The organism is Pedococcus sp. P1_H8 (assembly GCF_056405175.1).
The window spans coordinates 111,287-168,515 of record NZ_JBFUCP010000005.1; the positions used below are offsets into that span (position 1 = coordinate 111,287).

Below are 57,229 nucleotides of genomic sequence, written 5' to 3' on the forward strand. Positions count from 1 at the left end.
GGCGGGATGATCAACCCGGAGAGGACCAGGATGTTCGCGATGTTCGCGATGCGTCCCGGCCGCCGCTGGATGACGTACCCCACCATCGCGCACAGCACCACGACGATCGCCACGGAGACAACGGTGAGGACCATGCTGTTCTTGAAGGCCGTGAGCAGCAGGCCGTCCCGGGCCGCGAAGACCTCCTTGAGGTTGTCGACGATCGGCCACGACGTCGGCAATGAGAAGTTCAAGTCCTCGGACTCGAACTCGTCCTTGGACGCCGTCAGGAACATGAACACGAACGGCACGACGAACACGACCAAGGCGACGAGGATCGCCACCACCTCCAGTGAGGCACGTCGCACGGCTCTCATGACTCCACCTCCTTGGAGTTGAAGTACCGGAACAGCGGGAACACGATGAGCGACACGAGGATGAACAGGACGACGTTGCCCGCGGTGGCCAGACCGAAGAAGCCGGCCTGGTACTGCTTGTAGATGACCGAGGCGATGACGTCACTGCTGAACCCCGGGCCGCCACCGGTCATGGTCCAGATGAGGTCGAAGGAGCGCAGGCCACCGATCAGGGAGAGCAGGATGACGGTGAAGGTGGCCGGGGCCGCGAGCGGCACGGTGACGTTCCTGAACTTGGTCCAGGCACCGCCGCCGTCGACGTCGACGGCCTCGTAGTAGTCCTTGGGGATGGCCAGGATGCCCGCGATGTAGATGAGGGTGGCCAGTCCGACTCCCTTCCAGACGTCCACGAGCGCCACCGAGAGCAGGGCGGTGGTGGGGTCGCCAAGCCAGTCCGGTGAGGTGATGCCCACCTTGGCCAGAAGGGTGGCCACGACGCCAAGGTCCGGCTGCAGCAGCACGCTGAACGTGATGCCCACGGCCACCGTGCTGACCAGGACGGGGAAGAAGACGATCGAACGCAGGAGGCCGCGCGACCGGATCGGTCCGGTGAGCAGCACGGCGAAGAGCATTCCGAGGACCACCTTGAGCCCGCTGGTGACGACGGCGTAGATCAGGGTGTTCTTGAGGCCGCTGACAAGGGACTGCTCGGAGAAGAACTGCTTGAAGTTGTCGAGGCCGATGAACTCGGACTCGAACAGCGTCCAGCGAGTCAGCGAGTAGTAGAAGGCGATCACCGTGGGGACAATGAACATCAGGCCGTACACGAGGCCTGCCGGGGCGTAGAACCAGTAGGAGTACGTACGCGCCCGGAGGTTGCGGGCGCCGTTGTTGCCGACCTGCTTTCGGCTGGGCCGGCCGGCCCCCGCGTCACCGCGGGGACCGGTCGTCCGGGTCTGACTTGGGGTGGCGTTGGTTACCATCCCGGCAGTCCCAGCTGCTTGGCTTGCTTGGTCACGTCGGAGTCGTACTGGGCGGCCCCAGCCTTGGCGTCAGTCTGTCCGGTGGCCACTGCGACGGTGATCTGCTCGAGCGACGGGCCCTTGACCGGTGAGAGGAACTCCAGGGCCGGGGTGGTGGCCTTGGCGTCGATGTAGGCCTGGAGGTCCTGTGCGACCGGAGGCGCGTCAGCCGGAACCTTGGACCCGATGACCATGTAGGGGCCGGTCGGCGGGGCAGCGGAGGAGTAGACCTCGGAGCCAGCCGGCGAGGCGACGAAGGCGATGAACTTCTTGGCAGCCTCGATGTTCTTGCTGGCCTTGGGGATGTACTGACCGTTACCGGGCCAGATGGTTGCCCCGTTCTTGCTCGCGTCGTCTCCCGGGATCCCGAAGAAGCCGATCTTGGCGGCGTCCTCCTTCGACAGCGTGCCGACCGGGAAGGTGAGGAGCGGGTACTGGGCGGCCTTGCCACTGGCCAGGAGCTTCATGCCCTGGTCGAAGGTCGTGGATCCGGCGCTCTTGTTCAGCCAGCCCTTGGCCTTGGCCTCCGCCGTCTTCTCGAAGCCCTTCACCGCCGCCGCGTCGGTCGCGTACTTGACCTTGTTCGCCGTGTAGTCGGCGGCGAAGGTGGGGTTGGCCGACGCCACGTTGTGGAAGTCGCCGAGGACGAACAGCTGGGAGGTCCAGGTGTCCTTGAAGCTGCCGATCACCGCGGTGATGCCGGCGGCCTTGATCTTGTCGCTGTTGGACTCGAACTCAGCCCACGTCTTGGGCACCTGCAGCCCGAGCTTGGTGTAGACGTCCTTGTTGTAGAGGATGCCGCCACCCATCACGGTGCCCACTGGCGCGCCGTAGACCTTGCCGTTCTGCGTGACGGTCGGCAGGAACGCCGGGTCGGTGTCCTTGAGGGCCGGGTCGTTGGTCAGGTCGACCAGGGTCTTCTCCGGGCTCAGCGCCTGCAGGAGGGACCCGGAGTTGTACCAGAACACATCTGCCATGTCGCCGGTCGACAGCTTCGTCTTGACCAGGTTGTCTCCATCGGCACCACCGGGCCGGGACTCCAGCTTGACTGTGATGTCCGGGTTCGCCTTCTCGAAGGCCGCCGCGATCGCCTTGGCAGGCTTGACGGTCGTCTCCGCGTTGTCGGTGAGCAGCGTGATCGTCGTCTTGCCGCCGGACGAGCCTGAGCCTGAGTCCCCACCAGCGCAGGCCGCGAGCGAGACGAGGGCAGTTGCAGTGACGACGGTGACCGCCAGCTTCGAGCGGTAGATCTTCATGGGTACCTCCACAGCATTGGGGCGCGTATCCGCGATGGCTTCCATCGATTTTGAATCGCTTCATTTCTCGATGTCGCTACAAGGTAGAACCAGGCCCGCGATCGTGTCAACCGTTCTACAGAACTTCTTTTGCAGCGACGATGGTGCCTTGATGTCGAGATTTCACGCCGGCGCACCGGGGTGGCCGATCGCTCCCTTGGTCCCGTTGACGAGCCGCGCTCAATGCTGTTTACTCCATTCAACTGAAACGCTTCATTTCGGATCGAACGAAGGGACGGACGGACAGGCATGAACACTTTTGCCGATATCGCGGACAGGCTCTCCCATCAAGCGATCGAACTGCCCTCCTGGGCGTTCGGCAACTCGGGCACCCGGTTCAAGGTCTTCGCCACCCCCGGCACTCCCCGCACGGTCGAGGAGAAGCTGACCGACGCTGCCCAGGTCCACCAGCTGACCGGGCTCGCGCCGTCAGTCGCCCTGCACATCCCGTGGGACCGGGTGGACGACTACGACAAGCTCGGCCGCTTCGCCGAGGACCTCGGCGTGCGCCTCGGGACGATCAACTCCAACACGTTCCAGGACGACGACTACAAGTTCGGCAGCCTGACGCACGTCGACGAGCGGATCCGTGCCAAGGCCATCGCCCACCAGCTCGAGTGCATCGACATCATGGACGTCACCGGCAGCCGTGACCTGAAGATCTGGCTGGCCGACGGCACCAACTACCCCGGTCAGGGTGACCTGCGCGACCGCCAGGACCGCCTGGCCGACAGCCTCCAGCAGGTCTACGCCCGCCTCGGCGACGACCAGCGACTCGTCCTGGAGTACAAGTTCTTCGAGCCCGCCTTCTACGCCACCGACGTCCCCGACTGGGGCACCTCCCTGGTCCACTGCCTGGCCCTGGGCGAGCGGGCCACCGTGTGCCTCGACACCGGCCACCACGCCCCCGGCACCAACATCGAGTTCATCGTCGCCCAGCTGCTGCGGCTCGGTCGGCTGGGCTCCTTCGACTTCAACTCGCGCTTCTACGCCGACGACGACCTCATCGTCGGGGCAGCCGACCCGTTCCAGCTGTTCCGCATCCTCTACGAGGTGATCCGGGGCGGCGGCTACGGCGAGGACAGCGAAGTGGCCTTCATGCTCGACCAGTGCCACAACGTCGAGGACAAGATCCCCGGCCAGATCCGCTCGGTCCTCAACGTCCAGGAGATGACCGCCCGGGCGCTGCTCGTCGACCGTGCCGCGCTGCGCGAAGCCGAGCGCGCCGGTGACGTCCTGGGCGCCAACGGCATCCTCATGGACGCCTTCTACACCGATGTCCGCCCCGACCTCGCCGACTGGCGCGCCAGCCGCGGACTGCCCGCCGACCCGATGAAGGCCTACGCCGCCAGCGGCTACCAGGACCGCATCGCCGCCGACCGGGTGGGCGGCACCCAGGCCGGCTGGGGCGCCTGACCGCGCCCGCACCTTCCCGAGCTCCTCACCGACCACCGAACCGACTGACCCTCGAAAGAGAAAGAACCCCCGATGACCAACCCCGCCGTCTCCGACCTGATCGCCCGCTCCAACCGCCTGGGCGCCGACCCGAGAAACACCAACTACGCCGGCGGCAACACCTCCGCCAAAGGGTCCGAGACCGACCCGGTGACCGGCGAGCAGGTCGAGCTGCTCTGGGTGAAGGGCTCCGGCGGAGACCTCGGCACCCTGAAGGAGTCCGGTCTGGCCGTCCTGCGCCTCGACCGGATGCGGTCCCTCGTCGACGTCTACCCCGGCGTCGAGCGCGAGGACGAGATGGTCGCAGCCTTCGACTACTGCCTGCACGGCAAGGGCGGCGCCGCCCCATCGATCGACACTGCCATGCACGGCCTCGTGGACGCGGCGCACGTGGACCACCTGCACCCCGACAGCGGCATCGCCATCGCCACCGCCAAGGACGGCGAGCAGCTCACCAAGGAGATCTACGGCGACAAGGTCGTCTGGGTCCCGTGGCGCCGTCCCGGCTTCCAGCTGGGGCTGGACATCGCCGCGATCAAGAAGGCCAACCCGCAGGCCGTCGGCACCATCCTCGGCGGCCACGGCGTGACCGCGTGGGGCGACACCAGCGAGGAGGCCGAGGCCAACTCGCTGTGGATCATCCAGACCGCGCAGGCCTACCTCGACGAGCACGGCAAGACCGAGCCGTTCGGCGCCCAGCTGCCCGGGTATGCCGCCCTCCCGGAGTCCGAGCGCCGCGCCAAGGCCGCAGCCCTGGCCCCCCACCTTCGGGCCGTCGCCTCGCAGGACCGGGCCATGGTCGGCCACTTCAGCGACGCCGACGTGGTCCTGGAGTTCCTGGCCAGCGAGAGGCTCGCCCCGCTGGCCGAACTCGGCACGTCGTGCCCCGACCACTTCCTGCGGACGAAGGTCAAGCCTCTGGTCGTCGACCTCCCGGCGGAGGCGACGGTCGAGGAGACCGTCGCGCGCCTCGGTGAGCTGCACACGGCATACCGCGAGGACTATCAGGGCTACTACGACCGCAACGCGACTTCCGACTCCCCCGCGATCCGCGGCGCCGATCCGGCCATCGTCCTCGTGCCCGGGGTGGGCATGTTCTCCTACGGCAAGGACAAGCAGACCGCCCGCGTCGCCGGCGAGTTCTACACCAACGCCATCAACGTCATGCGCGGCGCCGAGGCGGTCTCGACCTACGCCCCCATCGACGAGTCCGAGAAGTTCCGCATCGAGTACTGGGCCCTCGAGGAGGCCAAGCTCGCCCGCATGCCCAGGCCCCGCTCGCACGCCGGCCGGATCGCCCTCGTCACCGGGGCCGCCTCGGGCATCGGCAAGGCCATCGCGACCCGGCTCGCCGCCGAGGGCGCCTGCGTCGTCATCGCCGACCTCGACCTCGCCAAGGCGCAGGCCGCGGCCGCGGAGCTCGGCGGCACCGACGTCGCGGTCGGCGTGCAGGCGAACGTGACCGACGCCGCCGCCGTGCAGGCCGCGGTCGACGCCACGGTGCTCGCCTTCGGCGGGATCGACCTGCTCGTCAACAACGCCGGCCTGTCCATCTCCAAGCCGCTGCTCGAGACCACCGAGGCCGACTGGGACCTGCAGCACGACGTCATGGCCAAGGGCAGCTTCCTCGCCTCCAAGGCGGCGGCCAAGGCGATGATCGACCAGAAGCTCGGTGGCGACATCCTCTACATCTCCTCCAAGAACTCGGTCTTCGCCGGCCCCAACAACATCGCCTACTCCGCGGTCAAGGCCGACCAGGCCCACCAGGTGCGGCTGCTCGCCGCCGAGCTCGGCGAGCACGGCATCAAGGTCAACGGCATCAACCCCGACGGCGTGGTCCGCGGCAGCGGCATCTTCGCCGGCGGCTGGGGAGCCAAGCGCGCCGAGGTCTACGGCGTGCCGGAGGAGGAGCTCGGCGCCTACTACGCCAAGCGCACCCTGCTCGGCCGCGAGGTCCTGCCCGAGCACGTCGCCAACGCCGCCGCGGTCCTGACCTCCGACGAGCTCAGCCACACCACCGGCCTGCACATCCCCGTCGACTCCGGCGTCGCCAACGCCTTCCTGCGCTAGCCCATGGCAACCAGGGTCTTCGGCGCCGTCGACATCGGCGCCTCCGGTGGCCGGGTCATGGCCGGAGTCGTCGACCCGACGAGCGGCCGGACCACCTTGCACACCCTGCATCGCTTTGCCAACGGAGCGGCGATGCAGGGTGGTCACCTCCGCTGGAAGCTCACGGGGCTCTTCGCCGAGGTGATCACCGGGCTGACGGCACTGGCCGCCCAGTTCCCCGAGGTCGAGTCCATCGGCATCGACACCTGGGCCGTCGACTACGGCCTGCTCGACGCCGACGGGCGGCTGCTCGCCGAGCCGATCTCCTACCGCGACGACCGCACCGACGCCGTGATCGCCAGGGTGCACGACCGGATCAGCCAGGACCAGCTGTATGCCGTGAACGGACTGCAGTTCCTCCCCTTCAACACGGTCTACCAGCTGGAGGCCGAGAAGCAATCCCCCTTGTGGGACAAGGCCGCCCACGTCGTCCTGCTGCCGGACCTGCTGGCCTACTGGCTCACCGGAGAGCTGGGCTCCGAAGCCACCAACGCCTCCACCACGGGGCTGCTCGACGTATCCACCGGTGACTGGTCGGACGAGGTCCTGCGGCTGCTCGACCTCCCTCGCCACGTCCTCCCCGAGATCGAGCAGCCGGGCGAGGTCCGCGGCCACCTGCTGCCAGCGGTCAGTGACGTCACCGGACTGAACGCCCGGGTGGTGGTGACGACGGTCGGTTCGCACGACACGGCCTCGGCAGTGGTCGCGGTGCCAGCTGCTGGCGGCCGGTTCGGCTACGTCTCCAGCGGCACGTGGTCCCTCGCCGGCCTCGAGCTCGACAAGCCGGTCCTGACGGTGGAGAGCCAGCAGGCGAACTTCACCAACGAAGGCGGTGTCGACGGCCGGATCAGGTACCTGCGCAACGTCGGCGGGCTCTGGCTGCTCCAGGAATCGATGCGGACCTGGGCGGCCGAGGGAGTCGACCACAACCTGGCCTCCTTGCTGTCCGCAGCCGAGTCCCTGCCTGCGGGCGGCCCGACCATCGACGTCGACGACCCGCTCTGGATCGCCCCGGGGCGCATGCCGCGGCGCATTGCCGATGCCGTGTCAGCGCGGGGCGAGGCCCCGCCAACCGGCCCCGCTGCCACGGTGCGCTTGATCCTCGACTCGCTCGCCGCGGCATACGCCCGCACGCTGACGCAGGCCTCGGCCCTCGCGCACGACGTGGACGTCATCCACATCGTCGGCGGCGGTTCGCAGAACGCGCTCCTGTGCCAGCTCACCGCCGACCTCTCCGGCACGCCGGTGACGAGCGGACCGGTCGAGGCAACGGCCCTGGGCAACATCCTGGTCCAGGCCCGTGCCCACGGTGCCGCGCCCGCCAGTCTCGAGGAGATCAGGGCAGACCTGCACAGAAACCAGGAGGTTCGCGACTTCGTGCCCACCTGACCCGGGGCTCGCGTCCCAACCGCAACAATGAGCAGGCACCCCGGTAGTTGGCACCCACGGATAGGAACAGGCACATGGCTTCGGTGAGCATCAAGGACGTCGCCGCCGCGGCGGGAGTCTCGGTCGGCACCGTCTCCAACGTGCTCAACCGACCCGATGCCGTCCGTCCGACCACTCGAGCCAAGGTCGAAGCAGCGATCGCCCGGCTCGGCTTCGTGCCCAACGCCTCGGCTCGACAGCTCGCCGCAGGGCGGAGCCGCACGCTGGCCTACCTCGTCCTCGACGCGTCCAACCCGTTCTTCACCGATGTCACACGAGGCATCGAGGAGGTGGCCAAGACGGAGCACCTGTCGCTGTTCATCTGCAACAGCGACCTGGACGCCGAACGCGAGGACCAGTACCTCGAGCAGCTCACCGAGCTGCGCGTGCGCGGAGTCCTGATCACGGCGATCGACTACGCAAACCCTCGACTGGCCCGGCTGCGCGAGCAGGGGGTCCCCGTGGTCCTGGTCGACCGGGCGCCGCAGGGCACGCACGACTGGTGCACGGTGGGGGTCGACGACGTGACCGGCGGCGAGCTCGCCATCAACCACCTCATCGAGTCAGGGCACCAGAGCCTGGCCTTCATCGGAGGCCCCCTCGAGATTCCGCAGGTCAAGGACCGTCACACGGGGGCACGAAGGGCCATGGACGCCGCGGGCCTGCGCCCCGACGACCTGATCTGGATCCAGACCGATGCCCTCACGATCGCCGATGGTCGCCGGGCCGGGGAGCGCCTGCTCGGCCTGCCGCGGCGCAGTCGGCCGACCGGTGTGTTCTGCGCCAACGACCTGCTCGCCCTGGGCCTCCTGCAGCACCTGGTCCAGCTCGGGGTCCGCGTGCCGGACGACGTGGCCATCGTCGGGTACGACGACATCGAGTACGCGGCAGCGGCCGCGGTGCCGCTCACCACGGTGGCCCAGCCACGCCACCTCCTCGGTCGTACCGCCGCGCGCCTCCTCATGGACGAGGCAGACCACGGCGACGAGCACGAGCACGAGCACGTCATCTTCCAGCCCGAGCTCGTGGCCCGCGCCTCCACCGCAGCCGCCCGCAGGAGCGCCTGATGAAGATCGCGCTCTTCGTCACCTGCCTCGGAGACGTCCTGTTCCCCGACGTCGGCAAGGCGACCGTGGCCGTGCTGGAGCGACTCGGACACGAGGTCGTCTTCCCCCAGGCCCAGACCTGCTGCGGCCAGATGCACACCAACACCGGCTACCAGCGGGACGCCGTGGGTCTGGTGCGCCACCACGTCGAGGTCTTCGAGCAGGCCCTTGCGGACGGCTGCGAAGCCGTCGTCGCCCCCTCCGGATCGTGTGCAGGCTCGGTGCGCCACCAGCACGCCTCCCTCGCGCGTCGCGCGGGGGACGAAGCGCTCGCTGTGCGTGCGGAGGCGGTCGCCGCCAAGACCTTCGAGCTGTCCCAGCTCCTCGTCGACGTGCTGGGCGTGACCGATGTCGGTGCCTCGTACCCGCATCGCGTGACCTACCACCCCACCTGCCATTCCCTGCGCCTGCTGGGAGTCGGCGAGGCTCCGTTGCAGCTGCTGCGCGCCGTGCGCGGGATCGACCTCGTGGAGCTGCCGGCCGCGGACGTCTGCTGCGGCTTCGGGGGCACCTTCTCGGTCAAGAACGCCGAGACCTCCACGGCCATGCTCGCCGACAAGATGTCCTCGGTGCTGACCACCAAGGCCGAGGTCGTCACCGCCGGCGACTCCTCGTGCCTCATGCACATCGGGGGCGGCCTGTCGCGCCTGCGGACAGGGGTGCGACCCGTGCACCTGGCCGAGATCCTGGCGAGCACCGCATGAGCACCTTCCTCGGTATGCCGGGTGGCCGGGTCGCCGGCACAAGGGGGCCCGCCGCCGACACGGCTGTCGGTCACCTCACCGGCGAGCGGTCGTTTCCCGTCGAGGCCCGCGACGCGCTGGCCAACACACAGCTGCGCCGCAACCTGGCCCATGCGACCTCGACCATCCGGGCCAAGCGCGCGAGCGTGGTGGCCGAGGTGCCCGACTGGGAGGCGCTGCGCGACGCCGGGTCGGCGATCAAGGCCGACACGATGGCGCGCCTGCCCGAGCTGCTCGAGCAGCTCGAGGCCAACATCATCGCCCGCGGCGGCACGGTGCACTGGGCCCGCGACGCCGCGGAGGCCAACCAGATCGTCACCGACCTCGTCCGCGCGGCCGGCGCCGACGAGGTCGTCAAGGTCAAGTCGATGGCCACCCAGGAGATCGGCCTCAACGAGGCCCTCGAGGCAGCGGGCATCACCGCCCATGAGACCGACCTGGCCGAGCTCATCGTCCAGCTGGGCCACGACAAGCCGTCGCACATCCTCGTGCCCGCGATCCACCGCGGCCGCGCAGAGATCCGCGACATCTTCGCCCGAGAGATGCCCGGCGTCGACCCGGCCCTGACCGACGAGCCGACCGTCCTGGCCGCCGCGGCCCGGACCCACCTCCGCGAGGTCTTCCTGCGAGCCAGGGTCGCGGTGTCCGGCGCCAACTTCGGGATCGCCGAGACCGGCACCCTGACGGTCGTCGAGTCCGAGGGCAACGGGCGCATGTGCCTGACGTTGCCCGACACCCTGATCACCGTGATGGGCATCGAGAAGGTCGTCCCGACCTGGCGCGACCTCGAGGTCTTCCTCCAGCTCCTGCCCCGGTCGTCCACCGGGGAGCGGATGAACCCCTACACCTCGACCTGGACCGGGGTCACTCCCGGCGATGGGCCCCAGGAGTTCCACCTCGTCCTGCTCGACAACGGCCGCACCCGCGCGCTGGCCGACGACCTGGGCCGCACCGCCCTGCACTGCATCCGCTGCTCGGCCTGCCTCAACGTCTGCCCCGTCTACGAACGCACCGGCGGCCATGCCTACGGCTCGGTCTATCCCGGCCCGATCGGCGCCATCCTCACGCCACTGCTGACCGGCCTCACGGGAGGCAACGACCCCAACGACTCGCTGCCCTACGCCTCCACGCTGTGTGGCGCCTGCTACGACGTCTGCCCCGTCAAGATCAACATCCCCGACCTGCTCGTCCAGCTGCGCGCCGAGCACACCGAGGCGCACGCCGACACCCATCGGCTCCCCACTCCCGAAGGCGCCGCGATGAAGGCCGCCGCCTGGGTCATGGCCGACTCGGGGCGCTTCGCGAAGGCGGGACGCGCCGCGGCCGTGGCACGACACGGCATACGACGAGGCAAGCCGCGCCTTCCGCTGCCGCCGCCGCTGGGCGGCTGGACAGCCTCACGGGATGCCCCCAGCCCGCCCGCCGAGTCGTTCCGTGACTGGTGGACCCGCACCCGGGGGACGTCGTCGTGACCGCTCGCGAGGAGGTCCTGGCCCGCATCCGCGGCGCCCTCGGCGACGACCCGTCGGCGCCGCCGGTCCCCCGCGCCTACCGCACGCACGGCGAGTACGCCGCGGGCTCACCGGAGCTCGTTCTGCAGCTCGTCGACCGGCTCGAGGACTACCGCGCCACCGTCGTCCGCATCGGCGCGGACGACGACGACTCGATCGGCCGAGCCGTCGCCGACACCCTGGCCACCCTCGAGATCGGGCAAGCCGTCACCCCGGCGAGCACACCGCGTGAGTGGACGGCCTGGCTGGCCGACGTCATCGTGGACGACGGCTCCCTGGACGCACGCGGACTCGACCACGTCCCCGCCGTCGTGACCGGGTCGGTGGTCGCGATCTCGGAGACCGGCACCATCGTCCTCGACGGCGGCGGCCTGTGCGGGCGCCGAGCCATCACCCTGGTGCCCGACACACACGTCTGCGTCGTCCGGGCGACCGACATCGTCCAGACTGTTCCCGAGGGACTGGGCCGGCTGGACCCGAACGCCCCGCTCACCTTCATCAGCGGACCCTCCGCGACGAGCGACATCGAGCTGGACCGCGTCGAGGGAGTCCACGGCCCTCGCACCCTGATCGTCGTCCTGGCTGGCTGACCGGCTGGCGGCCCCATCGGGCCGAGCACCGTCAGGGTCGGACTATCTCCGAAAAGCCCAATCAACCATGATGCCTCGCCCCGATGGGTGGGCAAATGGCTCAAACTGACTATGGCCTGAAGTGCTCACCGCGAGGAATGTTGGTGCGGGGACGAGAGGTGCCTACGCAACAGGGGGGCCAGGGGGCGTAGGCACCTCTCACCGGTCGCAGGGTCGGTCGTCAGGCGTCCTGATGACAGCGGCGCCGTCGTCACCGCTCCACGAGGTAGGGGTCCGCCCAGGCGCTGATGATGCGGGCGGCCCGCTTGGCTTGGTTCCTGCCCGTGAGCAGGTGGTCGGCGCCTTCGAGTGACACGAAGCTGCGCGGGTGCCGAGCCGCCCGGAAGATCTCGCTCGCATTCGCGATGCCCACGGTGTTGTCGGTCGGAGAGTGCATCACCAACAGCGCCCGACGCAGGGTGCGGATCTGCTCGTGCAGGTCCACCGCCCGCACGTCCTCGATGAAGTGGCGGCGTAGCACGAGCGCCTTGCCACCGATCAGGAACGGAGCCTCCCCCTCGGCAAGGATGCGTTCGACCAGGGCGTCATAGTTGTGCTCCACGTGCCCGGGTTCGTACGGCGCTCCGATGCTCGCCACCGCGCGCACGGACGTCAGGTGGTGGGCGGCCGCGATCACCGCCGCCCCGCCGAACGAGTGCCCCACGAGGAGCCGCACCGGGCGACCGGACTCAGTCATGAACCGCACCGCCTGGGCGGTGTCTGCGACCTTGTGCGAGAACGACCCGTCGCCCCAGTCCCCCTCGGACTCGCCGAGCCCGAGGTTGTCGAAACGGAGCATCCCGATGCCCTCGTGAGCCAGCTGCTTGCAGATCCGGCTGGCGGCGGGGCTGTTCTTGCCCAGGGTGAAGCCGTGGGAGAAGACGCCCCAGCCCCGCACCTGTCCCTCGGGCTGGTCGATGACACCCGCCAGTCGCGGTCCGCTCGTACTGGGAAACCACACCGACTCGGGCACGGCGCCATCCTCTCAAACCGCTGAGGGACAGTGCCGCAATGAACGCCCAGCAAGACGTGGGGACCTCAGGGCCGGAGCCGTTTCGGCGCGTCAAGGACTCACACGCTCCCAGCCGGCAGCCCCTGCGTCATGGGTCAGTCAGAATCCGCCCATGTCGCCGCCACCGAAGTCGCCGAAGTCGCCGCCTCCGGAGTCGTAGCCGCCCGAGTCGTAGCCACCCGAGTCGTACCCCGCGTCTTCCCCACTCGCGTCGGCTCCCGAGCCGTCCGACGCATCCGACCCGCTGGTGGTGTCGCCGGTGTCGGCGGCCTCCTGCGAGGAGTCGTAACCGTCGAACAGCGCGTCGGCGATCGCCGACCCGATGACCACGCCGGCGATGGTGCCCATCATCGAACCCATGATGGTGCCGCCCATGCCGATCCCAGGACCGCCCAGTCCGCCACCGAACCGGCCGCGGCTGAAGGTCTGCTCCAGGTAGCCCGGCTGGCGCAGCTCGGCCCGCGTGGCGGCGCGCGCCATCGACTGCGGGTCGGCGGTGGGCGCGGCCTCCCCTGCCGGCAGACCTGACGACAGCTCAGCCAGCACCTGTTCGCGCTGCTCGGGGGTCAGTCGGGCGAAGGCTTCTGCGTGCACCTGCTCCAGCGACTCCGGTGGCGCAGTCCGCAGCAGGTACCGGTACCGCGCGATGGCTTGCTCGTCAGTCACACTCGTGGCGCCGCGCGGCGCTGCATCCGTCTGCCCCGGTGCCGGTCGCGCGGACGGCGGCGACGCGGCATACCCGCTCTGGGTCTGGAGCGGCTCGCGGCCGAGCAGTCGATCGAGGAAACCCATGGCGCTCTCCATTTCGGAGGTGGGCGCTTGGTCGCCCACGGTGCCTCCACCCTGCAATGCGAGGGGCGGCAGCGCAATCAGGAGGTCAGCGGGCTGATGCGTCCCTCGTAGGCCGTGCGGGTGTGGCTCGCCGGCGCGGCCGTGGCGCCGACGCGGCGAGACAGGTTCGGGGCCGAGCCGCTGGACGCGCCCACACCGTCACGCAGGTCGAGCGACGAGACGTCCTCGTCCATGAGGGGGACGAACCGTTCGAGCAGCCGTTGCCACATATCCATCGACCCTTCACCGTTCAGGACGAGCACTCATCCGGGCGTTCCTTCTGAGGCGCAGCATGAACGATGCCGCAGGCCATCCGTCGGCGGCGCGCCGTAGTGGACGGTCTCAGTCGTTGGTCAACGACCCGTGGCCGAACGGACGATCGGTCACTCCCCACCAAATCCGGACGAGTCCGACGCATGCGGGCCACCAGAGCCGTGCAGCACCTCACCCAGTCGGGTCGATGCCGGCTCGCGGGTGCGCAGGTCAGCCGGCCCACCCCTGAGCGGTGGGTTGCGCCCCGACCAGCTCGACGGCCACCTCGAACCAGACGGTCGAGCCGGCCGAGGTGCGGTGCGCCCCGAACGCGTCGGCGATGGAGCGAACGAGCGACAGACCACGGCCGCGGACGGCCATGGGTTCCGCGCCGGTCAACAGGGGCTCGCCCCTGTTGCCGCTGTCGGCGACCGTGACCGACACGATGCCGGTGTCGAGGTCCATGGTGAGGTGCGACTCGGTCCCGGCGTGCAGCACGGCGTTGGTGATGAGCTCGGAGATCCCCGTGACGATGGTGTGCTGGTCACCGTCGCCCACACTCCAGTCGGTGAGCTGCTCGCGAGCCCAGTCGCGGGCAGCACGCACCGACTCCGGCATCGGGGGCACCACGATGGCTGACCGTCGGTGTCCGGCAGGTGAGCGCCCGATCGCCAACACCGCGCAGTCGTCCTCCTGGCCCGAGGTCTGCAGCATCGAGTCCATGACGTGCTGCGCCACACTGCGCGGACTGCCCGGCGGCAGCTCGGCCAGCACCTCGAGCAGTCGGGCCTCGCCCTCGTCAAAGGCCTCGCCGCGACGCTCGAGCAACCCGTCGGTGAAGCCGACCAGCATGTCGCCGACCCCGAGCGTGAGGTGGTGGGCCGGTCTGATTCCCTCGATGCCCAGCGGTGGACCGACCGGCATCGTCAGCAGCTCACCCCGCGCCTGGCCCTCCGCCCGGGAGGCCTGGCCGAAGAGCAACGCCGGGAGCGGATGCCCAGCGCTGGCCAGCACCACGTCGCCCGTCTCGGGGTCGACCGTGCCGTAGAGCATCGTCACGAACAGCTCGCCACCGAAGGCCATTCCAGGTCGGGCCCGGGGCGAGCCGAGCGGCATCGACGCGGGCCACAGGGCGTCGAGGTCCCAGACCACCCGGTCCAGGGCGTTCATGACGGAGGCAGGGTCGCTGTTGGTCAGCGCTGCACCCCGCACCGCGGCACGAACCTGACCCATCACCGTCGCCGCCATGACTCCACGCCCGACGACGTCTCCGATGACCACCGCCAGCCGGCCGTCTGGGAGGAAGAACGAGTCGTAGAAGTCGCCCCCGGCCACCGTCCCCTCCGACACCGGTTCGTAGCGAGCGGCGATGCTGATCGCATCGGACTGCGGCAGGTTGGGGGGCAGCAGGGTCCGTTGGAGCAGCTCGGCAGTGGTGCGTTCGGCGTCGTAGACGACGGCCCGGCCCAGGGCGTCGCCGACGAGCTCGCGGAACGGCGCCAGCACGGCGACGACGTCATGCGGCACGGGGGCGGCCTCGCGCTGGATGACGAGTGCGGCCTGCCCTCCACCTGCCCAGAACGGCACGGCCACGATCTCGCCGTTGTCCGACAGGTAGGGCTCGCCCCGCGCGATCGCCTGGGCGATGACCGACGCCATGTCCTCCCCGAGCTCGGACCAGATCAGCGGCAACCGCTCCTCGTCGGGAGAGAGCTGCTCGATCCGGTGCCGTCGCGCCATCCGCCAGGAGGCAGGGCCGGGAGAGGGCAGACAGATCGAGACCGAGAGCCCGTCGAAGGCCACCATCGCCTGGCGCAGAACCACCTTGCACACGTCGTCGACGGTGACTGCGACGGCGAGCTGGGCGGCCAGCTTCGCGACGGCGCGGGCTCGCCCGATGGCACTCGTGGTCTCGACGATGACGTGCAGGACCGCCAGCACGCTCCCGTCCTCGGCCCGGACCGGCGATCCGCTCCGCAGGTAGTAGCCGACGTCGGTTCCGTCCTCCGGCCCATCCTGGAAGCCCGTGCCCCCGCCGTCGCCCGACGCCCGCCCGCGGTCGAGCCGCAGCTCGGTGCCCTCGTCGAGGAACGCCTCCGCCTCGGAGTAGGCGCGCTCCAGCAGCGGACCGACCTTGGGGTCGCTCCAGACCTCGGCCACCACGTGGCGGGCGGACTGGCCGAAAGCCGACGGGTGCTTGCTGCCCAACAGGTCGCGGAAGGCGTCGTTGTAGAGCATGGTCAACTCGGCTCCACACAGCAGCGCGACCGGCAGCGGACACTCCAGGGCGATCTCCCACGCGGCCTCGAGCTGTGGGGGCCACTGCGACCGGGGCCCCAACGGTGTCGCCGACCAGTCGCTGTGGGCAGCAAGACGTCTCGCCTCCTGCGTTCCGCCCTCACCCACGCATTCCGCCTCTGTCCGAACTGAATCGTCCTATCCGAAAGGGTATGGCCCCAAGGCGTCCTGAGACACGGTCATTTCACACTCAATCGGGAGTTCCTCGTCACGGCGCCCACCTGGTCGACGAGGAAGGCCCACTCCCAGGCCACCTGCCGCCACGCGTCGTAGCGCCCGCTCTTGCCACCGTGCCCCGCCACCATCTCGGTGCGCAGCAGCACCGGACGCTCGGCCGGGTCACTCGTCGTCTCCTCCCTGAGGCGGGCAACCCACTTCGCCGGTTCGGTGAAGAACACCCGAGTGTCGTTGAGGGATGTGGTGGCAAGCACCGCCGGGTATGCCGCGTGGTGCACGTTTTCATACGGCGAGTAGGACTTCATGTAGCCGTAGACCTCGGGGTCGGCCAACGGGTTGCCCCACTCCTCCCACTCCACCACGGTCAGTGGCAGCGAGGGGTCGAGGATCGTGGTGAGGGCGTCGACGAACGGGACGGCGGCGTGCACTGCGCGGAAGCAGGCCGGCGCAAGGTTGAGTGCCGCGCCGATGAGCAGGCCCCCAGCCGAACCGCCCTCTGCCACAAGCCGATCCGGCGCCACCCACCCGCTCTCGACGAGGTGCTCCGCGCAACTGACGAAGTCGGTGAAGGTGTTCTTCTTGGTCGCCAGCTTGCCGTCGTCGTACCACGCCCGACCGAGCTCGCCACCGCCGCGTACGTGCGCGATGGCGTAGACGAAGCCGCGTTCGAGCAGCGAGAGCCGGGCCACCGAGAAGTAGGGGTCGGACGAGATCTCGTAGGACCCGTAGGCGGTGAGCAGCCCAGGGTGGGTGCCGTCGGGACGGGCCCCCGCGGGGTAGACCAACGACAGCGGAACCCGGGTGCCGTCGGCTGCAGTCGCCCATTCGCGCCGCTGCTCGTACTGCGTCGGGTCGTAGTCGCCAAGGACGGGCTGTCGCTTGAGCAGCTGGAACTCGCGGCTCACGACGTCGTAGTCGTAGACCGTCTTGGGCGTCACCATCGACTCGAAGACAACCTGCAGCCTGGTCGTGGCACTCTCCGGGTTGTCGCCGAGCCCGACGGAGTAGACCGGCTCGTCGAACTCCAGGTCGTGGTGGCCGGCGAAGCCCGATGGCTGACCCGGGTCGCGGTCGAGAACCCGCAGGGCGGTCAGGCCGTCGCGGCGCAGCGAGAGCACGGCCACCTCGTCGAAGGCGTCGATGCCCTGGAACCGCTCGCCCCGCTCGGCCCGCATCAGGGTCTGCCACTGGTCGGCCGACGTGGCGTCCAGCGGCGCCCAGGCCAGGTCGGAGTCGATCGAGTCCGCGTTGTGCACGATGAGCAGGCGGTCTCCCGCAGGTTCCACGTCGTACTCGACGCCCTCGCGCCGGGGCGCGACGACCCGGAACTCGCCCGTCGGGTCGGCGGCGTCGAGGATCCGGACCTCGGACGTCGTCTTCGAACCCAGGCCGATCATCAGCCAGCGGTCGTCGCGGGAGGACCCGACGCCCATCCAGAACCGTTCGTCCTCCTCGTGGTGGACGAGGACGTCGTCGGTGGTGGGCGTGCCGACCTCGTGTCGCCAGACCTGGTGGGGGCGCCACGTCTCGTCGACCCGCGTGTAGAAGACGTGCTGGCCGTCGAGGGAGAACACGCACCCGTAACCCACCTCGTCGACGGCAGTGTCGATCACGTCGCCGGTGCGAAGGTCCTTGACCCGCAAGGCGAACCGTTCGTCGCCCTCGGTGTCCACGGCATACGCGAGGCGTTGGTGGTCCGGGCTCACCGTCAGCGCTCCGAGCGCGAAGAAGTCATGTCCCGCGGCCTCGGCGTTCGCGTCGAGCAGGATCTGTTCGCCCTCGACCTCGGACCCGGGCTCAGGCATCGGCCGGGGCATGCCCTCGACGCGCGGCGCACGGCACTCGACGGTGTACTGCGAGCCCTCGAAGCTGCGGGAGTAGTACCACCACGGGCCGCTCGCCACCGGCACCGAGAGGTCGGTCTCCTGGGTGCGGGACCGGATCTCCTCGAAGATCGCGTCGCGCAACGGCTGGAGGTCGGCCGTCACGGCCTCGGCGTAGTCGTTCTCCGCCTCCAGGTGGGCGCGCACCGCTGGGTCCTCCTTGTCACGAAGCCACTCGTAGGGGTCGACCACGACATCCCCGTGGTGTTCCCGTGTGCTCTCGCGCTGCTCCGCCCGCGGTGGGGTCGGCGCGGCCCCCGTCGGTGCGAGCGGCCCACTCACCATGGGCGCGGTGGTGGGCGGGGTTGCCTCAGGCGTGGTCACGCTCGCACCCTACGTGGTGGTCTCAGCCGGCCAGGCAGCGCGGGCCGAGGATCACCTTGAGGTCGCCGAAGAGCGCCTCCGTGGCGTTGACGCGGTAGGAGTCCTCGAGCTTCATCAGGACCGAGCGACCCGGTTGGCTCAGTCGGACGTGCACCTCGGTGGAGCCGGGGTGCGACGACAGCACCGACTTGAGCTCCTCGACCTTGGTCTGGGTGGCCCGGTTGGTGTCGATGGTGACGACGACCGGGCCGCGCGGCCCCTCGGAGATGTCGGGCAGCGTCAGGTCGGAGGCGAAGATGGTCGGGGTGTCGTCGCGCCGGTTGACCCGGCCCTTGACGACCACGACGGCGTCGTGGGTGAGCGCGTGCTGGACGGTCAGGTAGGCGCTGGGGAAGAAGAGGCACTCGATCGCACCCTCGAGGTCCTCGACTGTGACGATCGCCCAGAGGTCGCCCTTCTTGGTGCGCTTGACCTGCAGCCCGGTGATCAGCCCGGCGATCGTGACGTTGGCCCCCTCGGGCTTGCCGTCCTCCCCCATCAGGCTCGCGATCGAGGTGTCGGCGTGCGAGCTGAGCACGTGCTCGATGCCGAACAGCGGGTGGTCGGACACGTACAGCCCCAGCATCTCGCGCTCGAACTGCAGCAGGGTCTTCTTGTCCCACTCGACACTGGGAATGGTCGGCAGCACGGAGAAGTCGACGGACTCCCCTGCCGCGTCGTCGCCGAAGGACCCGAACAGCGAGTCCTGGCCGATCGCCTCCTGGCGCTTGATGTCGACGAAGTTGTCGACGAAGTCCTCGTGCACGCGGTAGAGCCCTTGACGCGACTCCTGCAGCCCGTCGAAGGCGCCGGCCTTGATCAGCGACTCGATGGTGCGCTTGTTGCAGACGACGGCGGGGCACTTGGACAGGAAGTCCTTGAACGAGGTGAAGGCGCCCTTCTCCTCGCGCGCGGCCACGATGGCCTCGACGACGTTGTGCCCGACGTTGCGGATCGCCTGCATCCCGAACCGGATGTCGGTGCCCACTGCGGCGAACCGGGCCACCGAGTCGTTGACGTCGGGGGGCAGCACCTTGATGCCCATCCGCCGACACTCGCCGAGGTAGAGGGCGGACTTGTCCTTGTCGTCGCCGACGCTGGTGAGCAGGGCGGCCATGTACTCGGCCGGGTAGTTGGCCTTGAGGAAGCCGGTCCAGTAGGACACCAGGCCGTAGGCAGCGGTGTGCGCCTTGTTGAACGCGTAGTCCGAGAACGGCACCAGGACGCCCCACAGAGCCGCGATCGAGGCCTCGTTGAAACCCTTGGCCTTCATGCCGTCGGAGAACGGGACGTACTCCGCGTCGAGGACCTCCTTCTTCTTCTTGCCCATCGCGCGACGCAGCAGGTCGGCGTTGCCGAGGGTGTAGCCGGCCAGCTTCTGGGCGATCTCCATGACCTGCTCCTGGTAGATCACCAGGCCGTAGGTGGTGCCGAGGATCGGCAGGAGGGCGTCGATCATCTCCTGCTGGAGCTTGCCCGCCAGCTGCGGGTCGAGCGGGGTGAGCTCCTGCTTGCCGTTCTTGCGCAGGGCGAAGTTGGTGTGGGCGTTGACCCCCATGGGACCGGGTCGGTAGAGCGCCAGGGCCGCGGAGATGTCCTCGAAGTTGTCGGGCTGCATCAGCTTGAGCAGGGTGCGCATGCCGCCGCCGTCGAGCTGGAAGACCCCGAGGGTGTCGCCGCGCGACAGGAGCTCGAAGGTCGCCCTGTCGGTCATGTCCTTGGACAGCGCGTCGAGGTCGATGTCCTCGCCGCGGTTGGCCTTCACGTTGTCGATGGCGTCGTCGAGGATGGTGAGGTTGCGCAGACCGAGGAAGTCCATCTTGACCAGCCCGAGTGCCTCACAGCTCGGGTAGTCGAACTGGGTGATGACCTGGCCGTCCTGCAGCCGTCGCATGATCGGGATGACGTCGATGAGCGGCTCGCTCGACATGATCACGCCGGCCGCGTGGACACCCCACTGGCGCTTGAGCCCCTCGAGGCCGAGCGCGGTGTCGACGATCTCCTTGAAGTGCGGCTCGGTCTCGACGAGCGTGCGGAAGTCGCCACCCTCGTTGTAGCGCTTGTGCTCCTTGTTGTAGATCTCGGCCAGCGGCACACCCTTGCCCATGACGTCGGGCGGCATCGCCTTGGTGAGCTGCTCCCCCACGACGAACGGGTGACCCATCACGCGGGCGGCGTCCTTGACGGCCTGCTTGGCCTTGATGGTGCCGTAGGTGACGATCTGGGCGACCCGGTCGGCGCCGTACTTGTCGGTGACGTACTTGATGACCTCGCCGCGGCGGCGCTCGTCGAAGTCGACGTCGAAGTCGGGCAGAGAGGGTCGCTCGGGGTTGAGGAACCGCTCGAAGATGAGCCCGTGCGGGATCGGGTCGAGGTCGGTGATCTTCATGGCGTAGGCGCACATCGAGCCCGCACCGGAGCCACGACCGGGACCGACCCGGATGCCGTTGGCCTTGGCCCAGTTGATGAAGTCGGAGACGACGAGGAAGTAGCCGGCATAGCCCTTGGAGACGATGACGTCGGTCTCGAAGGCGGCCTGCTTGGTGGCGTAGTCGGGCACGCCACCGGGGAACCGCTCGACCAGCCCCCGTTGTACCTCCTTGATGAACCAGGACTCCTCGTTCTCCCCTGGGGGGCAAGGGAAACGGGGCATGTAGCGGCCCTCGTCCTCGGTGAACGAGATGTCGCACATCTCGGCGATGAGCAGGGTGTTGTCGCACGCCTCGGGCAGCTCGCGCCAGGTGTGCCGCATCTCGGCCGGGCTCTTGAGGTAGAAGTCGTCGGCGTCGAACTTGAACCGGTTGGGGTCCATCAGGGTCGAGCCGGACTGCACGCACAGCAGCGCGGAGTGCGCCTTGGCGTCCTCGCGCGTCGTGTAGTGCAGGTCGTTGGTCGCGACGAGGGGCAGGCCGAGCTCGCGGGCCAGGCGCAGGAGGTCCTTCTGCACCCGCCGCTCGATGTCGAGGCCGTGGTCCATCAGCTCGGCGAAGTAGTAGTCCTTGCCGAAGATGTCGCGGAAGTCCGACGCGGCCTGCAGCGCCTCGCGGTACTGGCCGAGGCGCAACCGGGTCTGCACCTCGCCCGACGGGCAGCCGGTCGTCGCGATGAGCCCCTGGCCGTACTGGCCGAGCAGCTCGCGGTCGATGCGCGGCCACTTCGCGTAGACCTGGTCGAGGCTGGCCTGGGAGTCCAGGCGGAACAGGTTGTGCAGACCGTTGTTGTTGCGGGCCAGCAGCGTCATGTGAGTGTAGGCGCCCGACCCGGACACGTCGTCGCCGGACTGGTGGTCCTCACCCCACTTGACCCTGGTCTTGTCGGTGCGGTGGGTGCCGGGGGTGACGTAGGCCTCGACCCCGATGATCGGCTTGACGCCCGTCCCCTGGGCCTTCTTCCAGAACTCGTAGGCGCCGAAGACGTAGCCGTGGTCGGTGGTGGCCAGGGCCGGCATCCCCATCTCGGCGGCCTTGGTGAACAGGTCACCGATCCGCGCCGCGCCGTCGAGCATGGAGTACTCGGTGTGCACGTGGAGGTGGACGAACGAGTCGCTGCTGGAGGAGGCGCGGGAGCCGGGCTGGGAGGACATCGAGACGATCCTAAGCCTCCCCACCGACTGCCCCTCGGCGTGTCGGGGCCCCGTGTCGCGGCGGGTTCCCGACGCCGTCCCGCACCACGCTCAGGTATGCCGCGGAGCCGGCGCCATGGGCGCGGCGCGGGACGCACACGGCATACCTCAGCTTGCCCGGGTGGCGCCTCAGACCCGGTCGAGCGCCTGGGCCAGGTCGGGCGGGTAGGGGCTCTCGTAGGTGACGTACTTGCCGGTGCCGGGGTGGTCGAAGCCCAGCCCCACGGCGTGCAACCACTGTCGCTCGAGGCCGAGGCGGGCCGCCAGCTTGGGGTCCGCGCCGTAGGTCAGGTCGCCCGCGCAGGGGTGGTGCAGCGCCGAGAAGTGCACCCGGATCTGGTGGGTGCGTCCGGTCTCGAGGTGGATGTCGAGCAGCGAGACGGCACGGAACGCCTCGATGACCTCGTAGTGCGTGACGCTGGCCTTGCCCTTCTCCATGACGGCGAACTTGTAATCGTGGTTCGGGTGCCGGCCGATCGGTGCGTCGATGGTGCCGACCACCGGGTCGGGGAGGCCCTGGACCAGGGCGTGGTACTTCTTGTCGACGCTGCGGCTGCGGAAGGCCTGCTTGAGGACGCTGTAGGCGTACTCCGACTTGGCGACGACCATCAGCCCGCTGGTCCCGACGTCGAGCCGCGAGACGATCCCCTGCCGCTCGCTCGCTCCGCTCGTGGCGATGCGGTAACCCGCCGCAGCCAAGCCGCCCACGACGGTCGGGCCGGTCCAGCCCACGCTGGGGTGGGCCGCCACCCCCACCGGCTTGTCGACCACGACCAGGTCGTCGTCGTCGTGGATGATGCCCATCCCGGGCACCGGCTCGGCGATCACCTTGAGCGTCGGGCTCTGCTCGCTGGCCGGCAGGGTCACCTCGAGCAGGTCACCGGCGCTCACGCGGTCGGACTTTCCCGCCTGCTTGTGGTTGATCTGGACGTCGCCCGCCGACGCGAGGTCGGCAGCCTTGGTGCGCGAGACCCCGAAGAGCCGGGCCAGGGCAGCGTCGACGCGCTCCCCCTCGAGGCCGTCTGGGACGAAAAGGGTTCTGGCGTCGGTCATTCTGCGGCCTCATGTCGTCCGTGGTGGGGGCGGTTGCCGTCGACGCCGATGCCGCGCAGGGCCAGCAGCCCGATGGCTGCGGCGGCGCCGACGATGGCGATGTCGGCGACGTTGCCGATGAACAGGCCGAAGTAGTCGATGAAGTCCACGACGTGTCCCCGGCCGGGGCCCGGCTCACGAACCATCCGGTCGGTGAGGTTGCCGAGCGATCCCCCCAGCAGCAGCCCCAGCGCCCAGGCCCAGCCGCGGCTCCCGATCCGGCGCGCCGTGCGGATGATGACGACCAGCACGGCGAACGCGATCAGGGTGAGCACCCAGGTGGCGCCGTTGCCGATGGAGAACGCCGCGCCGGCGTTGCGGATGAGGTTGAGCCGGATGAACTCCCCGACGACGTTGACGGGTGCTCCCGGGTCCAGGTGGTCCAGCGCCCAGGCCTTGGTTGCCTGGTCCGCGAGGTAGGCCGTGAGGGCCGCTGCGGCCATCAGGCCGAAGAGGCCGCGGCGCTCTGGTGTGGGTCTGGAGGTGGAGGGGGACTCGTCGGCCGCGATCAGCGGCGCTCCTGCTTCGTCTTGCATGTCACGCATAGGGTCGCACGAGGAGCGGCCTGAAGGCGAAGTTTGCCGATCGGGTTGCCGCAGGACTCGCAGATTCCGTAGCTGCCGTTGTCGAGTCGCTCGATGGCGTGGAGGTTCTGGTCGAGCATCTCGCGGGCGTTGTTGGCCAGCGAGATCTCCTGCTCGCGTTCGAACGTCTTGGCGCCCGCATCGGCCTGGTCGTCGCCGGCGCCGTCGCCGGCGTCCCGCATCAGCCCCACCAGATCGGCCTCGGCAACGGTGATCTCCTGGCGCAGGTGCGCGACGTCGGCCTCGATCGCGGTGCGGATCTCGCGCAGCTCCTTGGCCGTCCACGGGGACTCGTCGTCACGGACCCGCAGGGACCGGGGGGCGGTCCGAGTGGCGGCGCTGGTCTTCTTCACCGGGGCGGTCTTCCTGAGGGGTGCCGCGCTGGCCTTCTTCGCGGGCGCGGCGCTGGCCTTCGTGGCCGGGGTGGCCTTCTTGGCGGGCGCGGCTTTCGCGGGTGCGGCCTTCTTCGCGGGTGCGGCGCTGGCCTTCGTGCCGGGCGCGGCCTTCTTGGCGGGCGCGGCCTTCTTCGCAGGCGCGGCCTTCTTCGCAGGCGCGGCCTTCTTGGCGGGTGCGGCCTTCTTGGCGGGTGCGGCCTTCGTGGCCTGCGCGGCGCTGGTCTTCTTCACTGGGGCGGCCTTCTTGGCGGGTGCGGCCTTCTTCGCTGGCGCGGCACTGGCCTTCGTGGCGGGCGCGGTCTTCTTCGCAGGCGCGGTCCTCTTCGCGGGGGTTGCCTTCTTCGCGGGCACGGCCTTTGTCGCGGCGGAAGCCTTGCTCGCCGATGCGGACTTCGTCGCAGCTCTCGCCTTTTGAACCATGGTGTGCCAGGCCCCTCGGTCGCATGGCGCTCCTAGACGAGCGCGCACAGGTGCGGTGAGGATAAGCGCTGCGCGCTGCGGACTCAACGGCAAAACGCTGTCCATGCCAAAACCGTTGGAACGCGGGGCTCTCGGAACGCCAGAGAGCGCCCACCGCGATGCGGTGGGCGCTCTCTTCGTGCACTGCTGCCCGTGGCCGGACGCCGGGTCTCCTACTGGTTGTCGGAGTTGCCTTCGTCCTGCGCCTGATCGTCGCCAGCCTCTGCGGGCTCCACATCGATCTGCTCGAGGTCGGCGAGCTGCTCCTCGATGTAGTTCTTGAGCCGCGCACGGTAGTCGCGCTCGAAGGTCCGCAGCTCGTCGATCTTCTTCTCGAGCATGCTGCGCTCGCGACCGAGCTCCTCGAGGATCTGCGCCTTCTTCTGCTGGGCCTCGTGGACCATGCCGGTCGAGCGCTCGCGAGCCTCCGTGATCATCTGCTCATGCTTGGTGGTCGCCTCGCCGACAAGCTCGTCGTGCCGGGCCTGCGCCGTGGCCAGCAGCTCGTCGTGGCGGGACTGACCCACCGAGAGCAGCTCGTCGTGCTTGTTCTGGCCCACCGTGATCAGCTCGTCGTGCCGGCTCTGGCCGTCGCCCACGAGCTCGTCGTGCCGTGCCTGTGCCTCGGAGATCAAGCGGTCCCTGGTCGACTCGCCCTGGCCCACGTGCTCGTCGTGCAGTCGCTGCGCCATCTCCAGCAGGGCTGCAGCGCTGGCGCCACCACCAGCGGCCCCGGCACCCATTGCCGCGGCGGCGTTGTTGCCCTGTTCCGCTGCGACGATGGGCGCTGCCTGGGCCGCCTGCGTTGCCTGGGCCGCCTCGACCCGAGCGGCCTCGAGGGCCTTGGTCTGCTCGTCGTTGGCGCGCTGGAGCTCCTCGGCCTGCCGCTGGGCCTCCTCGGCCTGCTGCTGGGCCTCGGCGGCCTGCTGCTTGGCCTCGGCGGCACGCTGCTCTGCCTCGGCGGCACGCTGCTCCGCCTCCTTGGCGCGGGCCTCGACGGCCTGCGCGCGCTCCTGGGCACCCTTCTCGGTGTCCGAGATCCGGCCCTGGGCGGCCTGCTCAGCCTCCTCGGCACGTGCCTGCGCCGTCTTCTCGGCCTCCTCGGCGCGAGCAACAGCTGCAGCCACGCGCTCCTGGGCGGCCTTCTCGGCCTGGTCCGCCTTCGCGGTGATCGCGGCCAGGCGCTCCTCGACCTCGCGGGTGGCCTTCGCCTCCGCCTCCTGGGCGGCCTTGGCGTCCGCTGCCTTGGCCGCGGCAGCGTTGGGGTCGGCCTTGGCGACGACCGGCATGCCCTTGGTCTGCCGGCACTCGTTCAGCTGGTCACGGAGGTCATCCCCCTCCTTGACGATGCGACGCATCTCGGCGACCACCTCGTCGAGGAAGTCGTCCACCTCGCGTTCGTCGTAGCCGCGCCGGAACTGCGTCGGCGTGAAGTTCTTGTTGAGGACGTCCTCAGGCGTGAGCGTCATGTAGTCACCTCGGTTGGCTGGCATGAGCAGTGCAGGTAAAGCATCCCAGAGAATGGGTCACGCGCCAGCCTAGAGGATGCAGCGCCGACAGAATGAGGCTCGTCGCAAAGTGGTCGACTAGAGCAGGCTCAACGAAAGACTGGTCAGCAGCATCAGGACCAGGAACGCCAGATCGAGGCGCAGGGTGCCCAGCGTCAGCGGCGGGATCACCTTGCGCAGGGCCTTGAGCGGCGGGTCCGTGATCGTGTAGACGAACTCGGCGACGACCAGCAGCGGGCCGCGCGGGCGCCAGTCTCGGGCGAAGGCCTGCACCCAGTCGAGGACGAGGCGCCCCAGCAGGATCACGAAGAAGAGGAAGAGGGCGAAGCGGATCGTGCTCGCGACGATGTTCTGACCCAGCAGCATGGGCTCACCCTGCCATGGGAGGCTTGGCGTGGGCTGTGTGGGTCAGCTCTGGTTGAACAGGCCGCGGGCAGCGGTGGGGGCTGCGGGGCCCTCCTCCGCCGAGACCTCGACGTGGGCCGGCGACAGCAGGAACACCTTGGAGGTGACCCGCTCGATCTGCCCGTGCAGGCCGAAGACCAGGCCGGCCGCGAAGTCGACCAGGCGCTTGGCGTCCGAGTCGTCCATGTCCGAGAGGTTCATGATGACCGGCGTTCCGTCGCGGAAGCTCTCGCCGATGTTCTTGGCCTCGTTGTAGGTGCGCGGGTGGATCGTGGTGATGCGGTTCAGCGCACCCACCTCGACGTCGCGGACGACCCGGGCCACGGGCGTGCGCTGCGGCAGCGGGGTGACGGCGGCCGAGCGCTCTGCCGGGGCCTCCTGACGGGAGGGCTCGTCGTAGTCGTACTCGTCGTAACCGTCGTAGCGCTCGTCATCCTCGGCGAGCCCGAGGTACACCATCGTCTTGCGCAGCGCCCCAGCCATGTGCGAGCTCCCTTTGGGTTCAGTGCCTACTGTCCGTTCACGATCACGCCTGGTCCACGTCATCGCCGTCTTCGCAACAGAAGTTACCGGTGTGACTGCCGAGAACCGAGGATTGCGCTCCCGACACGCAGGTGTGTCGCTCCGTGCGCCACAGCTGCCTCGAGGTCACCACTCATCCCCGCGGAGATCCAGGTCGCCCCAGGATGAGCCCTTTGTATGCGGCGTGCGACCGAGCGCAGGCGCGCGAACGCCGCCTCGGGGTCGGCCCCGAGCGGCGCGACCGCCATCACCCCGCGCAGGTCGAGGTGGTCGCAGCCGGCCACCTCGTCGGCCAGGGTGTCGGCATCCTGCGGCGCGACCCCACCCCGGTCGGGGGGGTCGTCGAGGGAGACCTGGACCAGGACAGCCGGACGCACACCACGGGCGGCGGCCGCGCGATCGAGGGCTGCGACGAGCTTGGGACGGTCGACCGACTGCACGACGTCGGCATAGGACACGACCGACCCCGCCTTGTTGGTCTGGAGCCGACCGATGAAGTGCACCTGCACGTCCTGTCGCCGGGCCAGCTCGGACACCTTGACCGAGGCCTCCTGGTCGCGGTTCTCGCCGATCGCCGTGATGCCGAGCTCCACCAGGAGCTCGATGTCGCTGGCGGGGAAGAACTTGGTCACCGCGATCAGCGTGACCTCCGAGGGGTCCCGTCCAGCCCGGGCACAGGCAGCGTCGATCCGCTCGCGGACCCGGGCAAGGTTGTCGGCGAGCTCGGCGCGACGCCCCTCGTCGCTGCTCACGCGACCCCGGCCACGACGACCCCGGCGAAGCGACCGGTGCGCCCGTCCCTGCGGTAGGAGAAGAGCCGCTGGTCCTCGCGGGCACACCCCGGGACCCACTGCACCCCGACACCGTGGGCAATCAGCTGGGCGACAACCCCCGTCGCGACATCGATGGCCGGAGTGCCGGACCACGACCTCGCGGACGACTCGGGCGCCACGTGCGCCGCGGCCTCGCGCATCTGCTCCGGAACCTCGTAGCACCGTCCGCAGACCGACGGTCCGACCACGGCGCTGATGTCACGGGCACCGAGGTCGCGCATCTGCTGCACCGCGGACCCGACGATGCGCGACATCATCCCGGGCCGACCGGCATGCACGGCTGCCACGACGCCGGCAGCAGGGTCGGCCAGCAGCACCGGGGTGCAGTCGGCCACGAGCACTGCGAGGGCCAAACCCGGGGTGGCGGTCACCAGCCCGTCAGCCGGGGGCGGGCCGTCCGAGCCCCACTCCCCGTCGACGACGATGACCTCGTTGCCATGGCACTGCTGCATGAACAACAGGCGATCGCGTTGAATCCCAACGGATTTCGCGACCCGATTCCGATTCTCCTCGACGGCCTCCACATCGTCTCCCACGTGTCCACCGAGATTGAGGGAGTGGAAGTCGCCGCCGCTGACGCCACCCTCGCGGTCGGTGAAGGCCCATTGCACGGGACCGGTGTGTGCGCGCCAGTAGAACACCGCCCCAACCTACGACAGGGGCGCCGGAGTCGTCCGGCGCCCCTGTCGGCGTGGTCTCAGCGTGTCGCTACTGCGGGTGTCGCTACTTCAGGAAGTCCGGCACGTCCAGGTCGTCGCCCTCATCGAAGGTGACCGTCCGTGGCGGGCGACCAGCGGGTTCGCGCTGGGCGGCGGGCTCGACCGGTGCGGCCTCCGACGTCTGGACGGGGGCGTCGCGCGACGGGGCCGGCGGCGCGGAGGGCTCGAACCTCGGCGGCTCGGCGGCCGGCGGAGCCGCGGCGGCGGGTGCGGCCGGGGTCGCCGGCTGCTGGGCCGGGCGGGAGGAGCCCTGGATCTGTCCGATCGCGCGGTCGTTCTCGCGCTTGAGGGGGGCGCCGCCGTCAAAGCCCGCGGCGATCACGGTGACCCGCACCTCGTCGCCGAGGGCGTCGTCGATCACGGCGCCGAAGATGATGTTGGCCTCGGGGTGGGCAGCTTCCTGCACCAGTCGGGCGGCCTCGTTGATCTCGAAGAGCCCGAGGTCGCTACCGCCCTGGATGGACAGGAGCACCCCGTGGGCCCCGTCGATGCTGGCCTCGAGCAGGGGGCTGGAGATGGCGAGCTCGGCGGCCTGGACTGCCCTGTCGTCGCCCCGCGAGGAGCCGATGCCCATGAGGGCGGAGCCGGCGCCCTGCATGACGGACTTGACGTCGGCGAAGTCGAGGTTGATCAGTCCCGGCGTCGTGATGAGGTCGGTGATGCCCTGGACACCGGACAGCAGCACCTGGTCGGCCGAGCGGAAGGCGTCGAGCATGCTGACGGTGCGGTCGCTGATCGACAGCAGCCGGTCGTTGGGGATGACGATCAGGGTGTCGACCTCTTCGCGCAGGTTGGCGATGCCGGTCTCGGCCTGGTTGGCGCGACGACGTCCCTCGAAGGTGAACGGACGCGTCACCACACCGATGGTCAGCGCACCGAGCCCCCTGGCGATCTTGGCGACCACCGGCGCCCCACCGGTGCCGGTGCCGCCACCCTCACCCGCGGTGACGAAGACCATGTCGGCGCCCTTGAGGACCTCCTCGATCTCCTCCGCGTGGTCCTCGGCGGCCTTCTTGCCGACCTCGGGGTCGGCGCCCGCACCGAGGCCACGGGTGAGCTCGCGGCCGATGTCGAGCTTGACGTCGGCGTCGCTCATCAGCAGCGCCTGGGCGTCAGTGTTGACGGCGATGAACTCGACGCCCTTGAGGCCGACCTCGATCATGCGGTTGATGGCGTTGACGCCGCCTCCGCCGATGCCGACGACCTTGATGACGGCCAGGTAGTTCTGTGGTGCTGCCACGGCGTGGGCCTTCCTGAATGCGGTGCTCGGTGGTGGTCGTCGCTGGGTGGTGACGAGTCCGTGGTGGTGCTCGCCGACCGATCGCGGTGTCTAAACGTCACGTTGAGGGTTACCCTCGTCCACGTCCAAATGCCTACGTTTCGGTGTCGCCGACGCTATGCGTCACATGGGTCGCAGGCAACCTGATCGACCGCGTGTCGCAGCACAGATTCACCCGATTCAGCAGTTTTCCGGAGGGCTGTCGGATGGTCTGTCACACCCGTCACTTCAGCCCCACAGGTCACAGTGTGACACGGGCTGCGGGGGTCCCCCTCAGCGGGTGACGGGCGTGCTCGGAGCACTGACATCGATCAGCTTCGGGTGCGACTTGAGCAGCGCCGTCATGATCGCCACCTTGCGCTCCGGTTCGTCGATCCCGCCCCAGACCACGGACGTCCGGCCGATCCTCAGCGTGACCAGGTTGGCGCTGCTGACGGTGATGTTGGTGACCCGCTTCTGCGTCGCCGCGGGGAGTACCTTCAGGACGCTCACGGCCGCTGCGAGGGCGTCGCGAGACAGGGCGGCAGTCGTGGCGGCGTTCACCGTCGGAACCCCGCGCGGAGGGGTGCTGACCTGGGCATAGGCAACCCCCGTCTCATCCACAACCTGTAGTTGACCTTGAGGGTTCTTGACGACGAGGAACGGTTGCCGGGGACTGGCGTGGATGACCAGGGTGCTGGGCCAGGACCGTTCGATCGAGACATCTGCCACGGTGGCCCGCTCGGCCACGCGGGCGGCCACGGCGCCACTGTCGACCCGCGCCAAGGGCTCCCCCAGCGGCACCATCGCCATGGCCCTGATGGCCGCGACCTCGGCTTCGGGGACCCCGACCACCTCGACGTGGCGGACGGCGAGGACCGGGCTGAACCCGACCACCCACCCGAGGAGCACCACGACCGCGAGGCTCGCGGCGGCATACGCGAGCAGTCGCAGGGGGCGCTGGCGCACCTCGTGGGCTCGGCGCTGGAACCGCGCACGGGACGACGCGAGGCCGGTGCGGCCCACCCGTCCGGCGGACCCGGGATGACGGCTCATGCCTGACCGAGGGCGCGCAGGATCTCGGGCCCGATCATCGTCACGTCCCCGGCACCCACCGTGATGACGAGGTCGCCCTCGCGGGTCCGACCCGCGACGTGCTCGGCCACAGCCGACCAGGAGGGGATGACGGTGACATCCGCGTCCGGACGCAGCTCACGCAGCGCGTCCGCGACGAGCTGGGAGGACACTCCCGGCATGGGGTCCTCCCGGGCTGCGTAGATGTCCATGAGGACGACCACGTCGGCGGGCAGCAGCGCTGCCGCGAACTCGCGGGCGAAGTCCCGCGTGCGCGAGTAGAGGTGCGGCTGGAAGACGACGACCAGCCGCCCCTCGCCTGCGAGGTCCGCGCCCGTGCCCACGACGGCCGCGACCTTGCCGGGGTTGTGGGCGTAGTCGTCGACGACCGAGACTCCGGCCGCCGAGCCCTTGGGCTCGAACCGACGACGGGTGCCGGTGAAGCCGAACAGCCCGTCGAGCACGCGGGTGGGGTCCTGGCCGAGGCCGTCGACGGCGACGGTGTAGGCGGCGGCGGCGTTGAGCAGGTTGTGTCGACCGGGGATGTTGATCCGCAGGTTGCGCGGGACGCCGTCGGGCCCGGTGACCGTGACCCGACCCATGAGCCCGCGGAAGACCTCGTCGCGCAGGACGACGTCGGCGTCGCTCGACCAGCCGTAGGTCAGCACCCGGGTGCCCGCGGCTCGCGCCGCCTCGGCCAGCTCGCGGGACCCCTGGTCGTCCTGGCAGGCGACGAGCAGGCCGCCCTCGACGAGGGTCGCCGCGAAGGCGGCGTAGGCCTCCTGGACCCGCTCGAACGTGCCGTAGAAGTCGAGGTGGTCGGGCTGCACGTTGGTCACGACAGCGACCTCGGGACGGTAGACGAGGAACGAGCCGTCGCTCTCGTCGGCCTCCGCGACGAACACCTCGCCGGTGCCCCAGTGCGCGTTGGTGCCGTGCTTGGCGAGCTCGCCGCCGGCAGCGAAGGACGGGTCGACGCCGCAGTGCTGGAGCGCGACCGTCAGCATCGACGTCGTCGTGGTCTTGCCGTTGGCGCCTGCGACGGCCACACGTCGCGAGTCCGCCATGGTGCTCGCGAGGGCCTGGGAACGGTGGAGGACGCGCAGGCCCGCCGCGCGGGCGGCCGCTAGCTCGATGTTGGACTCGCGGATCGCCGAGGAGATGACGACGGTGTCCTTGCCCTCGACGTATGCCGCGTCGTGGCCGACGTGGACGTCCGCGCCTTCTGCGGCCAGGGCCGCCAGCACCGGGGAATGCTTGGCGTCGGAGCCGCTGACCGCACACCCTCGGGCCAGCATCACCCGCGCCACGCCGGACATGCCAGCGCCTCCGATGGCGATGAAGTGGATGGAGCCGAGGTCGCCCAGTGGAGGAACGGGCTCGGTGAAGTCGAAGCGTTCGTTGGTGCCGTTCATCGTTGCCCCGCAAGGGAATCCGTGAAGGCAGCGACCACCAGGTCGGCCAGGAGCTCGTCAGCGCCCCGCTCCCCCGTGGCCGCCGAGGCTGCCGCCATCGCGTCCAGCCGGGCGCGGTCCGACACGAGCGGCACCAGGGTGTCGTCGACCCAGCCCGGTGTGAGCGCCGCATCATCGACCAGCAGGCCGCCACCCGCAGCCACGACGTCAGCGGCGTTGAACCGCTGTTCCCCGTTGCCGATCGGCAGCGGGACGTAGACCGCAGGCAGTCCCACGGCGGTCAGCTCACAGACGGTGTTGGCGCCGGCGCGGGCGACGACGAGGTCGGCCGCGGCATACGCGAGGTCCATCCGGTCGGCATAGGGGGCGACGACGTAGGGCGCGCCGGTCCCGCTGTTGTCGACGACGAACTCCTTGCCTGCTCCCGTGAGGTGCAGCACCTGCACCCCGGCCGCCCGCAGCGTCGCGGCCCTGGCCTCGAACGTCGTGTTGAGCCGCKGGGCGCCCMGCGACCCGCCGGTGACGAGCACGGTCGGCCAGGTGGCCTCCAGCCCGAAGTGGGCCAGGGCCTCCGGGCGCACCGCGATGCGGTCGAGCTGGGCGATCTCGCGGCGCAGCGGCATGCCGATCGCGGTCGCGTGGGCCAGCCGGGTGCTCGCGAACGTCGTGGCCACGAACCGGGTCATCCGGGCGCCGACTCGGTTGGCCAGGCCGGGGCGGGCGTTCTGCTCGTGCACGACGATCGGGACGTGTCGGCGGCGGGCGGCGAGGTAGGCAGGGGTCGAGACGTAGCCACCGAAGCCGACGACCACTTGCGCACCGGACTGCTCGATGGCCCGCTCGGCGGCCGCGACTGCGGCGCGCAGGTTGCCCGGGAGGCGGAGCAGGTCACCGGACGGCCTGCGGGGCAGCGGCACCTTGGGCACCGTCATCAACGAGTACCCACGGTCGGGGACCAGCCTTGCCTCGAGGCCCGACTCGGTGCCGAGAGCCGTGATCACGACCTCGGGGTCACGCCGGCGCAGACAGTCGGCGAGGGCCAGGAGGGGCGACACGTGACCAGCCGTCCCGCCACCGGCCAGCAGCACCGACGTCGGGGTGGTCTCAGCAGACATCAGCGACGTCCCCGACGTCTTGGCAGGACCGCGAGCGAGCGACGCACCACGGACGGCTTGGCCGACAGCGCCTCGGAACAGCCTGGTTCCTTGCGGGCAAAGGACAACAGCATGCCCAGGGCGAACATCGTGGTCATGAGCGACGAGCCGCCGTAGGAGACGAGCGGCAGCGGCACGCCGATCACCGGGAGGAGCCCGATCACGGCACCGATGTTGATGATGGCCTGGACCACGATCCACGCCATCACACCAGCGGTGGCGACCCGCACGAAGATGTCGTCGGTGCGCAGCACGATCCGGTAGCAGACCAGGGCGAGGGCGCAGAACAGGCCGAGCAGCACCAAGGTGCCGGGAAGGCCGAGCTCCTCGCCGAGGATCGCGAAGATGAAGTCGTTGTGGGCCTCGGGCAACCACTGCCACTTCTCACGGCTGGCGCCGAGGCCGACTCCCCACCAGCCACCGTCGGCGAGGGCGTAGCGGCCGTGCAGTGGCTGGCGGTAGGCGCCGTACTCGTTGGTGTCCTTGCCCAGCCAGACGTCGAACCGGGCCAGCCGGTTGGGGCTCGTCACCACCATGGTCACGGCGAGGGCAGCGAACAGCGAGCAGCCGTAGACGAACATCCGGCGCGGCACTCCCGCGGCGAACAACAGTCCGGCGACTATCCCGCCCATCACCATGACCGTACCGAGGTCGTGACCGAGCAGGACGAGGCCGATCGTCCCTGCCGCGACCGGGACGAGGAACGGGATGAGGACGTGTCGCAGCTGGCCCAGCAGCCTGCGCTTGGCGGTGAGGACGGTGGCACCCACGAGGATCAGCCCGATCTTGGCGAACTCGGAGGGCTGCAGGGTGATCGGGCCCATGGCCAGCCAGTTGCGGTTGCCGTTGACGGACACGCCCAGCGGCGTGAAGACGAGCAGCTGCAGCAGCAGCGAGCCGACCAGGATCGGCACGGCCAACGCCTTCCAGGCCCGTGGGGGGATGCGCACGGCGACGATCATGGCGATCGCTCCCATGGCTGCGAACTGGAGCTGTTTGCGGAAGAAGACATAGGGCGTGGCGTTGTCGGTCTGGACCAGCGACTTCACCGACGAGGCGGACAGGACCATGATCAGGCCGATGACGACGAGCACGACGGTCACGCTGAGCAGGACGTAGTAGCTCGTGACCGGCGAGTCGAGTCGCTGCAGCCAGCCGCCGACCCGGCCGGCCTCCTCCTGGGTCGAGGATGCGCGGTTCGAGGAGGCGTGCGACGCGGTCCGCGCCCTGGAGGGCGAGGTGGTGGCACTGCTCACGGCTAGTCTCCCGCGGACCCGGCGTGGCGGGCGACCGCCGCAGCGAAGGCATCGCCTCGGGCACCGTAGTTGGGGAACATGTCCATCGAGGCCGCTGCCGGGGCGAGCAGCACGACGTCGCCGGGCTGGGCCAGCTCGGCCGCGCTCGCGACGACGGTCTCCATGACTCCAGTGTCCGTGCTCGACACCTCGACGACGGGGACATCCGGCGCGTGTCGGCCCAACGCCTCGGCGAGCCGGGCGCGGTCCGCGCCGATGAGGACGACGCCGCGCAGCCGGTCGGCCGCATCGCGGACCAGGTCGTCGACGTCGGCGCCCTTGAGCAGCCCACCGGCGATCCAGACGACGTGCTCGAAGGCGTGCAGCGAGGCGGCCGCCGCGTGCGGGTTCGTCGCCTTGGAGTCGTCGACATAGCGGACCCCGTCGACCTCGCCGCAGTCGGCGATGCGGTGCGGGTCGGGGGTGAAGGCCCGCAGTCCGTCGCGGACGGCCAGCGGGGCCACGCCGTAGGCCCGGGCCAGGGCCGCCGCCGCCAGGGCGTTGGCCAGGTTGTGCGGTGCCAGGGTCGCGGCGCTGCCGCGGACGTCGTCGAGGGTGGCCAGCTCGGCGGCCGAGGTCTTGCGCTGCTCGACGAAGGCACGGTCGGCGAGGATGTCGTCGACGACGCCCACCATCGACAGCGCCGGTGTGCCGAGGGTGAACCCGATCGCGCGACAGCCCTCCTGCACCTCGGCATCCATGACCAGCCGTTCGGTGACGGGGTCCTGCACGTTGTAGACGCAGGCGACCTTGGTCCGCGCATAGACCTTGCCCTTGGCCCGCTGGTACTCCTCCATCGATCCGTGCCAGTCGACGTGGTCAGGGGCGACGTTGAGGCACGCCGAGGCGTAGGGGGCGATCGAGTCCGACCAGTGCAGCTGGAAGCTGGACAGCTCCACCGCGATCACGTCATAGGGCTCGGGGTGCAGCACCGCCTCGAGGATCGGGGTGCCGACGTTGCCGGCAGCGGTGGCGCGCAGTCCCGCTGCCCTCAGCATCGACGCGAGCATGGTGACCGTGGTCGTCTTGCCGTTGGTGCCGGTGATCGTCAGCCACGGTGCCGGGCCGACCTCCGCACGCATCCGCCAGGCGAGCTCCACCTCACCCCAGACGGGTATGCCGGCCTGCGCGGCTGCCAGGAGCAGCGGCTGGTCCGGGCGCCACCCCGGTGAGGTGACGACGAGGTCGGGAAGCCGGCCCTCCGGCATACCCGCGACGTGGTCGGGGCCGAGGCGCACGTCCACGCCGAGGATGTCGAGGATGCGGGCCCGCTCGCCGAGGGCGGTGTTGCCCTCGGCGTCTCCCCCGTCGACCGCGACCACTCGCGCGCCGCGCTCGTGGAGTGCGTCGGCCGCGGCGAAGCCGCTCACGCCGACACCGGCGACGAGGACGTCGAGCCCGCTCCAGTCGGCCGAGGCACTCGTCAGGCCGTCGAGCCGCCCGCCGACGGCGCCGTTGCTGCCACTGCCGGGACCCGAGATCGGTCCGGTGCTCACGCCGCGCCCACGACCCACTCTGCGTAGAACAGGCCGAGGCCGAGGGCGACGAACAGCCCCGCGATGATCCAGAACCTGATGACGATGGTGACTTCGTTCCAGCCGAGCAGCTCGAAGTGGTGCTGCAGCGGCGCCATGCGGAAGACCCGTTTGCCGGTCAGCTTGAACGAGCCGACCTGGATGATGACCGAGAGCGTGATCGCGACGAACAGTCCGCCGAGGATGACGACGAGCAGTTCGGTGCGGGTGGTGATCGCCAGTCCGGCGAGCAGTCCACCGAGGGCCAGGGAGCCGGTGTCACCCATGAAGATCTTGGCCGGGGACGCGTTCCACCACAGGAACCCGAAGCACGCCCCCATGGCCGCGGCGGCCACGACGGCAAGGTCTCGGGAGTCACGCACCTCGTAGCACTTGAGACCGGGGGTGGTCTGGCAGTTCTGGTTGCCCTGCCAGATGCCGATGAGGACGTAGGCGGCGAAGACCATGACGGAGGCCCCGGTGGCCAGGCCGTCGAGTCCGTCGGTGAGGTTCACCCCGTTGGACGTGCCGGCAATCATGATGTTGGCCCAGATGATGAACAGGATCAGCCCGAGCAGCGTGCCGGCGAAGGCCAGGTCGAACCCGGTGTCTCGGACGAACGAGATGTGGGTCGACCCGGGGGTGCGGTTCTTGCTGTTGGGGAACTGCAGCACCAGCACGGCGAAGACGACGGCGACCAGGGTCTGGCCGATGAGCTTCTCACGGGACCGCAGGCCGAGGCTGCGCTGCTTGGAGATCTTGATGTAGTCGTCGAGGAACCCGACGAGCCCCAGCCCTGCCATGAGGAACAGGACGAGCACGCCGCTCCAGGTCAGCGGGGTGCCGGTGAGCAGGTGCGCGAGACCGTAGGCCGCGAGGCTGGAGCCGATGATGACCGCGCCACCCATGGTGGGCGTCCCGCGCTTGGTGTGGTGCGAGGTCGGGCCGTCGTCGCGGATGAACTGGCCGTAGCCACGGCGGACGAGGAACTTGATGAACATCGGCGTGCCGAACAGCGCGCCCACGAGGGAGATGACGGCCGCGAGCAGCACCGCCTTCACGTCGTGCCCTCCTCGCTGTTGGCTGCGCCAGTACCGGCCAGTCTGTCTCCGAGCCACCGTAGTCCGGCATCACGGCTGGACTTGAACAACACGACGTCACCTGGCCGAAGTTCTTCGGCCAGCAGATCGTAGGCGGCGTCCGCATCCGGCACCCACACGGCCTCGTCGCCCCAGGACCCCTCGTGCTGGGCTCCGGTCGCCATCGGGCGGGCGGTGTCACCCACCACCACGAGCCGGGAGATGTTGAGTCTCACCGCGAGACGTCCGATGGCGTCGTGCTCCGTGGTCGAGTCCTCGCCGAGCTCGAGCATCGACCCGAGGACGGCCCAGGTGCGGCGTGCCGGCGTGGTGTCGTCGCGGCCCCGGCCGCCGCCCATCGCCACCAGGGCCTTGAGTGCCGCTCGCATCGAGTCCGGGTTCGCGTTGTAGGCGTCGTTGACGACGGTCACGCCGTCGGGTCGTTCGGTGACCTCCATCCGCCAGCGTGACGCCGGCACGGCGGTCGCCAGGGCGGCAACGACTTCGGTGAGGGCCAACCCGCACTCGAGCGCCGTCGCGACGACGGCCAGGGCGTTGCCCACGTGGTGCTCGCCATGCAAGGGGAGGGTGACCCGGGCGCCGCCCTCGGGTGTGGTCACCGCGAACGACGGTCGACCCCGCTCGTCGAGGGTGATGTCGGTCGCCCGGACGTCGGCCTCGGGTGCCGTGCCGACGAACCGCACCCGGGCAGTGGTCTGCGATGCCATGGCGCGGACGACCGGGTCGTCGGCGTTCAGGACCGCGAGCCCGCCAGGTGGCAGGGCCTGGACGAGTTCGGCCTTCGCGACAGCGATGGCCTCGCGGGAACCGAACTCCCCCACGTGCGCGGTCCCGACGTTGAGCTCGATCCCGATGCTGGGCGGGGCGATTCGCGTGAGGTACTCGATGTGCCCCACCCCGCGGGCACCCATCTCGACGACGAGGAACCGGGTCTGCGCCGTGACGCGAAACACGGTCAGCGGCACACCGACCTCGGAGTTCAGGGAGCCCACCGGGGCCACGGTCGGCGCCGCGCTGGACAGGACGCTGGCGAGCAGGTCCTTGGTCGAGGTCTTGCCCGAGGAACCCGTGATGCCGATGACCGTGAGGTCCGGATGCCTGTCGACGACCGCCCGCGCGAGCGAGGCCAGTCCGGCCTGGATGTCCTCGACCACGACGCACGGCAGGCCCTCCACCGGTCTCGTCGTCATCGCGGCCGCGGCCCCGAGCGCAGCGGCGGAGGACACGAACTGGTGGCCGTCCATCTGTTCGCCGATGCGGGCGATGTAGAGCCCACCCGGTCCCGCCTCGCGCGAGTCGGTGACGACCGGGCCGTCGATGACGACTGCGGCAGCCGCGGCGTCGTCCAGACCCTCGAGCCGGCCGCCCGTGATCTCGGCAATCTCCTTGAGCGACAAAGGGATCATCGACTGCCACCACCCTGGGGGCCATCGGCCTTCGCGAACAGTGCTTCCAGGGCGTGACGCGCCTCGGCCCGGTCGTCGAACGGGTGCACGGTCCCCGCGATCTCCTGCCCCGTCTCGTGGCCCTTGCCGACGACGGCGACCACGCTCCCGGGTCCGGCGTCGTGAGCGGCACGGACCGCCTCGGCGATGGCCTGCGCGCGACCGGCGACCTCGCGCAGCACCACCGGAGTGGCGGTCTCGAGCCCCCTCGCCCCGTCGAGCACCGCGGCGCGGATCGCCGCGGGGTCCTCGGAGCGGGGGTTGTCGTCCGTCACGACGACCAGGTCGGCGTTCGACGCGGCGGCCGCCCCCATGGCGCCGCGCTTGCCGCGGTCGCGGTCGCCTCCCGCGCCGAGGACGACGACGAGGGCGCCGGCGGTCTGGGGACGCAACGCCTTGAGGGCCGCGGCCACCGCGTCGGGGCTGTGCGCGTAGTCCACGACGACGAGTGGCAGGTCGAGCTGGGCAGGGGTGACGACCTCGACGTCCACACGCTCCATCCGGCCGGGGACGTGCGGGTCGACCAGGAGGGCGCGCTCGGCATCCTGCGGCTCGATCCCCCCGGCCACCAGCGCCAGGGCCGCCATCGCCGTGTTGACGCGGTTGAAGTCGCCGGGCAGGGCCGATCGCAGGTGGAGAGTCGTCACCCCGTCGGACAGGGTGAACGCGGAAGGATCGTGCTCCCCCGCGACGACCCGCCAGTCGGCGTCCACGTCGGCCATCGAGGTCAGCGTCGTGACGGGCACGGTGGCCAGCGTGCTCAGCTCCTGACCCCACTCGTCGTCGACGCACACGATCGCGCGCCGGGAGCGCTCCGGGGTGAACAGCTCTGCCTTGGCCAGGAAGTAGTCACGCATCGTGGGGTGGAAGTCGAGGTGGTCCTGCGAGAGGTTGGTGAACAGCGCGACGTCGTAGACCACGCCGTCCACCCGGTGCTGGCTCAGGGCGTGGCTCGACACCTCCATGACACAGGAGTCGATGGAGCGCTCGATCATCACCGCGAGCAGTGCGTGGAGCACGGTCGCCTCAGGCGTCGTGCGGACACTCTTGACCCGCTCGTCACCGATCCGCGTCTCGACGGTGCCGATCAGGCCGGTGGTGTGGCGAAGGGCCGTCAGGGCCGAGTTGATGAGGTAGGCCGTCGTGGTCTTCCCGTTGGTCCCCGTCACGCCGTACATCCGCATCGGGAGACTGCCCGTGCCGTAGACGAGGGAGGCCGCGCGGCCGACGACGCTGCGTGGCTGCTCGACGACGACGCGGGGCAGGTCGACCCCCTCGGCGTCGAGGAGCTCGAGCCCTGCCTCGTCCGTGAGGACGGCGGCCGCGCCCGCTTCCCGCGCCCCCGCGGCATACCGAGCCCCGTGGGCGTTGGCGCCGGGAAGGGCTGCGTAGAGGTCTCCCGGCACGACGTCCTGCGACGACAGGCTCACCCCCGTGACCCGGCGGTTCTCACCGACCAGCGCTCCCCCGACGAGGGAGGCCACGGCGGAGAGCGGGGTCGCCTGCGGGGACGACGGACGGGGGGATGGCACGGACAGCGAGCCTACCCTCAGCGGGAGGCGCTGGACGCGCCCGCCTTGCGGTCGCGGATGACGCTCAGGTCGCTGGCGGCCGGGACCTTCTCGGGGCGGATCGTGGTCACCGGCGACGCGGTGCCCGTGGGCGGGATCTGCAGCTCCTGCAGCGCGTAGGTCATGACGTCGTGGAACACCGGACCGGCCACCACGCCGCCGAAGTAGCCCTTGATCGGCCGTTGCAGGGTCACTGCCACGACGATCTCCGGGTCATCCGCCGGGGCGAAGCCGATGAAGCTGGAGGTCTTGCCCGAGTAGCCGCCGACCCTCGCGTCGTAGCGGTCGGCGGTGCCCGTCTTGCCAGCCACGCGGTAGCCGGCGATCTTGGCTTCCGGCGCCGTGCCCTCCTTGGTGACGACACCTTCGAGCATGTCGCGCACCTGCTTGGCGGTCGCGGGTGAGACGACCTTGACCGGTTCGGACTGGGGAGCCGGGGTGAACCCGCCCTTGCCGTCGCCCGTCGCAGCCACGATCCGCGGGGGGATGCGCACACCGTCGTTGGCGATCGTCTGGAAGACACCGGCTGCCTGGAGTGCGTTGACCGACAACCCCTGGCCGAACAGCACGGTGTAGCGCTGCGACCCGCTCCAGTCCTTGACGTTGGTCAGCAGACCGGGACCCTCACCAGGGAACCCCATCCCCGAGGTGTGCCCGAGGCCGAACTTCGTGAAGTAGTCGTACATCGTCGCCGCCTTGACCTTCTCGCCGGCCAGGATTGTGCCGATGTTGCTGGACTGCGCGAGAACCCCCGCGAACGTGAGGTACTCGGTGGGGTGGTCGTGGCTGTCCTTGAACTCCGTGCCCGCACGGTGGATCCGGTTGGGGACCTCGACCACGTCGGACGGCGTCACCACGCCCTCTTCGAGGGCGGCCGCGGCGGTCATCACCTTGCCGGTGGAGCCGGGCTCGTAGACGTCGTTGAAGGCCTTGTTGGTCCAGTTCTCGCTCGACTGTCCGGGCTGGTTCGGGTCGAAGGTCGGGTAGGACGCGACGGCCAGCAGCTCGCCCGTCTTGACGTTCTCCACGACGACGGTGCCTGACAGGGCCTGGGTCTGGATGACCTTCTGGGCCACGGCGTTCTGGGCGAACCACTGCAGGTCGGAGTCGATGGTGAGCTGGACCTCCCGACCCGGCACCGGGCTGATGGTCTCCTGCCGCGCGTTCGGGATCGGCCGACCGTCCTGGGACTGCTCGAAGATGGTCTTGCCGGACTTGCCCTTGAGGGTCTTGTCCATGAGGACCTCGAGGCCGGCACCGGCGGTGCCGTCTGACTGCACGAAACCGACCAGCGCCGAAGAGGCTGTCGCGGTGGGGTAGACGCGGTCCGAGGTGGCCTCGGAGTAGATGCCGTTGATGCCCAGCTCGGAGATCTTGCGCCAGTTGAGCGGCGTGACGTTCTTCTGCAGCACGCGGTACTTGGCGGTGCCCGTGAGCGCCGCGGTGAGGGTGTCGACCGAGATCCCGAGCAGGGGCGAGAGGTCGTGGGCGGCACCGGCCACCCCGACCTTGCTGCGCACGCCGTCCACGGTCTTGACGTACTGCGGCACGGCGGTCTGGTCGACGGTCACGGTGCGTCGCTCGATGCTGGAGGCGAGGATCGTGCCGTTGCGGTCGGTGATCGAGCCGCGCATGGCCGGCAGCGCAATGGTCGCCGTGCGCGAAGACTGCGCGTTCCTGGACACCGCCGAGGCGTCAAAACCCTGCAACCGCAACAGCTGCGCGCCGAAGATGCTGAAGACGAAGAGCACCGCGATCGTCATGCTCCGCATCCGCCGACGCGGACTGGACGCGCCGAGGCTGACCTTGCGACGGGCCGGCGGACGCGGCGGCGCGGGGGGTCGTTTCGTCGGGGGGGAGCCCGGCTTCGCAGCCTTCGCGGGGCGCGCGGGGCGGGCGGGCGGAGGCTGCCGCGAGTGCGACTTCGACGACGACTTCGACGAGGGCTTCACGGCGGAGCTCGACCGTGGCCGCCCGGCCTTGGGATGCGGCGCCCCTGCTCGAGCACCCGGGGACGCAGTGGGGCGCGTGGCTCCGGGGCGACTGCCTCGGGTCTGCGTCACTGGGTACCTCGCGTCCTGTCCTGGTGGTCGGTGGGTCTGAGCTCGTTCGTGGGTGGGGTACTAGGGGGCCTTGGTGGGGGTGCCGTTCGGCGTCGACTTGGTGGCGGGCTTCTTCGGCGGGGCCTTGGTCGTCGTCGTGCTCGTGGTGGTCGCGGTCCTGGCGTTGACGCTGGTCACGGTGGTCACGACCGAGCCGTCCGGCTTGGTGACCACCACGGTCGTCGTCGTCACATCCCCCTTCTTCGTGACGGTCGCCGCCGGGCTGCTGCTCCGGGCGGGACCGGACTTCGCCGACGGCGCCTGTGGAGCCGTCACCACGGTAAAGCCGCCGTCCTTGGTGGCCGGCTTCGCCACGCCGAGGACCTTGCCGTCCGAGAGGCGCAGGAACGCGGCGGAGTCGGCCGGCACCATGCCGAGCCGGGTGGCCCGGGCCGCGAGGTTGGCCGGGCTGCGCTGGGCGTCGATGGCCTGGGTCAGGGCGTCCTGGGTGTCGGCGAGCTCACCCGAGGTGGACTGCAGGTTGTGCAGCGTGAACGACCCCTCGGCCATCGCGGTGTTGAGCATGAGCAGGCCGAACAGCCCGGCGCAGAGCAGGGTCATGCACAGTGCGGCGAACACGCCGTTGCCCGGGTGCCCGACGGCCGCGGGAACCACCCTCAGGGGCTGCGGGGGCGCGACCCTTCTGGCGGGTGCCCGAGATGCGACCCTCGCGGTCGCAGTCTGCTGGCTCATCGGTGGGTTCCCTTCGTGGTGACGACAGTGGGTCGGGTGCGCTCGGCGGCGCGCAGGCGCACCGAGGCGGATCGGGGGTTGGCGGCCTGCTCAGCAGGGCTGGCCTCCTCGGCGCCGCGGGTGAGCAACCGCAGGTATGCCGCGTGCTCGGGCAGCTCCACCGGCAGGCCTTGGGGGCTGCTCCCCTTGGCGCCGGCCGAGAGCTCGCGCTTGGTGATGCGGTCCTCGAGCGAGTGGTAGGACAGGACGGCGATGCGTCCGCCGACCGCAAGGGCATCCACTGCGCGCGGCAGCGCGGCGGCCCACACGGAGAGCTCGGCGTTGACCTCGATCCGCAGGGCCTGGAAGGTGCGCTTGCCCGGGTGGCCGCCGCTCTTCTGGGAGGCGGCCGGGACGACCTTCTTGAGCAGCTCGACGAGACGACCCGAGGTGGTGAACGGCGCCTCCTCACGCTCGCGGACGATGGCGCCGGCGATCTTGCGCGCGAACCGCTCCTCGCCGAAGTCACGCAGCACCGTCTCGAGCGCCGCTGCGTCGTAGGTGTTGAGCACCTCGGCCGCGGTCGGGCCGCTGGACTGGTCCATGCGCATGTCCAGTGGGGCGTCCTGGCTGTAGGAGAAGCCGCGGTCGGTCTCGTCGAGCTGGAGCGAGGAGACGCCGAGGTCATAGAGGGAGGCGTCGACGTGGTCGACCCCGGCCTCGGCGAGGGCCCGCGGCACCTCGTCGTACACGGCGTGGACGAAGGTGACCTGCGCGGCATACGGAGCGAGGCGTTCGGCGGCCAGCGCCAGCGCCTCCTGGTCGCGGTCGATGCCCACGACGTGCGCCTGGGGACAGCGCTCGAGGATCGCTTCGGCGTGCCCGCCCATCCCGAGGGTGCCGTCGAGGTAGACCGCTCCTGGCTCGGTGAGGGCTGGGGCGAGCAGTTCGACGATGCGGTCGCGGAGCACGGGAATGTGCCGGTCGGCGGCCATTCCTCGTGCGTTCATCGACATCTCCTGCGGGACGGTGCTGGTGCTGCGGTGGCGGTGGTGCGGGTGCTGGCGGTGCTGAGTGCGGTGGTGCGGTGGTGCTGGTGGCCCTGCAGTCAGGTCTCCATCCGCTTCAAGGGATGCGGCCCGGGACGGGGGAAGTCGTCCCGGGATGCGAAGCGGCTGGAGACCTGGCTCCAGGGGGCTGGCGGTGGGAAACGCTCGGGGGTCAGAGAAGTCCGGGGATGACCTCCTCGGACTGGTCGGAGAAGCCCTGCTCGGTGCTCTCGAGGTAGGTGTTCCAGCTGTCGGTGTCCCAGACCTCGACCCGGGACCCTGCACCGATGACGGTGCACTCGCGGGTCAGGCCCGCGTAGGCCCGCAGGTTGGCGGGGATCGTGACCCGGCCCTGCTTGTCGGGCACCTCGTCGGAGGCGCCGGACAGGAAGACGCGGGTGAAGTCACGGACGGCCTTGCTCGTGGTCGGAGCGGCCTGCATCTGCTGGGTCACCTTGAGGAACTCGTCCATCGGGAAGACGTAGAGGCAGCGCTCCTGGCCCCGGGTCACGACCAGGCCGTCGGACATCCGCTCGCGGAACTTCGCGGGGAGGAACAGCCGGCCCTTGTCGTCGAGGCGGGGGCTGTGCGTACCGAGAAACATCACGCCCACCTCCCCTGCCGACCCGTCCAAGGACCCCACGGCCCTCTGGTTTCCCCCACTTTACTCCACCATGAGCCGTCCCTACCTCACTTTCGCCACAATTTGCGATCCAATCGCGATATTTCTGCAGGTCACATCGGTGGTGGAAAGTGGTGCATGTTTGACGATATCTCGTCACCGGGGTGCGATCAGGCCACGCGCCGACCCCCGAACGAGGGATCACCGCGGCCAGGGGACACCGATCCGCCCTTGCCGCGGTGACGAACGACCCCGTGCAGCCGACTCGCGAGGTCACGAGACGGCATAAACCCCTTCTTTGGTGGTGCGATGTGGGGGAAGATCGATCGACCACCCGGAGGGGCGCAGCGTGGCGGCCTTGGGGACGACGGAAGGACAGCCGGTGCAAGGCAGGCACGAAGACCAGGCAAGGCCGACACCCGTGGGCACGACGAAGCCGGACACGTTGCTCTCACTCCCCGCGGGATCGCCCGCGTCACTGGGGCAGGTCACCGAGGTAGCCGGGCGGCTCGCCCGCGCCATCAACTCGGTGATCGAGGGCAAGCCGGACGTCGTGCACACCGCCATCACCGTGCTGCTCGCCGAGGGGCACCTGCTCCTCGAGGACGTCCCCGGGGTCGGCAAGACGATGCTGGCCAAGACGCTCGCGCGGTCGATCGACTGCTCGGTCCGACGGGTGCAGTTCACGCCCGACCTGCTGCCGAGCGACATCACCGGCGTCAGCGTGTTCAACCAGGACGTGCGTGACTTCGAGTTCCGTCCGGGCGCGATCTTTGCCAATGTCGTCGTGGGTGACGAGATCAACCGCGCCTCTCCCAAGACGCAGTCGGCCCTGCTGGAGTCGATGGAGGAGGGTCAGGTGACCGTCGACGGCCAGACCTACGACCTCCCCAAGCCGTTCATCGTGATGGCCACCCAGAACCCCATCGAGATGGAGGGGACCTATCCCCTTCCCGAGGCACAGCGCGACCGCTTCATGGCGCGCATCTCCCTCGGCTACCCCTCGGCGCGCGCCGAGGTGGCGATGCTCGACAGCCATGGCCAGGTCTCTCCGCTCGAGACCCTCAGCCCGGTCACCGACGCCGCGACCGTCTCGGCCATGGTGCGGGCGGTCCGGTCGGTCTTCACCAGCGACGCCATCAAGCAGTACGTCGTCGACCTGTCGGCGGCCACCCGGTCCAGCTCGGCCCTGCGGCTGGGCGCCTCCCCCCGGGCGAGCCTGCACATGCTGCGTGCCGCCCGCGCCCACGCGGCACTGGAGGGCCGCGACCACGTGCTGCCCGACGACGTGCAGGCGATCGTGCTCCCGGTCCTCGCCCACCGCATCATCCCCACCGGCGAGACGCAGTTGGCCCGACGCAGCACCGGCGAGGTGTTGCAGGACCTCATGCGCCGCGTGCCGGTCCCGGCTGCCGGCCGCTGAGGCACTCGTCGTGCGTCGGGTTCGCGACCTGCTCACCACCCGCGGGAGGGCGTTCGTCGCTGCGGGAATCACGTTGGTGCTGTGCGGAACCGGGCTCGGGTTCACCGACCTCACCCGCATCGGCGTGCTGCTCGTGGCGCTGCCGCTGCTCAGTGGGCTGCTCATGCGTCGCCACGACCTGCGGTTCGCCCTCGAGCGCACCGCCGTGCCGGGGCGGATCCAGGTCGACGAGCAGTCGCTGGTCACGCTGGGCATCGAGAACGCCGGGGGTGCCGCCAGTCCCCTGCTGATGGCCGAGGAGCAGTTGGACTACGCCCTGGGTGACCGGCCGCGGTTCGTCGTGCCGAGGCTGCGCCGTGGGGACCGCCAGGAGGTGCACTACTCGGTGCGCTCGCACGTCCGGGGCCGCCACCGGCTCGGCCCCCTCGGCGTCCGCCTTCGGGACCCCTTCGGCCTGAGCACCCGGGTGGCCGCGATCTCCGGATCCAGCGACATCCTCGTCCTGCCCAAGATCGTCCCCCTGGGGGGCGGCCAGCCCCCGGGCAGCGGAGTGGGAGCCGAGGGCGCCATCCCGCACATGGTCGCCCTCCACGGCGAGGACGACGTCTCCATCCGCTCCTACCGGGACGGCGACGACCTGCGCCGGATCCACTGGCCGGCTACTGCCAAGACGGGTGAGCTGATGGTCCGTCAGGAGGACCGTCCGGCGCGTCGTCGTGCGGCGATCGTGCTCGACTCCCGAGCCCGAGGTCACCACGGCTCGGGCACCTCGGGCTCGTTCGAGTGGGCCGTGACCGCGTGCGCCTCCGTCGCCGCCCATCTCCTCGACCAGGGGTATGCCGTGCACCTCATCAGCGACGAGACCGCCGATGACAGCCGGGCCGCCACAGCGATGGAGGTCGACCCGCTCCTGGACGTCCTCGCCATGGCCGAGACCGGGCCGGACGACCAGTTCGGCGACGTGCTCCAGGCCGCGCACCCGGTGACCGCGCCCGGCGGACTGATCATCGCCGTGGTGACCGACCTCGACGAGGAGCTGGCCCGTCGGGTCGCCTCGCTGCGCCAGCCCGGCGGCACGGCCCTGGCCATCGTGCTGGACCCGGACGGCTTCACGACGACCCGGCGCCACCGTGCGGTGACCGCCGACGAGCTCGCCTGCGTGCCGGTGCTGCGGGGCGCGGGGTGGGCAGTGGCGGTCGTGGGCGCCGGCGACGACCTTCCCTCCGTCTGGAGCGTCCTGTCCGGCACGACGAGTCGGGTGGGTGTCGCATGAGCCGCGGTCGCGTCGCAGACTCCCTGATCGCCGGGGCCGCCTCCGCTGTCGTGGCCTGGCCCCTCACCACCTTGTTCACACCGAACACGTGGATCCGCCCCATGCTGGTCATGGTGTTCGCCGTGGTCGTCATCGGGATCGCCTTCCGGATGCTCACCAGTTCCTGGGTCGCCATCGCGGCAGCCCAGCTGGTGGGAGTCGTGCTGACCGCGGGATGGGTCTTCGGCCGCGGCCACCTCTGGCACGCGCTGCCCACGCCCGACCTGGTGCTGGCCTTCAACAACCTGCTCGTCGAGGCGCGCGAGACGATCAAGAACTATGCCGCGCCCGCCCCGACCAACCGCGGCATCACCCTGGCGATCGGCCTCGCGATCGGCGTCGTGGCCATGGTCGTCGACCACCTGGCCGTCATGCGCCGCTCCCCCGCACTGGCCGGCCTTCCACTGCTCACCGCCTTCCTGATCTCCGCCTCCAACTCCGGGGACTCCCTGCACCCGATGTTCTTCGTCGCGGCGGGCGGCCTGTGGCTGCTGATGCTCGGACGCCAAGGCATCGCCTCGCTGCGAAGGTGGAGCACCACGGTGCCCATGAGCACGACGGGCCGGCGCAACGCCGACGACCGCGACGGCGCCTACGGATATGCCGCCGTGGGCCGGACCCTGGCTGTCGCCGGGCTGGCGGCCGCCATCGTGGTGCCCGTGGTCATCCCCCACTTCCCGACGCGCTACCTCATCGACGGCCTGGGTCGGTCCAGCGGTGCCACCGGCTTCAGCGACGGCCAGATCGGGCTCAAGTCGACCCTCGACCTCACCAAGAGCCTGAGCAGCCCGTCCAAGGCACCGGTCCTGAGCTACACGACCAATGCCGCGATCCTGACACCGCTGCGCGTCGGGGTGCTCGACACGTACATCTCCGACAACTGGCGACCAGGCCCCGACGACGTCGACTACGGCCGTCGCACCACCCTCGATCCGCCGCCCGACCTCGCTCCCGACGTCCCGCGGGAGACCTATCGCATGTCCGTCGAGGACTCCCGTCTCGAAGCTCCCCAGATCGCCGCGCCGACACCCCTGGTGTCAGCCGACCTGGGCCGCGCCACGTGGGGCCTGGACCGCAACACCTCGGTCGCCGCGGTCACCCGGGCCGTGCGCTCCTACAGCTTCTCCTACCTCGCGCTGAACCCGACCCAGCAGTCGCTGGCCCAGAGCCGCCAAGGGGCCAGCGGCAGCCTCTTGCGGGACGACCTGCAGGTCGACCCCGCCTCGCAGGAGATCGTCAGCCAGCTGGTCGGCGACATCGTGCCGCAGAACGCCTCGCGCATCGAGGCAGCCCGCGCCATCCAGAAGTACCTCCGGGCGGACGGCGGCTTCACCTATTCCCTCAAGCTGCCGACCACCGTCAAGAACGAGTCCGGCCAGGAGGAGAGGCCCGACGCGATCACCCTCTTCCTGCGTTCGAAGGTCGGCTACTGCGTGCAGTTCGCCACTGCCATGGTCATGATGGCCCGCGAAGCCGGGATACCGGCCCGGATGGCGATCGGGTTCCTGCCGGGCACCGCCGACCGCGGCACCTACACGGTCCGCTCGTCCGACGCGCACGCGTGGCCCGAGCTCTTCTTCGACGGCATCGGCTGGCTACGGTTCGAACCAACCCCCTCGGGCACGCAGAACACCGTCGCCCCGTCCTACTCGCTCGCCCCGACGACCCCCGGCAGCGACAACCCCGCCACCAACACGGCCACCGGCGGCGCCACCCCCAGCGCCACCCGTCCCGGCGACCGCAACGACCCGGGTGCGACGGATCCGGCCAACACCAACGGCAGCGGCTCCGACTTCGGCGGCTGGTTCGGATCCCGCACCCGGGCCACCGTGTTGTGGATCGTGCTCGGGCTGCTCGGCGGGATCCTCGGGTCGCTCGCCGTACCCCTCGCCGCACGCGGCCGGCTCCGGCGCCGGCTGCGACACGCTCCCGACGAGTCGACCCGCGTGGAGATCGAGTGGCAGGCCATGATCGAACGGATCGGCGACCTCGGCGTCATCCCGCCACGGGGTAGCACCCCGCGTCAGGCCGGTCGCTTCTACCAGCGCGAGGCCTACCTCGAGGGGGAGCAGACCGAGGCACTCAACCGCGTCGTCTCCGGAGTGGAACGCTCGCGGTACGCACCACCCGGAGCGACCATCTCCGACATCCGGGCCGACACCCACACGGTCGTCAAGGCAGTCTCCGGTGTGCGCCGACGCAAGGACCGGCTCCGCGCCGCCTGGTGGCCCACCGACGGCCTGATCGAGTGGCGCGAGCGCCGTGCCTCGGTGGGACGACTCCTGCGCCGACCCCTGGATCGCTTCCAGGACTGGCGCGCCGACCGCCGCGGCTAGGAGATCTTGCGCCGGTAGGTGACCATGGCGAAGGCGTAGGCGACGACGAGGATGGCGACGCACCAGGCGAGGGCGATCCAGAGGTCGGCGTCCACCGGTTGCTGGGCGAACAGGTCACGGATGGCGTTGACGATGGACGTCACCGGCTGGTGCTCGGCGAAGGCGCGTACCGGGCCGGGCATCGTGTCGGTGGGCACGAACGCCGAGCTGATGAACGGCAGGAAGATGAGCGGGTAGGAGAACGCGCTCGCCCCGTCCGCGGAGGTCGCGGACAGACCGGGGATGACGGCGATCCACGTCAACGCCAGGGTGAAGAGCACCAGGATCGCCGCGACCGCGAGCCAGGCCAGCACGCCCGCCCCCGAGCGGAAGCCCATGAGCAGCGCGACGAGCACGACCACCACGACCGAGACCAGGTTGGCGACCAGCGAGGTCAGCACGTGCGCCCACAGCACGGACGACCGGGCGATCGGCATCGACTGGAACCGTTCGAAGATGCCGCCCGACATGTCGAGGAAGAGCCGGAACGCGGTGTAGGCGATACCCGAGGCGATGGTGATGAGCAGGATGCCCGGCAGCAGGTAGTTGACGTACGAGTCCGACCCTGACCTGATCGCGCCGCCGAACACGTAGACGAACAGCAGCATGAAGGCGATCGGCATGACCGTCGTCGTGATGATGGTGTCCAGGCTGCGGGTGATGTGGCGCAGTGACCGTCCGAGCAGAACGGCCGTGTCGCCGAGGAAGTGCGTTGTCATCGGTGCTCCTCAGTGGTTCGTGCCGACGAGGGCGAAGAAGACGTCCTCGAGGGTGGGCTGCTTCTCGACGTACTCGACCGTGGCCGGCGGCAGGAGCTGCTTGAGCTCGGAGAGCGTGCCGTTCACGATGATCCGACCCTCATGCAGGATCGCGATCCGGTCGGCGAGCTGTTCGGCCTCGTCGAGGTACTGCGTCGTGAGCAGCACCGTGATGCCATGAGCGGCGAGCTCCTTGACGGCCTGCCACACCTCGATGCGAGCCTGGGGGTCGAGCCCGGTCGTGGGCTCGTCCAGGACGATGACCGGCGGGCTCCCGATCAGGCTCATGGCGATGTCGAGCCGGCGTCTCATGCCACCCGAGTACGTCGACACCCTCCGACTCGCCGCGTCGGTCAGTGAGAAGCGTTCGAGCAGGGTGTCCGCGATCGCGCCCGGGTCCACGAGGTGCCGCAGTCGTGCGACCAGCACGAGGTTCTCGCGCCCGGTGAGGATCTCGTCGACGGCGGCGAACTGTCCCGTCAGGCTGATGGACTCCCGCACCCTCGCCGGGTGCGTGCCGACGTCGAAGCCGTTGACGACGGCCATCCCGGCGTCGGCCCTGAGCAGCGTGGCCAGGATCCGCACGACGGTGGTCTTGCCCGCGCCATTCGCTCCGAGCAGGGCGAAGATGGTCCCCCGCTCCACCTCGAAGTCCACGCCACGCAGGACGTCGAGGTCCTTGTACGACTTCTCCAGGCTCCGCACCTGGATCGCTGCGCTGGTCGTCATTGCTCCCGACCTTCCTGCTCCTCCACTGCCTGCGCGCCGTCGATCGCCTTGGTCAGGCGAGCGCGTTCCTTGTCGATCCACCGCGTGCCCGTATAGGCCTGCGCGAACGTCTCGGCGAACTCGACCGGGTCCTCGCCGACGATGGCGCGCACCGCAGTTCCGTCCGCGGCGGCACGGTCCCAGAGGTCGGCTAGGTCGCCCAGCATGGTGACGAGGGTGGTGCCGTCCGTGACGCCCCCGTAGTACATGAGGTAGCGCTGCACCGCCTTGGCCGCGCTGCCGTACGGCTCCGGCAAGGCGTCGATGCGGGCCTTGTAGTGCCGGTACTGCCTCTTCTGTTCCAGCGAGCCGGTGACGGTCTCGATCCACTTGGCGGCCATGCCTACTTCACTCCTTCTTCCGTGTCGGTGGGTTCACTGCGGAGCTGGTTGAGGCGTTCGGTGAGGAAGCTCCAGGTCCTCCAGAACTCGTCGAGGTGATCGCGCCCCTGCGCGTTGAGGGAGTACACCTTGCGCGGCGGTCCCTTCTCGGACGGGACCTTCTCCACGTCGACCAGGCCCCGCTGCTCGATCCTGACCAGCAGCGCATAGATCGTGCCCTCGGCGATGTCGGAGAACCCTTGGTCGCGCAGCCAGGCCGTGATCTCGTAGCCGTAGGCCGACCGGCCGGACAGAATCGCGAGGACAACGCCCTCGAGCGTTCCCTTGAGCATCTCCGTCTCCTGCTTGCCCATCGAACCAGGAACCTCCTTTGACTACTCAGTGTTACTAACTACCAGTAGATAGTAACACTGAGTAGTGGTGCCGGCGCAAGCCCTAGAACGGCATGCCGGCACGACGAACCCACCCCTGGTCTCGGGGTGCTCGGGCCTCGCCCACCGGCTACTGCGCCGTGCCTCGGAGCGCCTTGGTGATGGTGGCGTGCTCGGGGTCAAACACCAGACAGACCAGCGTGTGGTCTCCTGCATTCCAGCCTTTGACGTCAGCGGTGAGGAAGTCGAGGTCCAGGCGCGACTCGTCGTAGCCCAGGCCCACGTACGTCTCGAAGGCCTTCCTGCACTTGTCCAACGCAGAGGCATAAATGGCGTCGTCCCCCGGCCACTTCTTCGGTCCGCTGATCACAGCGCGCCCAAGAACCTCCACCTGGTGCGCAGCGCGACAGTCGACCACGGTCAGGTATTGCACCCCGTTCGGGTCGTCAGGCAGCCGGACGCACATGGCGGACTTGACGGCATGCCAGTGCAGGCGTTTCGGCTTGGCCAGCGCCCCTGTCGGCCCGGTGGCCACAACAGCGCCTGTCGTCGACGTGGCGGGCGACGAGGTCGCAGAGCTGGTGGTCGCCTGTGGGAGGTCGAAGGCCGCCGGATCATCGCCACCTCGAGAAAGCCCGTAGCTGATGGCGAACGCCGCGGCCACCATCGCAGTCGCGGCCGCGAACTGCTTCAGGCCCCGGTGGCGGACTCGTCCGCGGTGGCGGGCTGCCGGGACGGGTTGCTGATTCGTCCCGGACGTATCCGTTGCCCCTTGAGGCGCCGCCGCTTCCGCTTGCCCCGACGCCAAGCCTTCGGGGTCAGATGCGAGAGGGGGGTCACCGGGCATCGTCTTGTCCCTCCGAGGAGAGCCACTCGTCCACGGCGAAGCCTAGCCAAACGCACGGTGCTGCACGTACGGCAAACCAACGAGAAGGCTCGTACGAAAGACGCATGGATGGCTCATCCGGGGCGGTCCGACTCTGCGCAACGTCGCTCGCGCCCAGCGTGGACGGGGAACCCCCACCGGCCACCAGACGCGGCAGCAGGTCCGGAGCCCACGGGCACCGGACCTGCGGTCAGGCGGAGATTGGCGCCGGCCTTGTCAGTCGAGGTAGTCGCGGAGCACCTGGCTGCGCGACGGGTGGCGCAGCTTGCTCATCGTCTTGGACTCGATCTGGCGGATCCGCTCGCGGGTCACGCCGTAGACCTTGCCGATCTCGTCGAGCGTCTTGGGCTGGCCGTCGGTGAGCCCGAAGCGCATCGAGACCACGCCGGCCTCGCGCTCGGACAAGGTGTCGAGCACCGAGTGGAGCTGCTCCTGCAGCAGCGTGAAGCTGACCGCGTCGGCGGGCACCACAGCTTCGGAGTCCTCGATGAGGTCACCGAACTCGCTGTCGCCGTCCTCACCCAGGGGGGTGTGCAGGGAGATCGGCTCGCGACCGTACTTCTGGACCTCGACGACCTTCTCGGGGGTCATGTCGAGCTCCTTGGCGAGCTCCTCCGGGGTGGGCTCGCGCCCGAGGTCCTGGAGCATCTGGCGCTGCACGCGGGCCAGCTTGTTGATGACCTCGACCATGTGCACCGGGATGCGGATGGTGCGGGCCTGGTCGGCCATCGCGCGGGTGATCGCCTGGCGGATCCACCACGTCGCGTAGGTCGAGAACTTGTAGCCCTTGGTGTAGTCGAACTTCTCGACCGCACGGATCAGGCCGAGGTTGCCCTCCTGGATCAGGTCGAGGAAGAGCATGCCGCGACCGGTGTAGCGCTTGGCCAGCGAGACCACGAGGCGCAGGTTGGCCTCGAGGAGGTGGTTCTTGGCCTTCTTGCCGTCCTGGGCGATCCACCACAGCTCACGCTTGAGCTTCATCTCGATCTTGTCGCCCGAGTTGAGCCGCTCCTCGGCGAACAGGCCGGCCTCGATGCGCTTGGCGAGCTCGACCTCCTGCTCGGCGTTGAGCAGCGCGACCTTGCCGATCTGCTTGAGGTAGTCCTTGACCGGGTCTGCGGTGGCACCCGCGGTGACGACCTGCTGGACGGGTGCGTCGTCCTCGTCGTCGTCGCGCAGGACGAAGCCGGAGCCCTCGTCCTCGTCGTCCTTCTTCTCGTCCTCGGTGTCGTCCTCGACGACGACGTCCTCGAGCTCGCCCTCGACCACCTCGGTGGGCTCGGCAGGCACCGGCTCGTCGCCGTCGACGGCGGCGTCGCCGTCTGCTGCAGCCTTGCCCGTGGCCGCGGTCTTGGCGGCCGACTTCGAGGTCGCTGCCTTCTTCGTGGCCGGGGCTGCCTCACCCGCGGCCGCGGAGGCGGCCTTCTTCGTCGTGGTCGCCTTGGCGGGCGCAGTCTTGGCGGCCGCGGCCTTGCCGGCAGCAGCCTTGACGGGGGTGGTCTCGGCCTTCGGCGCCGCAGTCTTGGCAGCCGACTTGGCGGCAGGTGCGGCAGTCTTGGCGGCCGCCTTCTTGGCCGGCGCCGTGGCCGTCTTCTTGCGGGTGCTGGTCGCAGCCACCGCGCGGGAGGCGGTCGCCGAGTCGAGGGTCACGTGGATGCCCTGCTCGTCCAGGGAACGCAGCACAGCCTTCATCCGCTTGGGTGCGATCTCGGCCCCCTCCAGCGCATCACGCAACTGACCGCTGTCGACCGAGCCGTTGGTGCGGCCCTGCTTGAGCAGCTTCTGCAGCGCGGGGTGGGAGAACTCGGGGGGAAGAGACGGTGCGGGGCTCGCAGCCTTCTTGGACACAGGCGACACGGACTACCTTTCGTCGCGGACTCGCGGCACGGCGCACGTCATCACAGCCATGCTTGAGGGGATGTCTGTGACAACAACAGCGGGAGTGGAAGTATTGCCGAGATCGGCTGGGCTGGACCCTGACGAGATCTCGTTGATGACATTGTAAAACGAGTTGCCCGCAGATCCCGCATCGGCACACTCCGGACACCTGCTCGATCCGCAGCTGGATGCCCATGGAACGCCTGCAGGGCAGGTGCAGACCGGTCGCCTCAGGCGTCGGCCTTGACGGCCAGGACGGGGCACGACGCGTCGAGCAGGATGCGCTGGGCGTTCGAGCCCAGGATGAGCTTGCCCACGGGAGTGCGACGACGCAGGCCGATGACGATGAACTCGGCGTGCTCCTCCTCGGCCACGGCGATCAGGTCCTCGGCCGGCTCGTTGCCTCGGACAAGCTGACGCACCTCGTGCTCCAGGCCCTCCTCGTCGAGCTCGCCCTGGATGCGGGAGAGGTCCGCCTCGAAACGGTTCGCCTCGTCACCGTCGAAGTCTCGGCCACCGCGCTGGGAGTTGATGACGATCAGCTTGGACTTGCGCAGCAGCGCCTCGTCCGCGGCCCGGCGCAGAGCGGCGCGCCCTTCCTTCGTCGGTACATATCCCACAACGATGGACACAGGGGACCTCCTACGTTCAGTTGACCGAGTAGCGGTGTTGACCCGGGTGGACCGGGGCACACCAGGCGACGGCAGCCGCTGGGGCGACCGTACCGGAAATCGCCCGGTCAGGCAGGGCCACCGAGCACTCGGGACACGATCTGACCGACCTGCTCGATCTCGATGAGGAACCCGTCGTGACCGTAGTCGGAGTGCACGGTGTGCAGCTGTGCCGCCGGGACCGCGTCCGCGATCTCCGTGGACAGCCGCGGCGGGTAGAGCCGGTCCGAGTCGACGGCGACCACTGCCACCTGCGCGGTGATCCTGGCGAGTGCCTGCGCGACTCCCCCACGTCCCCGCCCGACGTCGTGGGAGTTCATCGCCTCGGTGAGGACGACGTAGGAGTTGGCGTCGAATCGTCCGGCCAGCTTGCCCGCGTGGTGGTCGAGGTAGGACTCGACGGCATAGCGACCATTGCCGCCCAGCGGGTCCTCCGCCGCTTGCGGCTCGCGACCGAACCGCTCGTGCAGCTCGAGCTCGCTGCGGTAGGTGACGTGCGCGATCCGCCGCGCGATCCCCAGCCCCGTCTCGGGTCCGGCGCCGCGCTCGTAGTAGTCGCCACCGTGGAAGTCGCTGTCCGCGCGGATCGCGAGCAGCTGCGCCTGGCACCAGCCGATCTGCTCCGCAGTGGCGTAGGCCGTGCTGGCCAGCACGATGGCCGTGGCGACGCGCTCTGGATGGGTCACCGCCCATTCGAGGACACGCATGCCCCCCATGGAGCCGCCCAGGACGGCGTGCCAACGGTGGATGCCCAGGACGTCCGCGAGCAGGGCCTCGGTCTGCACCTGGTCACGCACGGTGACGAAGGGGAAGCGGCTGCCCCACGGTGCACCGTCGATGGCCGGCGAGGACGGGCCGGTGCTCCCTTGGCAGCCGCCCAGGACGTTGGCGGCCACGACGAAGTGGCGATCGGTGTCGAGGGGCCGGCCGGGCCCGATCAGCCCGTCCCACCAGCCCGGCGTCGGATGACCCGGACCCGTCGGGCCCTCGACATGGCTGTCACCGGTGAGGGCGTGCTCGACGAGGATGGCGTTGTCCCGAGCGGCGTTGAGCTCACCCCAGGTCTCGTAGGCGACCCGCACCGCGGGAAGGACACCGCCGCGCTCGAGCTCCACCGCGCCGAGGTCGACGAACTGGCGTCGGCCGGCGGGGTCACCCTCGCGCCAGGCCCCTGACGTCGCTCGTGGTGGGGAGGTCGTGGTCATCGGAACTACTCCTGTGGCGCTCGCGCTTGCCGCCCAGGTCAGGGTCGGCCGGGTCCTCACCCGGGGCACCCCACCGCGAGGAGGGTTGCCGCCCAGCAAGCCGGGGCTTGGTGCTGGGACTCATGACCTGTCGACCATCATACGAGGAGGCCGTCGGCGCGTCCCCGGCGTCCGCACGATGGACGCGCAGTAGGGCGGGTCGTGGCTCGACGCCCGGGTCAGCGGGACCGCGCCTCCGTCGCAGGTTGCTGCTTCTGGCTTCCGGGACGCACTCCGAGGTCGAGCATGCGTTCGAGCAGCAGCGCCAGGCGGTACTCGGGGTGCGTGCGGAGCGCTCGGTCCACGCACGTCCGGGCCAGCGCTCCGTCCCCCTGCCACCAGG

Annotated in this window: 51 protein-coding genes and 1 riboswitch (2 of these 52 cut by a window edge); of the genes, 12 read left to right on the top strand and 39 right to left on the bottom strand. The window is 69.8% G+C overall.

The window, feature by feature from the left end:
* The 3 genes in view from AC1DYG_RS09355 to AC1DYG_RS09365 are tightly spaced (each overlapping or abutting the next) and all read right to left on the bottom strand, a layout consistent with a single transcriptional unit that may run on beyond the window.
* Nucleotides 1-356, bottom strand: the start of a protein-coding gene (locus tag AC1DYG_RS09355) for a carbohydrate ABC transporter permease (RefSeq protein WP_477639591.1). Its footprint begins 472 nt before the window's first position; only the first 356 of its 828 coding nucleotides appear in the window; the start codon lies at nt 354-356; its stop codon lies off the left edge, out of view.
* Entirely contained in the window at nt 353-1,318 is a 966-nt protein-coding gene (locus AC1DYG_RS09360) for a carbohydrate ABC transporter permease (RefSeq protein WP_477639592.1), read from the bottom strand. The genes AC1DYG_RS09355 and AC1DYG_RS09360 overlap by 4 nt, the downstream gene beginning before the upstream one ends.
* On the bottom strand, nt 1,312-2,613 hold the full coding sequence (locus tag AC1DYG_RS09365) for an ABC transporter substrate-binding protein (protein ID WP_477639593.1): 1,302 nt from the start codon (nt 2,611-2,613) through the stop codon (nt 1,312-1,314). The genes AC1DYG_RS09360 and AC1DYG_RS09365 overlap by 7 nt, the downstream gene beginning before the upstream one ends.
* 288 nt (nt 2,614-2,901) lie before the next feature.
* On the opposite strand from AC1DYG_RS09365, the gene rhaI reads away from it, so the two are divergent.
* The 7 genes from rhaI to AC1DYG_RS09400 all read left to right on the top strand — a co-directional run bounded on the left by rhaI (nt 2,902) and on the right by AC1DYG_RS09400 (nt 11,594).
* On the top strand, nt 2,902-4,068 hold the full coding sequence (gene rhaI, locus AC1DYG_RS09370) for an L-rhamnose isomerase (protein ID WP_477639594.1): 1,167 nt from the start codon (nt 2,902-2,904) through the stop codon (nt 4,066-4,068).
* 72 nt (nt 4,069-4,140) lie between these two features.
* On the top strand, nt 4,141-6,177 hold the full coding sequence (locus tag AC1DYG_RS09375; protein ID WP_477639595.1) for a bifunctional aldolase/short-chain dehydrogenase: 2,037 nt from the start codon (nt 4,141-4,143) through the stop codon (nt 6,175-6,177).
* A 3-nt stretch (nt 6,178-6,180) separates the two neighbouring features.
* The gene (locus AC1DYG_RS09380) at nt 6,181-7,605 is read left to right on the top strand and encodes a rhamnulokinase (RefSeq protein ID WP_477639596.1); all 1,425 of its coding nucleotides are present in this window, start codon (nt 6,181-6,183) and stop codon (nt 7,603-7,605) included.
* A 74-nt stretch (nt 7,606-7,679) separates the two neighbouring features.
* Nucleotides 7,680-8,711, top strand: a complete 1,032-nt coding sequence (locus AC1DYG_RS09385; protein ID WP_477639597.1) for a LacI family DNA-binding transcriptional regulator — start codon at nt 7,680-7,682, stop codon at nt 8,709-8,711.
* Complete coding sequence (locus AC1DYG_RS09390; RefSeq protein ID WP_477639598.1) at nt 8,711-9,454, top strand: (Fe-S)-binding protein; 744 nt, start codon at nt 8,711-8,713, stop codon at nt 9,452-9,454. Before AC1DYG_RS09385 ends, AC1DYG_RS09390 begins: the two co-directional genes overlap by 1 nt.
* Nucleotides 9,451-10,965 (top strand): lactate utilization protein B, encoded by a 1,515-nt coding sequence (locus AC1DYG_RS09395; RefSeq protein ID WP_477639599.1) that lies wholly within the window; start codon nt 9,451-9,453, stop codon nt 10,963-10,965. Before AC1DYG_RS09390 ends, AC1DYG_RS09395 begins: the two co-directional genes overlap by 4 nt.
* Complete coding sequence (locus AC1DYG_RS09400) at nt 10,962-11,594, top strand: LutC/YkgG family protein (RefSeq protein WP_477639600.1); 633 nt, start codon at nt 10,962-10,964, stop codon at nt 11,592-11,594. The genes AC1DYG_RS09395 and AC1DYG_RS09400 overlap by 4 nt, the downstream gene beginning before the upstream one ends.
* 250 nt (nt 11,595-11,844) lie before the next feature.
* Here the strand turns inward: AC1DYG_RS09400 and AC1DYG_RS09405 are convergent, their stop codons facing one another.
* From AC1DYG_RS09405 to AC1DYG_RS09445, 9 genes are all read right to left on the bottom strand, one after another.
* Complete coding sequence (locus AC1DYG_RS09405; protein WP_477639601.1) at nt 11,845-12,606, bottom strand: alpha/beta hydrolase family protein; 762 nt, start codon at nt 12,604-12,606, stop codon at nt 11,845-11,847.
* A 138-nt stretch (nt 12,607-12,744) separates the two neighbouring features.
* Nucleotides 12,745-13,437, bottom strand: a complete 693-nt coding sequence (locus AC1DYG_RS09410; RefSeq protein WP_477639602.1) for a hypothetical protein — start codon at nt 13,435-13,437, stop codon at nt 12,745-12,747.
* 77 nt (nt 13,438-13,514) lie between these two features.
* Nucleotides 13,515-13,712 (bottom strand): hypothetical protein, encoded by a 198-nt coding sequence (locus AC1DYG_RS09415; RefSeq protein WP_477639603.1) that lies wholly within the window; start codon nt 13,710-13,712, stop codon nt 13,515-13,517.
* 247 nt (nt 13,713-13,959) lie between these two features.
* Nucleotides 13,960-16,134, bottom strand: coding sequence for an ATP-binding SpoIIE family protein phosphatase (locus AC1DYG_RS09420; RefSeq protein WP_477639604.1), 2,175 nt, complete (start codon nt 16,132-16,134; stop codon nt 13,960-13,962).
* A 71-nt stretch (nt 16,135-16,205) separates the two neighbouring features.
* Complete coding sequence (locus AC1DYG_RS09425) at nt 16,206-18,371, bottom strand: S9 family peptidase (protein WP_477639642.1); 2,166 nt, start codon at nt 18,369-18,371, stop codon at nt 16,206-16,208.
* Between the two features lie 61 nt (nt 18,372-18,432).
* Complete coding sequence (gene dnaE, locus AC1DYG_RS09430) at nt 18,433-22,032, bottom strand: DNA polymerase III subunit alpha (RefSeq protein ID WP_477639605.1); 3,600 nt, start codon at nt 22,030-22,032, stop codon at nt 18,433-18,435.
* 168 nt (nt 22,033-22,200) lie between these two features.
* On the bottom strand, nt 22,201-23,124 hold the full coding sequence (locus tag AC1DYG_RS09435) for an RluA family pseudouridine synthase (protein ID WP_477639606.1): 924 nt from the start codon (nt 23,122-23,124) through the stop codon (nt 22,201-22,203).
* Nucleotides 23,121-23,699, bottom strand: a complete 579-nt coding sequence (locus AC1DYG_RS09440) for a signal peptidase II (RefSeq protein ID WP_477639607.1) — start codon at nt 23,697-23,699, stop codon at nt 23,121-23,123. The genes AC1DYG_RS09435 and AC1DYG_RS09440 overlap by 4 nt, the downstream gene beginning before the upstream one ends.
* Complete coding sequence (locus AC1DYG_RS09445) at nt 23,672-24,100, bottom strand: TraR/DksA family transcriptional regulator (protein ID WP_477639608.1); 429 nt, start codon at nt 24,098-24,100, stop codon at nt 23,672-23,674. Before AC1DYG_RS09445 ends, AC1DYG_RS09440 begins: the two co-directional genes overlap by 28 nt.
* On the opposite strand from AC1DYG_RS09445, the gene AC1DYG_RS09450 reads away from it, so the two are divergent.
* Nucleotides 24,078-24,557 (top strand): hypothetical protein, encoded by a 480-nt coding sequence (locus AC1DYG_RS09450; RefSeq protein WP_477639609.1) that lies wholly within the window; start codon nt 24,078-24,080, stop codon nt 24,555-24,557. The two genes, AC1DYG_RS09445 and AC1DYG_RS09450, sit on opposite strands and share 23 nt — an antisense overlap.
* Before the next feature lie 217 nt (nt 24,558-24,774).
* Here the strand turns inward: AC1DYG_RS09450 and AC1DYG_RS09455 are convergent, their stop codons facing one another.
* The 15 genes from AC1DYG_RS09455 to AC1DYG_RS09525 form a co-directional block, all read right to left on the bottom strand.
* A complete protein-coding gene (locus AC1DYG_RS09455) occupies nt 24,775-26,070 on the bottom strand; it encodes a DivIVA domain-containing protein (protein ID WP_477639610.1) in 1,296 nt (431 codons plus the stop codon).
* A gap of 117 nt (nt 26,071-26,187) precedes the next feature.
* Nucleotides 26,188-26,475, bottom strand: a complete 288-nt coding sequence (locus AC1DYG_RS09460) for a YggT family protein (protein WP_477639611.1) — start codon at nt 26,473-26,475, stop codon at nt 26,188-26,190.
* 42 nt (nt 26,476-26,517) lie between these two features.
* Entirely contained in the window at nt 26,518-26,997 is a 480-nt protein-coding gene (locus tag AC1DYG_RS09465) for a cell division protein SepF (protein WP_477639612.1), read from the bottom strand.
* 83 nt (nt 26,998-27,080) lie between these two features.
* Nucleotides 27,081-27,788 carry a YggS family pyridoxal phosphate-dependent enzyme gene (locus AC1DYG_RS09470; protein WP_477639613.1) on the bottom strand — a complete coding sequence of 236 codons (708 nt, stop codon included), beginning with the start codon at nt 27,786-27,788 and terminating at the stop codon, nt 27,081-27,083.
* Nucleotides 27,785-28,510, bottom strand: coding sequence for a peptidoglycan editing factor PgeF (pgeF, locus tag AC1DYG_RS09475; RefSeq protein ID WP_477639614.1), 726 nt, complete (start codon nt 28,508-28,510; stop codon nt 27,785-27,787). The genes AC1DYG_RS09470 and pgeF overlap by 4 nt, the downstream gene beginning before the upstream one ends.
* A gap of 82 nt (nt 28,511-28,592) precedes the next feature.
* Complete coding sequence (ftsZ, locus tag AC1DYG_RS09480) at nt 28,593-29,828, bottom strand: cell division protein FtsZ (RefSeq protein WP_477639615.1); 1,236 nt, start codon at nt 29,826-29,828, stop codon at nt 28,593-28,595.
* A gap of 312 nt (nt 29,829-30,140) precedes the next feature.
* Nucleotides 30,141-30,902 (bottom strand): cell division protein FtsQ/DivIB, encoded by a 762-nt coding sequence (locus AC1DYG_RS09485; protein WP_477639616.1) that lies wholly within the window; start codon nt 30,900-30,902, stop codon nt 30,141-30,143.
* Nucleotides 30,899-32,335 carry a UDP-N-acetylmuramate--L-alanine ligase gene (murC, locus tag AC1DYG_RS09490; RefSeq protein ID WP_477639617.1) on the bottom strand — a complete coding sequence of 479 codons (1,437 nt, stop codon included), beginning with the start codon at nt 32,333-32,335 and terminating at the stop codon, nt 30,899-30,901. Before murC ends, AC1DYG_RS09485 begins: the two co-directional genes overlap by 4 nt.
* The gene (gene murG, locus AC1DYG_RS09495; RefSeq protein ID WP_477639618.1) at nt 32,332-33,450 is read right to left on the bottom strand and encodes an undecaprenyldiphospho-muramoylpentapeptide beta-N-acetylglucosaminyltransferase; all 1,119 of its coding nucleotides are present in this window, start codon (nt 33,448-33,450) and stop codon (nt 32,332-32,334) included. The genes murC and murG overlap by 4 nt, the downstream gene beginning before the upstream one ends.
* On the bottom strand, nt 33,450-34,745 hold the full coding sequence (gene ftsW / locus AC1DYG_RS09500) for a putative lipid II flippase FtsW (RefSeq protein WP_477639619.1): 1,296 nt from the start codon (nt 34,743-34,745) through the stop codon (nt 33,450-33,452). The genes murG and ftsW overlap by 1 nt, the downstream gene beginning before the upstream one ends.
* A 2-nt stretch (nt 34,746-34,747) precedes the next feature.
* Nucleotides 34,748-36,265: a UDP-N-acetylmuramoyl-L-alanine--D-glutamate ligase gene (gene murD / locus AC1DYG_RS09505; protein ID WP_477639643.1), complete on the bottom strand. Its 1,518-nt coding sequence runs from the start codon at nt 36,263-36,265 to the stop codon at nt 34,748-34,750.
* Nucleotides 36,266-36,276: 11 nt separating this feature from the next.
* Nucleotides 36,277-37,359, bottom strand: a complete 1,083-nt coding sequence (gene mraY, locus AC1DYG_RS09510; RefSeq protein WP_477639620.1) for a phospho-N-acetylmuramoyl-pentapeptide-transferase — start codon at nt 37,357-37,359, stop codon at nt 36,277-36,279.
* The gene (locus AC1DYG_RS09515) at nt 37,356-38,804 is read right to left on the bottom strand and encodes a UDP-N-acetylmuramoyl-tripeptide--D-alanyl-D-alanine ligase (RefSeq protein WP_477639621.1); all 1,449 of its coding nucleotides are present in this window, start codon (nt 38,802-38,804) and stop codon (nt 37,356-37,358) included. Before AC1DYG_RS09515 ends, mraY begins: the two co-directional genes overlap by 4 nt.
* Entirely contained in the window at nt 38,801-40,375 is a 1,575-nt protein-coding gene (locus tag AC1DYG_RS09520; protein ID WP_477639622.1) for a UDP-N-acetylmuramoyl-L-alanyl-D-glutamate--2,6-diaminopimelate ligase, read from the bottom strand. Before AC1DYG_RS09520 ends, AC1DYG_RS09515 begins: the two co-directional genes overlap by 4 nt.
* A gap of 17 nt (nt 40,376-40,392) precedes the next feature.
* On the bottom strand, nt 40,393-42,177 hold the full coding sequence (locus AC1DYG_RS09525; protein WP_477639623.1) for a peptidoglycan D,D-transpeptidase FtsI family protein: 1,785 nt from the start codon (nt 42,175-42,177) through the stop codon (nt 40,393-40,395).
* Here AC1DYG_RS09525 and AC1DYG_RS09530 point away from each other — a divergent pair.
* Entirely contained in the window at nt 42,146-42,517 is a 372-nt protein-coding gene (locus AC1DYG_RS09530) for a hypothetical protein (RefSeq protein ID WP_477639624.1), read from the top strand. The genes AC1DYG_RS09525 and AC1DYG_RS09530 overlap by 32 nt on opposite strands.
* A 20-nt stretch (nt 42,518-42,537) precedes the next feature.
* Here AC1DYG_RS09530 and ftsL read toward each other — a convergent pair whose 3' ends face one another.
* The 3 genes from ftsL to mraZ all read right to left on the bottom strand — a co-directional run bounded on the left by ftsL (nt 42,538) and on the right by mraZ (nt 44,841).
* The gene (gene ftsL / locus AC1DYG_RS09535) at nt 42,538-43,131 is read right to left on the bottom strand and encodes a cell division protein FtsL (protein WP_477639625.1); all 594 of its coding nucleotides are present in this window, start codon (nt 43,129-43,131) and stop codon (nt 42,538-42,540) included.
* A gap of 74 nt (nt 43,132-43,205) precedes the next feature.
* Complete coding sequence (gene rsmH / locus AC1DYG_RS09540) at nt 43,206-44,198, bottom strand: 16S rRNA (cytosine(1402)-N(4))-methyltransferase RsmH (protein WP_477639626.1); 993 nt, start codon at nt 44,196-44,198, stop codon at nt 43,206-43,208.
* Between the two features lie 211 nt (nt 44,199-44,409).
* On the bottom strand, nt 44,410-44,841 hold the full coding sequence (mraZ, locus tag AC1DYG_RS09545) for a division/cell wall cluster transcriptional repressor MraZ (protein WP_477613318.1): 432 nt from the start codon (nt 44,839-44,841) through the stop codon (nt 44,410-44,412).
* Nucleotides 44,842-45,280: 439 nt separating this feature from the next.
* Here mraZ and AC1DYG_RS09550 point away from each other — a divergent pair, with 439 nt between their 5' ends.
* Genes AC1DYG_RS09550 through AC1DYG_RS09560 form a run of 3 tightly spaced genes read left to right on the top strand, consistent with a single transcriptional unit; the run spans nt 45,281 to nt 49,930 of the window.
* Entirely contained in the window at nt 45,281-46,282 is a 1,002-nt protein-coding gene (locus tag AC1DYG_RS09550) for an AAA family ATPase (protein ID WP_477618810.1), read from the top strand.
* 10 nt (nt 46,283-46,292) lie between these two features.
* Nucleotides 46,293-47,555 carry a DUF58 domain-containing protein gene (locus AC1DYG_RS09555; protein WP_477639627.1) on the top strand — a complete coding sequence of 421 codons (1,263 nt, stop codon included), beginning with the start codon at nt 46,293-46,295 and terminating at the stop codon, nt 47,553-47,555.
* Nucleotides 47,552-49,930 carry a transglutaminase TgpA family protein gene (locus AC1DYG_RS09560; protein ID WP_477639628.1) on the top strand — a complete coding sequence of 793 codons (2,379 nt, stop codon included), beginning with the start codon at nt 47,552-47,554 and terminating at the stop codon, nt 49,928-49,930. Before AC1DYG_RS09555 ends, AC1DYG_RS09560 begins: the two co-directional genes overlap by 4 nt.
* Here AC1DYG_RS09560 and AC1DYG_RS09565 read toward each other — a convergent pair.
* The 9 genes from AC1DYG_RS09565 to AC1DYG_RS09605 form a co-directional block, all read right to left on the bottom strand.
* Complete coding sequence (locus AC1DYG_RS09565) at nt 49,927-50,688, bottom strand: ABC transporter permease (protein ID WP_477639629.1); 762 nt, start codon at nt 50,686-50,688, stop codon at nt 49,927-49,929. The two genes, AC1DYG_RS09560 and AC1DYG_RS09565, sit on opposite strands and share 4 nt — an antisense overlap.
* Before the next feature lie 9 nt (nt 50,689-50,697).
* Nucleotides 50,698-51,456, bottom strand: coding sequence for an ABC transporter ATP-binding protein (locus AC1DYG_RS09570; protein ID WP_477639630.1), 759 nt, complete (start codon nt 51,454-51,456; stop codon nt 50,698-50,700).
* Entirely contained in the window at nt 51,453-51,836 is a 384-nt protein-coding gene (locus tag AC1DYG_RS09575; protein ID WP_477639631.1) for a DUF1048 domain-containing protein, read from the bottom strand. The genes AC1DYG_RS09570 and AC1DYG_RS09575 overlap by 4 nt, the downstream gene beginning before the upstream one ends.
* A gap of 2 nt (nt 51,837-51,838) precedes the next feature.
* Nucleotides 51,839-52,189, bottom strand: coding sequence for a PadR family transcriptional regulator (locus AC1DYG_RS09580; protein ID WP_477639632.1), 351 nt, complete (start codon nt 52,187-52,189; stop codon nt 51,839-51,841).
* Nucleotides 52,190-52,337: 148 nt separating this feature from the next.
* Nucleotides 52,338-52,871 carry a septum formation family protein gene (locus AC1DYG_RS09585; RefSeq protein WP_477639633.1) on the bottom strand — a complete coding sequence of 178 codons (534 nt, stop codon included), beginning with the start codon at nt 52,869-52,871 and terminating at the stop codon, nt 52,338-52,340.
* Nucleotides 52,872-53,309: 438 nt separating this feature from the next.
* Nucleotides 53,310-54,941 carry an RNA polymerase sigma factor gene (locus AC1DYG_RS09590; RefSeq protein ID WP_477639644.1) on the bottom strand — a complete coding sequence of 544 codons (1,632 nt, stop codon included), beginning with the start codon at nt 54,939-54,941 and terminating at the stop codon, nt 53,310-53,312.
* 260 nt (nt 54,942-55,201) lie between these two features.
* Nucleotides 55,202-55,603 (bottom strand): universal stress protein, encoded by a 402-nt coding sequence (locus tag AC1DYG_RS09595; protein WP_477639634.1) that lies wholly within the window; start codon nt 55,601-55,603, stop codon nt 55,202-55,204.
* Between the two features lie 107 nt (nt 55,604-55,710).
* Nucleotides 55,711-56,847, bottom strand: a complete 1,137-nt coding sequence (metX, locus tag AC1DYG_RS09600) for a homoserine O-acetyltransferase MetX (RefSeq protein ID WP_477639635.1) — start codon at nt 56,845-56,847, stop codon at nt 55,711-55,713.
* A 17-nt stretch (nt 56,848-56,864) separates the two neighbouring features.
* Nucleotides 56,865-56,975, bottom strand: a riboswitch (SAM riboswitch).
* 90 nt (nt 56,976-57,065) lie between these two features.
* Nucleotides 57,066-57,229, bottom strand: the 3' portion of a protein-coding gene (locus AC1DYG_RS09605; RefSeq protein ID WP_477639636.1) for a DUF4192 domain-containing protein. The gene runs 925 nt beyond the window's last position; the window shows 164 of its 1,089 coding nt (coding positions 926-1,089); its start codon lies off the right edge, out of view — the gene reads right to left on this strand; the stop codon is at nt 57,066-57,068.

What these genes read in the sequence shown, in the direction of transcription:
- AC1DYG_RS09375 (WP_477639595.1), top strand. Translation starts at nt 4,141, where the DNA reads ATGACCAACCCCGCCGTCTCCGACCTGATCGCCCGCTCCAACCGCCTG.
- AC1DYG_RS09570 (WP_477639630.1), bottom strand. Translation starts at nt 51,456, where the DNA reads ATGACGACCAGCGCAGCGATCCAGGTGCGGAGCCTGGAGAAGTCGTAC.
- AC1DYG_RS09435 (WP_477639606.1), bottom strand. Translation starts at nt 23,124, where the DNA reads ATGACCGACGCCAGAACCCTTTTCGTCCCAGACGGCCTCGAGGGGGAG.
- AC1DYG_RS09380 (WP_477639596.1), top strand. Translation starts at nt 6,181, where the DNA reads ATGGCAACCAGGGTCTTCGGCGCCGTCGACATCGGCGCCTCCGGTGGC.
- AC1DYG_RS09515 (WP_477639621.1), bottom strand. Translation starts at nt 38,804, where the DNA reads ATGATCCCTTTGTCGCTCAAGGAGATTGCCGAGATCACGGGCGGCCGG.
- AC1DYG_RS09465 (WP_477639612.1), bottom strand. Translation starts at nt 26,997, where the DNA reads ATGGCTGGGGCGCTGCGCAAGACGATGGTGTACCTCGGGCTCGCCGAG.
- AC1DYG_RS09425 (WP_477639642.1), bottom strand. Translation starts at nt 18,371, where the DNA reads ATGGTGAGTGGGCCGCTCGCACCGACGGGGGCCGCGCCGACCCCACCG.
- AC1DYG_RS09485 (WP_477639616.1), bottom strand. Translation starts at nt 30,902, where the DNA reads ATGAGCCGTCATCCCGGGTCCGCCGGACGGGTGGGCCGCACCGGCCTC.
- AC1DYG_RS09565 (WP_477639629.1), bottom strand. Translation starts at nt 50,688, where the DNA reads ATGACAACGCACTTCCTCGGCGACACGGCCGTTCTGCTCGGACGGTCA.
- AC1DYG_RS09395 (WP_477639599.1), top strand. Translation starts at nt 9,451, where the DNA reads ATGAGCACCTTCCTCGGTATGCCGGGTGGCCGGGTCGCCGGCACAAGG.
- AC1DYG_RS09575 (WP_477639631.1), bottom strand. Translation starts at nt 51,836, where the DNA reads ATGGCCGCCAAGTGGATCGAGACCGTCACCGGCTCGCTGGAACAGAAG.
- AC1DYG_RS09560 (WP_477639628.1), top strand. Translation starts at nt 47,552, where the DNA reads ATGAGCCGCGGTCGCGTCGCAGACTCCCTGATCGCCGGGGCCGCCTCC.
- rhaI (WP_477639594.1), top strand. Translation starts at nt 2,902, where the DNA reads ATGAACACTTTTGCCGATATCGCGGACAGGCTCTCCCATCAAGCGATC.
- AC1DYG_RS09360 (WP_477639592.1), bottom strand. Translation starts at nt 1,318, where the DNA reads ATGGTAACCAACGCCACCCCAAGTCAGACCCGGACGACCGGTCCCCGC.
- AC1DYG_RS09365 (WP_477639593.1), bottom strand. Translation starts at nt 2,613, where the DNA reads ATGAAGATCTACCGCTCGAAGCTGGCGGTCACCGTCGTCACTGCAACT.
- AC1DYG_RS09410 (WP_477639602.1), bottom strand. Translation starts at nt 13,437, where the DNA reads ATGGGTTTCCTCGATCGACTGCTCGGCCGCGAGCCGCTCCAGACCCAG.
- rsmH (WP_477639626.1), bottom strand. Translation starts at nt 44,198, where the DNA reads ATGAACGCACGAGGAATGGCCGCCGACCGGCACATTCCCGTGCTCCGC.
- AC1DYG_RS09530 (WP_477639624.1), top strand. Translation starts at nt 42,146, where the DNA reads ATGCTGAAGACGAAGAGCACCGCGATCGTCATGCTCCGCATCCGCCGA.
- AC1DYG_RS09385 (WP_477639597.1), top strand. Translation starts at nt 7,680, where the DNA reads ATGGCTTCGGTGAGCATCAAGGACGTCGCCGCCGCGGCGGGAGTCTCG.
- metX (WP_477639635.1), bottom strand. Translation starts at nt 56,847, where the DNA reads ATGACCACGACCTCCCCACCACGAGCGACGTCAGGGGCCTGGCGCGAG.
- AC1DYG_RS09415 (WP_477639603.1), bottom strand. Translation starts at nt 13,712, where the DNA reads ATGGATATGTGGCAACGGCTGCTCGAACGGTTCGTCCCCCTCATGGAC.
- murC (WP_477639617.1), bottom strand. Translation starts at nt 32,335, where the DNA reads ATGAACGGCACCAACGAACGCTTCGACTTCACCGAGCCCGTTCCTCCA.
- AC1DYG_RS09390 (WP_477639598.1), top strand. Translation starts at nt 8,711, where the DNA reads ATGAAGATCGCGCTCTTCGTCACCTGCCTCGGAGACGTCCTGTTCCCC.
- dnaE (WP_477639605.1), bottom strand. Translation starts at nt 22,032, where the DNA reads ATGTCCTCCCAGCCCGGCTCCCGCGCCTCCTCCAGCAGCGACTCGTTC.
- AC1DYG_RS09580 (WP_477639632.1), bottom strand. Translation starts at nt 52,189, where the DNA reads ATGGGCAAGCAGGAGACGGAGATGCTCAAGGGAACGCTCGAGGGCGTT.
- mraZ (WP_477613318.1), bottom strand. Translation starts at nt 44,841, where the DNA reads ATGTTTCTCGGTACGCACAGCCCCCGCCTCGACGACAAGGGCCGGCTG.
- AC1DYG_RS09525 (WP_477639623.1), bottom strand. Translation starts at nt 42,177, where the DNA reads ATGACGATCGCGGTGCTCTTCGTCTTCAGCATCTTCGGCGCGCAGCTG.
- AC1DYG_RS09455 (WP_477639610.1), bottom strand. Translation starts at nt 26,070, where the DNA reads ATGACGCTCACGCCTGAGGACGTCCTCAACAAGAACTTCACGCCGACG.
- AC1DYG_RS09440 (WP_477639607.1), bottom strand. Translation starts at nt 23,699, where the DNA reads ATGCAAGACGAAGCAGGAGCGCCGCTGATCGCGGCCGACGAGTCCCCC.
- AC1DYG_RS09460 (WP_477639611.1), bottom strand. Translation starts at nt 26,475, where the DNA reads ATGCTGCTGGGTCAGAACATCGTCGCGAGCACGATCCGCTTCGCCCTC.